The organism is Undibacterium sp., assembly GCF_030683615.1.
In the GTDB taxonomy this organism is placed as follows: domain Bacteria; phylum Pseudomonadota; class Gammaproteobacteria; order Burkholderiales; family Burkholderiaceae_D; genus Undibacterium; species Undibacterium umbellatum.
This window is the reverse complement of sequence record NZ_JAUXQE010000028.1, coordinates 1-57,671: the sequence shown is the minus strand read 5'-3', so window position 1 is coordinate 57,671 and position 57,671 is coordinate 1. Positions and strand designations below refer to the sequence as shown.

General features: G+C 50.8%; 45 protein-coding genes (1 of these 45 running past the window's edge). 17 read left to right on the top strand and 28 right to left on the bottom strand.

Annotated elements, in window-relative coordinates; all coding sequences use genetic code 11:
• Positions 1–1,306, top strand: the 3' portion of a protein-coding gene (locus tag Q8K39_RS14380) for an immunoglobulin domain-containing protein (RefSeq protein WP_305261192.1). 98 nt of this gene lie to the left of the window's left edge; only the last 1,306 of its 1,404 coding nucleotides appear in the window; its start codon lies off the left edge, out of view; it ends in the stop codon at positions 1,304–1,306.
• A 66-nt stretch (positions 1,307–1,372) separates the two neighbouring features.
• On the opposite strand, the gene Q8K39_RS14375 is transcribed toward Q8K39_RS14380, so the two are convergent.
• The 3 genes from Q8K39_RS14375 to Q8K39_RS14365 form a co-directional block, all read right to left on the bottom strand.
• Entirely contained in the window at positions 1,373–1,843 is a 471-nt protein-coding gene (locus tag Q8K39_RS14375; RefSeq protein WP_186954518.1) for a DUF2721 domain-containing protein, read from the bottom strand.
• Between the two features lie 106 nt (positions 1,844–1,949).
• A complete protein-coding gene (locus Q8K39_RS14370) occupies positions 1,950–3,296 on the bottom strand; it encodes an ATP-binding protein (RefSeq protein ID WP_186954467.1) in 1,347 nt (448 codons plus the stop codon).
• Positions 3,293–4,021, bottom strand: coding sequence for a response regulator (locus Q8K39_RS14365; RefSeq protein ID WP_186954519.1), 729 nt, complete (start codon positions 4,019–4,021; stop codon positions 3,293–3,295). Before Q8K39_RS14365 ends, Q8K39_RS14370 begins: the two co-directional genes overlap by 4 nt.
• Positions 4,022–4,330: 309 nt before the next feature.
• On the opposite strand from Q8K39_RS14365, the gene Q8K39_RS14360 reads away from it, so the two are divergent.
• Entirely contained in the window at positions 4,331–4,891 is a 561-nt protein-coding gene (locus Q8K39_RS14360; protein ID WP_305261191.1) for a Spy/CpxP family protein refolding chaperone, read from the top strand.
• 53 nt (positions 4,892–4,944) lie between these two features.
• Here Q8K39_RS14360 and Q8K39_RS14355 read toward each other — a convergent pair whose 3' ends face one another.
• The 3 genes from Q8K39_RS14355 to Q8K39_RS14345 all read right to left on the bottom strand — a co-directional run bounded on the left by Q8K39_RS14355 (position 4,945) and on the right by Q8K39_RS14345 (position 10,014).
• Positions 4,945–7,173 (bottom strand): EAL domain-containing protein, encoded by a 2,229-nt coding sequence (locus tag Q8K39_RS14355; RefSeq protein WP_305261190.1) that lies wholly within the window; start codon positions 7,171–7,173, stop codon positions 4,945–4,947.
• A 148-nt stretch (positions 7,174–7,321) separates the two neighbouring features.
• Positions 7,322–8,596, bottom strand: a complete 1,275-nt coding sequence (locus Q8K39_RS14350) for an Hsp70 family protein (protein WP_305261189.1) — start codon at positions 8,594–8,596, stop codon at positions 7,322–7,324.
• Between the two features lie 107 nt (positions 8,597–8,703).
• A complete protein-coding gene (locus tag Q8K39_RS14345; protein ID WP_222616555.1) occupies positions 8,704–10,014 on the bottom strand; it encodes a hemolysin family protein in 1,311 nt (436 codons plus the stop codon).
• Positions 10,015–10,092: 78 nt separating this feature from the next.
• On the opposite strand from Q8K39_RS14345, the gene Q8K39_RS14340 reads away from it, so the two are divergent.
• Positions 10,093–11,325 (top strand): TCR/Tet family MFS transporter, encoded by a 1,233-nt coding sequence (locus Q8K39_RS14340; protein WP_305261188.1) that lies wholly within the window; start codon positions 10,093–10,095, stop codon positions 11,323–11,325.
• Positions 11,326–11,389: 64 nt separating this feature from the next.
• Here Q8K39_RS14340 and Q8K39_RS14335 read toward each other — a convergent pair whose 3' ends face one another.
• Both Q8K39_RS14335 and Q8K39_RS14330 read right to left on the bottom strand, forming a co-directional pair.
• Positions 11,390–12,715, bottom strand: coding sequence for a dicarboxylate/amino acid:cation symporter (locus Q8K39_RS14335; RefSeq protein WP_186954472.1), 1,326 nt, complete (start codon positions 12,713–12,715; stop codon positions 11,390–11,392).
• A gap of 168 nt (positions 12,716–12,883) precedes the next feature.
• On the bottom strand, positions 12,884–14,341 hold the full coding sequence (locus Q8K39_RS14330; protein ID WP_305261184.1) for a PLP-dependent aminotransferase family protein: 1,458 nt from the start codon (positions 14,339–14,341) through the stop codon (positions 12,884–12,886).
• A gap of 192 nt (positions 14,342–14,533) precedes the next feature.
• On the opposite strand from Q8K39_RS14330, the gene Q8K39_RS14325 reads away from it, so the two are divergent.
• A complete protein-coding gene (locus Q8K39_RS14325) occupies positions 14,534–14,845 on the top strand; it encodes a hypothetical protein (RefSeq protein ID WP_305261182.1) in 312 nt (103 codons plus the stop codon).
• Positions 14,846–14,885: 40 nt separating this feature from the next.
• On the opposite strand, the gene Q8K39_RS14320 is transcribed toward Q8K39_RS14325, so the two are convergent.
• The 3 genes from Q8K39_RS14320 to Q8K39_RS14310 all read right to left on the bottom strand — a co-directional run bounded on the left by Q8K39_RS14320 (position 14,886) and on the right by Q8K39_RS14310 (position 17,279).
• Complete coding sequence (locus tag Q8K39_RS14320) at positions 14,886–15,746, bottom strand: hypothetical protein (protein ID WP_305261181.1); 861 nt, start codon at positions 15,744–15,746, stop codon at positions 14,886–14,888.
• Positions 15,747–16,089: 343 nt separating this feature from the next.
• Positions 16,090–16,686, bottom strand: a complete 597-nt coding sequence (locus tag Q8K39_RS14315) for a chromate transporter (RefSeq protein WP_230413757.1) — start codon at positions 16,684–16,686, stop codon at positions 16,090–16,092.
• Entirely contained in the window at positions 16,686–17,279 is a 594-nt protein-coding gene (locus Q8K39_RS14310) for a chromate transporter (protein WP_305261179.1), read from the bottom strand. The genes Q8K39_RS14315 and Q8K39_RS14310 overlap by 1 nt, the downstream gene beginning before the upstream one ends.
• Before the next feature lie 206 nt (positions 17,280–17,485).
• On the opposite strand from Q8K39_RS14310, the gene Q8K39_RS14305 reads away from it, so the two are divergent.
• Positions 17,486–18,307, top strand: a complete 822-nt coding sequence (locus Q8K39_RS14305) for a DUF2314 domain-containing protein (protein WP_186954477.1) — start codon at positions 17,486–17,488, stop codon at positions 18,305–18,307.
• Between the two features lie 6 nt (positions 18,308–18,313).
• Here Q8K39_RS14305 and Q8K39_RS14300 read toward each other — a convergent pair whose 3' ends face one another.
• Both Q8K39_RS14300 and Q8K39_RS14295 read right to left on the bottom strand, forming a co-directional pair.
• Entirely contained in the window at positions 18,314–18,799 is a 486-nt protein-coding gene (locus Q8K39_RS14300; protein WP_186954478.1) for a phage regulatory CII family protein, read from the bottom strand.
• A gap of 94 nt (positions 18,800–18,893) precedes the next feature.
• Complete coding sequence (locus tag Q8K39_RS14295; protein ID WP_305261176.1) at positions 18,894–19,790, bottom strand: methylglyoxal synthase; 897 nt, start codon at positions 19,788–19,790, stop codon at positions 18,894–18,896.
• A gap of 176 nt (positions 19,791–19,966) precedes the next feature.
• Between Q8K39_RS14295 and Q8K39_RS14290 the strand changes: the two genes are divergently transcribed.
• Positions 19,967–20,728, top strand: a complete 762-nt coding sequence (locus tag Q8K39_RS14290; protein ID WP_305261174.1) for a tetratricopeptide repeat protein — start codon at positions 19,967–19,969, stop codon at positions 20,726–20,728.
• A 101-nt stretch (positions 20,729–20,829) separates the two neighbouring features.
• Here the strand turns inward: Q8K39_RS14290 and Q8K39_RS14285 are convergent, their stop codons facing one another.
• From Q8K39_RS14285 to Q8K39_RS14260, 6 genes are all read right to left on the bottom strand, one after another.
• On the bottom strand, positions 20,830–23,226 hold the full coding sequence (locus Q8K39_RS14285; RefSeq protein ID WP_305261173.1) for a bifunctional diguanylate cyclase/phosphodiesterase: 2,397 nt from the start codon (positions 23,224–23,226) through the stop codon (positions 20,830–20,832).
• Positions 23,223–24,506 carry an HD domain-containing phosphohydrolase gene (locus Q8K39_RS14280; protein WP_305261171.1) on the bottom strand — a complete coding sequence of 428 codons (1,284 nt, stop codon included), beginning with the start codon at positions 24,504–24,506 and terminating at the stop codon, positions 23,223–23,225. The genes Q8K39_RS14285 and Q8K39_RS14280 overlap by 4 nt, the downstream gene beginning before the upstream one ends.
• 219 nt (positions 24,507–24,725) lie before the next feature.
• Positions 24,726–25,178 carry a nuclear transport factor 2 family protein gene (locus tag Q8K39_RS14275; RefSeq protein ID WP_305261170.1) on the bottom strand — a complete coding sequence of 151 codons (453 nt, stop codon included), beginning with the start codon at positions 25,176–25,178 and terminating at the stop codon, positions 24,726–24,728.
• Between the two features lie 33 nt (positions 25,179–25,211).
• Positions 25,212–25,901, bottom strand: coding sequence for a nitroreductase family protein (locus Q8K39_RS14270; protein WP_305261169.1), 690 nt, complete (start codon positions 25,899–25,901; stop codon positions 25,212–25,214).
• Positions 25,902–25,945: 44 nt separating this feature from the next.
• Positions 25,946–26,965, bottom strand: coding sequence for a transporter (locus tag Q8K39_RS14265; RefSeq protein WP_186954485.1), 1,020 nt, complete (start codon positions 26,963–26,965; stop codon positions 25,946–25,948).
• 74 nt (positions 26,966–27,039) lie between these two features.
• Entirely contained in the window at positions 27,040–27,999 is a 960-nt protein-coding gene (locus Q8K39_RS14260) for a LysR family transcriptional regulator (protein ID WP_186954486.1), read from the bottom strand.
• Positions 28,000–28,275: 276 nt separating this feature from the next.
• On the opposite strand from Q8K39_RS14260, the gene Q8K39_RS14255 reads away from it, so the two are divergent.
• The 3 genes from Q8K39_RS14255 (at position 28,276) to Q8K39_RS14245 (ending at position 32,416) form a co-directional block, all read left to right on the top strand.
• Positions 28,276–31,158 carry a TonB-dependent siderophore receptor gene (locus tag Q8K39_RS14255; protein WP_186954487.1) on the top strand — a complete coding sequence of 961 codons (2,883 nt, stop codon included), beginning with the start codon at positions 28,276–28,278 and terminating at the stop codon, positions 31,156–31,158.
• Positions 31,159–31,327: 169 nt separating this feature from the next.
• Positions 31,328–31,933 carry a chalcone isomerase family protein gene (locus Q8K39_RS14250; protein WP_305261166.1) on the top strand — a complete coding sequence of 202 codons (606 nt, stop codon included), beginning with the start codon at positions 31,328–31,330 and terminating at the stop codon, positions 31,931–31,933.
• 183 nt (positions 31,934–32,116) lie between these two features.
• On the top strand, positions 32,117–32,416 hold the full coding sequence (locus Q8K39_RS14245) for a hypothetical protein (protein WP_186954489.1): 300 nt from the start codon (positions 32,117–32,119) through the stop codon (positions 32,414–32,416).
• A 108-nt stretch (positions 32,417–32,524) separates the two neighbouring features.
• On the opposite strand, the gene metH is transcribed toward Q8K39_RS14245, so the two are convergent.
• Complete coding sequence (metH, locus tag Q8K39_RS14240; protein WP_305261163.1) at positions 32,525–36,274, bottom strand: methionine synthase; 3,750 nt, start codon at positions 36,272–36,274, stop codon at positions 32,525–32,527.
• A 402-nt stretch (positions 36,275–36,676) separates the two neighbouring features.
• Between metH and Q8K39_RS14235 the strand changes: the two genes are divergently transcribed.
• Complete coding sequence (locus Q8K39_RS14235) at positions 36,677–37,312, top strand: response regulator transcription factor (protein ID WP_186954491.1); 636 nt, start codon at positions 36,677–36,679, stop codon at positions 37,310–37,312.
• 15 nt (positions 37,313–37,327) lie between these two features.
• Here Q8K39_RS14235 and Q8K39_RS14230 read toward each other — a convergent pair whose 3' ends face one another.
• Entirely contained in the window at positions 37,328–39,193 is a 1,866-nt protein-coding gene (locus Q8K39_RS14230; RefSeq protein ID WP_305261161.1) for a hybrid sensor histidine kinase/response regulator, read from the bottom strand.
• 431 nt (positions 39,194–39,624) lie between these two features.
• Between Q8K39_RS14230 and Q8K39_RS14225 the strand changes: the two genes are divergently transcribed.
• Positions 39,625–41,931, top strand: coding sequence for a DUF4214 domain-containing protein (locus tag Q8K39_RS14225; RefSeq protein ID WP_305261159.1), 2,307 nt, complete (start codon positions 39,625–39,627; stop codon positions 41,929–41,931).
• 91 nt (positions 41,932–42,022) lie between these two features.
• Here Q8K39_RS14225 and Q8K39_RS14220 read toward each other — a convergent pair whose 3' ends face one another.
• Together Q8K39_RS14220 and Q8K39_RS14215 are read right to left on the bottom strand one after the other, a co-directional pair.
• The gene (locus Q8K39_RS14220; protein WP_305261157.1) at positions 42,023–42,976 is read right to left on the bottom strand and encodes a TerC family protein; all 954 of its coding nucleotides are present in this window, start codon (positions 42,974–42,976) and stop codon (positions 42,023–42,025) included.
• Positions 42,977–42,979: 3 nt separating this feature from the next.
• Entirely contained in the window at positions 42,980–43,663 is a 684-nt protein-coding gene (locus Q8K39_RS14215) for a Bax inhibitor-1/YccA family protein (RefSeq protein WP_305261155.1), read from the bottom strand.
• Positions 43,664–43,835: 172 nt separating this feature from the next.
• Here Q8K39_RS14215 and nhaR point away from each other — a divergent pair, with 172 nt between their 5' ends.
• Positions 43,836–44,747 (top strand): transcriptional activator NhaR, encoded by a 912-nt coding sequence (gene nhaR, locus Q8K39_RS14210; RefSeq protein WP_186954495.1) that lies wholly within the window; start codon positions 43,836–43,838, stop codon positions 44,745–44,747.
• Between the two features lie 77 nt (positions 44,748–44,824).
• Here nhaR and Q8K39_RS14205 read toward each other — a convergent pair whose 3' ends face one another.
• The 4 genes from Q8K39_RS14205 to def all read right to left on the bottom strand — a co-directional run bounded on the left by Q8K39_RS14205 (position 44,825) and on the right by def (position 47,763).
• Positions 44,825–45,397, bottom strand: a complete 573-nt coding sequence (locus tag Q8K39_RS14205) for a FlgO family outer membrane protein (RefSeq protein ID WP_305261153.1) — start codon at positions 45,395–45,397, stop codon at positions 44,825–44,827.
• Positions 45,397–46,074, bottom strand: coding sequence for a hypothetical protein (locus tag Q8K39_RS14200; protein WP_186954497.1), 678 nt, complete (start codon positions 46,072–46,074; stop codon positions 45,397–45,399). Before Q8K39_RS14200 ends, Q8K39_RS14205 begins: the two co-directional genes overlap by 1 nt.
• A gap of 208 nt (positions 46,075–46,282) precedes the next feature.
• The gene (gene fmt, locus Q8K39_RS14195; protein ID WP_305261151.1) at positions 46,283–47,239 is read right to left on the bottom strand and encodes a methionyl-tRNA formyltransferase; all 957 of its coding nucleotides are present in this window, start codon (positions 47,237–47,239) and stop codon (positions 46,283–46,285) included.
• A complete protein-coding gene (gene def / locus Q8K39_RS14190; protein ID WP_186954499.1) occupies positions 47,239–47,763 on the bottom strand; it encodes a peptide deformylase in 525 nt (174 codons plus the stop codon). Before def ends, fmt begins: the two co-directional genes overlap by 1 nt.
• Positions 47,764–47,924: 161 nt before the next feature.
• On the opposite strand from def, the gene Q8K39_RS14185 reads away from it, so the two are divergent.
• The 5 genes from Q8K39_RS14185 (at position 47,925) to Q8K39_RS14165 (ending at position 56,336) form a co-directional block, all read left to right on the top strand.
• Entirely contained in the window at positions 47,925–49,022 is a 1,098-nt protein-coding gene (locus Q8K39_RS14185) for a LysM peptidoglycan-binding domain-containing protein (RefSeq protein WP_305261149.1), read from the top strand.
• 23 nt (positions 49,023–49,045) lie between these two features.
• Complete coding sequence (gene dprA / locus Q8K39_RS14180) at positions 49,046–50,149, top strand: DNA-processing protein DprA (RefSeq protein ID WP_305261147.1); 1,104 nt, start codon at positions 49,046–49,048, stop codon at positions 50,147–50,149.
• 64 nt (positions 50,150–50,213) lie between these two features.
• Positions 50,214–50,678 carry a DUF494 family protein gene (locus Q8K39_RS14175; RefSeq protein WP_305261144.1) on the top strand — a complete coding sequence of 155 codons (465 nt, stop codon included), beginning with the start codon at positions 50,214–50,216 and terminating at the stop codon, positions 50,676–50,678.
• Between the two features lie 167 nt (positions 50,679–50,845).
• Positions 50,846–53,476, top strand: a complete 2,631-nt coding sequence (locus tag Q8K39_RS14170; RefSeq protein WP_305261142.1) for a DNA topoisomerase III — start codon at positions 50,846–50,848, stop codon at positions 53,474–53,476.
• A 121-nt stretch (positions 53,477–53,597) separates the two neighbouring features.
• Positions 53,598–56,336, top strand: coding sequence for a DUF1631 family protein (locus Q8K39_RS14165; protein WP_305261140.1), 2,739 nt, complete (start codon positions 53,598–53,600; stop codon positions 56,334–56,336).
• A gap of 32 nt (positions 56,337–56,368) precedes the next feature.
• Here Q8K39_RS14165 and Q8K39_RS14160 read toward each other — a convergent pair whose 3' ends face one another.
• Positions 56,369–57,289 carry a cation diffusion facilitator family transporter gene (locus Q8K39_RS14160; protein WP_186954505.1) on the bottom strand — a complete coding sequence of 307 codons (921 nt, stop codon included), beginning with the start codon at positions 57,287–57,289 and terminating at the stop codon, positions 56,369–56,371.
• Between the last annotated feature and the right edge of the window lie 382 nt (positions 57,290–57,671).

Below are 57,671 nucleotides of genomic sequence, written 5' to 3'. Positions count from 1 at the left end.
AGGCGGACCAAGCGCTGCGCCCATGGCGATAGGCGTGCCGGAAGCACTGACGGTGGTTACCGGCGCACCCCTGAACTTTACCGGCCAAGCCAGCAGCACGGCCGGGGTCATCACGAATATGTACTGGCAGGTAGAGAACCTGACGCTGTCAGCCAACCCGCTGGCCTCAGTCAGCAATGCGGATTGCAAGAGCATGCAAAAAAGCAGCACGGGTACAGAAGCCAGTTGCGTCCTGCAAGTGTCACCTCCAGCCTTGTTGACAGCAGACTATACCTACAAGCTGACCCTGAATGCTGTGGATGTCAAAGGCAATACCATCAAGGCTTCCACTACCTTGCTGGTGAAACAGGAAGCATCGACTACTGCCAACCCGGTTGCCAAAGTGGGTAGCTCCCTGACTGCCAGCACAGGCGACAAGGTCACCCTGACTTGCTCAGGCAGTGGCGGCACACCGGCGGCGACTGGTGAACCTTATTCTTACCAGTGGGTAGTCAGCGACGCTGTTGGCACCACCATCAATCTGGCGACTACCGATACAGCCACGACGACATTCACAGCGCCGATAGTGGCAGTGGCTTCTGCCCTCAAATTTCAGTGCAGGGTGACGGATGACAAGCAAAAAGTGGGTACGGCTACCCAGACCGTAACGGTTACGCCGGTCGTCAAACCCACGGTCGTGCCTATCTCGTATAGTGGCGGCGTGGTCAGCGCCGGTGCCACGATTACCCTGGATGGCAGCAAATCGGTCAAATATGATGCCAATGGCAAGGTAGATACCAGCACACCGATTTTTTATTTGTGGAAACAAAAATCCGGCCCTGCAGTAGAAATCTTTAATTCAGCGTCCAGTGTTGCCAGCACGGCTTTGCCCAAGTTCATCAATAGCCGTACAGCATTTGTATTTACGCTGAATGCCTCGAATTCTTCGATTTCGCCGGGTGGATTTTCACTTGATCCGATTACGCAAATGGATGTTGTCTTCTATGTGGATCCATTGCCACCGATATCCCTGGTTTCTTACACGCCTACTCAGGTCGTGGCTTCGGGCGGGGTGGTTACCTTGAAAGTTGATGCGCCTTCAAATACTGGCTCGAATATCGTGTATTACAGTTGGTCGCAGGTGGCTGGCCCTACGGTATTCATCGCGGGTGGCACGACTGGCAATGCCGGTTTTGTCGCGCCTACTGTGTCCAGCGATACGGTATTGATATTCCGTGCCAGTGGCAGTTACCAGCCAATTACGGTTGCCAACCCGGCGACTGCCTCCATCGATGTGATCGTGCTGGTCCAGGCTGCACCCAAGTAACAGCGCAGTTCTCACAGAAAGCCCTGCCCGGATGAAACGGCGGGGCTTTTTTTATGGGCTGAATTCTTACTCGCGGGCGATGATCTTGCGTCTGCCCAGTTTGCGCTGGCGTGCCAGGGTCTTGGTTGCGACAAAAATCTCACGCATGAAAAAAATGAAGCTGCCTATCAGGGAAAATACGCCAGCCACGAACAGGGAGGCAATCAGCTTTTCCAGATTCAGGTTGGTGGCGTCACCCGTGAACAAAGCCGCAATCACCAGGCAGATCAGCAAACCGCAAGAGGTGCTGAGGGTAATGGCGCGGTTGATTAAATGCGAGCGTTCGTACAGTTCGTGCAATTCTTCTTCCAGCCCGGCAGGGCTGATTGCCGGACTATTTTCACCATGCAGTAATTCTTCAACGACACGGGAACGGTCGATGATGCGGGCCAGCCGGCTGGTTAGTACTGACAGTATGGTCCCCACGCCTGTCAGCAGAAACACCGGGGCAATGGCGAGTTGGATAATGTGGCTGACATCGCCTAGTTGTAGATTAATCATGTGCAAGTCCTCAAGCTTTTTCCGAATTCTACAGGGGCAAGGGCCAGCATGCGAGAGCATGCCGCAGATTCGTCAAATTTCAGACACAGGGACAGGACTATATTCAGGCTGATTGCACAGGCAAGGTCAGGCGTACTTCCAGCCCGCCTTCAGGCAGATTATTGAGTTGCAACTGGCCGCCATGCTGCTGGGCGATATTCTGGGCGATGGTCAGGCCCAGGCCGGTGCCGCCGGATTCGCGAGAGCGTGATGTTTCCATGCGAAAAAATGGCTCAAACACCTTGCTTTGAAATTCAGGCGGAATACCTGTGCCACCGTCGCGTATCAAGACATGAAGCACATCCTTGGCGGCATCCTTGCCTGCGACCAGGCTGACCGTGGCGTAATGGCCATATTTGACGGCATTGTCGATCAGGTTGGTCAGGCAGCGGCGCAGAGCTTGTGGCCTGGCCATGACGGTCAGACCGGGTTTGCCTTCAAAGCTGACATTTTGCCCGGCATCAGCAGCATCGGCGCAGACACTGTCGAGCAGTGAATCCAGGTCGCACGGCTTCAGGGCTTCGTTACTATCCATGCTGCGTGCCAGATCAAGGCCCTCGCGTATCATCATTTGCATGCCTGACAAATCTTCGATGAGCTTGTCGCGCAATTCTTCGTCCCTGACCTTTTCCAGGCGTAGGCGCAGGCGGGTCAGCGGGGTTTGCAAATCATGGGTGATGGCGGCCAGCATATGGGTGCGCTGGGCAATATGCTGGCGTATGCGCGCCTGCATGGCATTGAAGGCGCGGGTCGCTAGCAAAATTTCAGTCGCCCCTTTTTCCGGCAGAGGAGGGCGGTTAATGTCTTGTCCAAGGGCAGTGGCTGCCTTGGCCATTTGTTGCAATGGCCGCATGGTCATGCGGGCGATCAGAAATGCCAGTATGGCAATGCTGGCTAAAAACAGGAACAGGTATTGCAGGAAATCGGGGCGCAAGGGCGGCGCCGGATTACGTGGTGGTAATACCGTCAGGCGCAGCGCCGTACCATCATTGAGGGTGATGCCCAGGGCTTCACACGGCAGGCGGTTGGTTTGTATGTTCTGCGGCATACGCGGACAAGACCCCGGATCCTGTGCCAGCGACATCACACGAAATGTCTTGCCCAGTCTTTCACTGACGGCAGCGGCATACTCAGAGCGCGGGGCCTGGTCGCTAGTCTCGGCCGGCAGAGTGGCTACCTTCAAGCCCAGGCGCGGTGCGGTGGCCAGGAATTTTTCGCGGTTTTCTGCGGGCAGGGCGTCCAGTGCCAGCACCAGTTGTTCGGCCCGTTCAACAGCATGTGAATCCCGGTATTGCGAGATGGTTTTTTGTCTTTCACCGAAAGCCAGTGACCAGGTCAGCACCGTCGAAGCAATCACGCCCAGCAACAGTATGGCGAATACCCTGCCCCACATCGACGACAGGATTTTCATGCGTCCTGCTCCACGGCGACAGTCACGGCCAGCACATAGCCACCATTCCTGACGGTTTTGATGATTTGCGGCGAACGTGCATCTTCGCGCAATTTTTGTCGCAAACGACTGATTTGAATATCAATCGAACGGTCAAAGGGATCAGCATCGCGGCCATGTGTCATGTTCAGTAACTGATCACGGTTCAGCACGCGGTTGGGATGTTCCAGGAAAATATTCAACATACGGAACTCTGCCCCTGAAAGCGAGACCACCATGCCATCCGGACTGATCAGGTGGCGTGCCGTCAGGTCCAGGGTCCAGCCAGCAAATTTGAGTTTTTGCAGGGCTTCGCCGGTATGCTGGTTGACATTGCTTTGCGTGCGTCGCAAGACACTGCGTATGCGTGCCAGCAATTCGCGTGGTTCAAAAGGTTTGGGCAAATAATCATCTGCCCCCATTTCCAGGCCCAGGATGCGGTCCAGCGGTTCCCCACGGGCTGTCAGCATGATGACAGGCAAGGTCGATTTGCTGCGCAGGTTGCGGCACAGGGTCAGGCCGTCGTCGCCAGGCAGGTTCAGGTCCAGCACCACCAGATCTATCTGGTGGTTTTGCAGCGCGGCCGTCATGGCATTGCCTTCCGCGGCGGTGACTGTGCTGTAGCCATTATTATCGAGATAATCGGCCAGCAGGTTGCGGATGTCGCGGTCATCGTCAACGATGAGAATTTTATTTGGTGTGTCCATGTTCTTCATTATGAGCCTGGTCCTGGCGATAAAAATCCCGATTTTGTATCGTCTTGTTATGATAACGCTTGGAGGAAACAGTAAGTAACATACCACGCCTGCAAAATTCTGCCTGTTACACGTCGATACAATGCGAGAGCAGAGCGACATTTCATCGTTACAAGTGTGCGGCAAGATGCAAAGCATGTCTGAGGCGTGATGCCGGGCTTGATTCAAGTCCAGAAGTCTATCAGTCAGGTTAGCACTTTATTTTGCCGGATGGGCCTGGCAAATGAGTGAGTTTGTTCTTCAGTTCAGAAAGAGAAAATCATGAAAACCTTACAAAAAAAATTCTGCATTGCTTTGGTGAGCGTCAGTCTGGGTCTCGCCGTTAGTGCAGGCAACGTTGTGGCGCAATCTTCTGCTCCACCAAGTGCATCCGCCCATGCCGGTCACGAGAAGCCGCATGGTGATCCTGGCAAGTGGGCTGAAAAGATGAAAGAACGCATGGCCAAACACCAGGCGGAATTACATGACAAACTGAAAATAACGGCAGCCCAGGAACCTGCGTGGAAGACCTTTGTTGACGCCATGAATCCCGGTACCATGCCAGCCCGTCCAGACCGCAAGGAAATGGAAAAACTGACGACGCCAGAGCGCATGGAAAAAAGCCTGGAAAAAATGAAAGAGCATCTGGCGAAAATGCAAACACGCCTGACGGCCTTGAAAACTTTTTACGCCGTGTTGACGCCTGAGCAGCAAAAGATTTTTGATGAACGCCACAAACGCATGGCATCGCATATGCGTGACCGTATGGACAAGCGCATGGGTGAGCATGGTCATGGTATGCACAAGGACGGTGAACGTCCATCCATGATGGACAAGAAGTAAATTAGCTGAAGATCAGCTTAGCCAGGCAAGCAAAGCTTGCCTGCGCTGGGCGCCTATTTTCTGAGATTGATCCAGCTGATCAGATTTTCTTCCAGCATGGGGCGGCCTATATAAAAGCCCTGGCCCTCATGACAACCCATGGCTGCCAGTGTCTTCCAGTGGATTTCATGCTCGACACCTTCGGCGATGACTTGCAGGCCCAGTTTTTTACCTAGTTGTGTAATCAGTTCTGCAATGCGCGGTCCCTCAGGTGTATCGATCTGATTGACAAAGGCACGGTCTATTTTCAGCCTGTCTACCGGTAACTTGTCGAGATAACTGAGGGAAGAAAAACCGGTACCGAAGTCATCAATCGCGATCTTCACACCCAGCTCTTTCAACTTTGCCAGTCGCGTTTCAAACAGGGCGGCACTGCTCATGGTGACTGACTCGGTGATTTCCAGCTCCAGGTGCGCTGGCTGCAAACCGGTATCCCGCAAAGCCTGTTCAACGATATCGATAAAATCATCCTGGCGGAATTGCACCACCGAGACATTCACCCCCATGCGCTGCGGGGCGATACCTGCTTTTTGCAATCTGACCATCATGAAACATGCAGTACGCAATACCCAGGCACCGAGGCTGATGATGAGGCCGGAATATTCGGCCAGCGGGATGAAATCATTCGGCGGTATCAGCACGCCATCATCATTGCGCCAGCGTATCAGGGCTTCGAGGCCGGTGAACTTGCCGGTTTCCAGATCGATTTGCGGCTGGTACATGAGGAACAGGCGTTCAGCATCAAAGGCCTTGTGCAAGTGCTGCATCAGGGTGGCGCGTTCGCGTATTTCTATACCCATCGAGCGGGTAAATAAGGTACAGCTGCCGCGCTGATGTATCTTGGTACGTTTCAGGGCGATGCTGGCATCTTTCAGGGGTTCGGCACCTTCGCCCTCATAACCTTCCAGAGCTACCATCCCTATCGACATGGAAACTGCATGGGCAGTTTCTTCTATGGTGAATGGTTCGACAAACAAGAGTCGCAAAGTGTCCGGTTCGAGTAGCTCCCGACTGCCCAGCAAGCCGAAGACGTCGCCAGAAATACGCGCCAGGAAGATCGGTTCGCCCAGTTTTTCTCGCAATCTGTCAGCCACTGCCTTGAGTATCAGGTCACCATAGTGGTGACCGAGCACGTCATTGATTTCTGCAAAGTCATCGATATCGATGAGGGCCACCATTTGCCCCGGTAACTGAGCTTGCAGCGTGCTGCTGATCTGCTCTATGAACTTCAGGCGGTTAGGCAGCTTTAATAACTGGTCGCGGTAAGCATGGTTCTTGAGCTGGTTGACCAGGCCCAGATTATCGAGGCAGACACCGAGATTGGAGCAAAATACTTCCAGCAGATTCTGGTTGATTTCTGATAATGAGAAGGGCAAGTCTATGTAGGCTGCCAGAGGGCGATTGCCGCGCCCGGAAAAATACAGTGTCATGCTGTGCTCGGTGAACAGGGGTTCATGTTTGGTCAGCACATGTCTCAGGGCATCGCGTATCCTGCTGTTGTGGATATTGTCGATAGGGCAATTCATCAGGCTGCTGTAATGTCCGGCAGAAGCGATGACATTGAATATCTGGGGCCTGTCTTCATCTGCTTCATCAAGTTCACCCTGGGCGCATAACAAGCCTTCTGGCGGTACGCCACACAAGGCGGCTATTTGAGTGATGACGCCACTGGCAAAGGACTGTATCCCATGTTCAAAACTGAAGGCCGCGCTGGAACTGATGATCTGATGCAGGCCACGACGGCTGGCGTCGATAGTGCGTATTTGCTCATACGAACGTATGGCAGCGGTCAGCGAAGTCAGCAGTTTTTTGCGCGTCAGCTCATTCTTGGTTTTATAGTCATTGATGTCGTAGTCGCGTATGGCTTCTTCTTCCGGTGCATAGCCAGGTTGGCCAGTGCGCAGGATGATGCGGGTGTCGGTCCAGCCCAGCTCATCACGGATATAGCTGACCAGCTCCAGTCCTGCATGTTCGGTCTCCATGACCACGTCGAGCAATACTACGGCGATATCGCTTTCGGTGGCGAAGACCTTGCGGGTTTCATCTTTGGAGTAAGTGTGGATAAATTCCAGCGGGCGATTCAGTATTTGCACATATTGCAGCGCAAAGCAGGTGGTGCGGTGCACATCTTCGTCATCATCGACGATGGCGATTTTCCAGCTGCGTACACCTTGTTGAGTGATGGAATCCTCTTCCACATCCTCAATCAGGAACAGCTCATCATCGTCTTGTTCGTCAGACATGCATTCTCCGAATAGAAAAGCCTGCTCAGTGATGTGACAAGTATAGTTTAAGTTTTGACCCCGGTTGTGGCGAGTTGCTCAAAGATAATGTGACTTTAAGTGAAATGGGTTTGGTTTAAAACTGACAAGTTCCTTGCACGCGAAGTTGTCACGCAAATCGACGTGCTGCATCCAGGCCCAGACCCGCACCTATGCTGCCAAACAAATCGCCTTCGACCTTGGTGGCGGTCGGGACTATGCTGGAGATTTGCTGCCGCAGACCGCGAACGCCGCTGGAGCCGCCAGTGAAAAACACGGTGTCGACTTGCTCAGGTTTGATATTTGCCATGTTCAGTACGGTTTTGACAGTGTCACCGATACTGCTGGTTAAATGGGCGATGGATGTTTGCAAACCTTCCTGATCCAGCGCCAGGTGGCAGGCTGCTGTTGGCTGCTTGCTACGCAAACGCTCCAGTGGCAAGTCTATGGTTTGTTGATCTGATAATAATATCTTGGCTTCTTCCGACTTGATAGCCAGCCAGTGACCATCGCGTTCTTCTACCAGTTTCAGCAGGCGTTCAAACCGCAGGCGCAATTCAGGGGTATTGATATCGCGGTACACTTCTTGCAATTCGCGCCAGACTTTCTGGGTATAAGTCAGATTAATCGTGTGCCAGGTCGCGAGGTTGAAATAATAACTGGATGGCACGTCGATCTGGCTACCCAGACGGCCACCCAAACCCAGCAAAGGCATGACATGGTTCAAACTCAGGTATTTATCAAAGTCGGTGCCACCGATATGCACACCGCCATTTCCAAGGATATCGTCTTTCCTGTCTATCCTGTGGGCACGCTCGGGTGCCAGCCTGACCAGTGAGAAATCTGAAGTACCGCCGCCTATGTCGGCAATCAGCACCAGCTCTTCTTTGCTGATGCGTGATTCATAATCAAAGGCGGCAGCGATGGGCTCATACTGGAATTGCACTTCCTTGTAACCGGCGGCGCGGGCGATTTGTTCCAGGGTGTCTTGTGCCAGTTTGTCGGCCTTGCTGTCATCATCGATAAAATGCACAGGGCGACCCATGACAGCCTGGCTGAAATGCGTACCCGCCGACTTTTCGGCGCGCAATTTGAGTTCCCGGATAAACTGCGCCAGTAATTGGCGGAAAGGTACGGCCTTGCCCTGTACTTCAGTCTGGCCATCCATCAGGCTGGTACCCAGCAAGCTTTTCATGGAACGCATCAAACGGCCTTCATAGCCCGCCAGATAATTGCTTAGCGCGGCACGGCCATAAGTGACTTGATCATCTTCGACATCGAAAAACACCACCGATGGCAATGTGACTTTGCCATCTTCCAGCGCCAAAAGCGCAGGCTGCCCCGGCTGGTGCCAGCCTACGGTTGAATTCGAGGTGCCAAAATCTACTCCACAAGCGTGCAACATGAAAATCCTGATAAAAACGGCTAAGCCAGCAGCCTTGTTGTTGAGCTGCTGTTAACAATCAAAAAGCGATGAAAAAGCAATGAAAAAACGAGATCTTAAGATGTCAGTCAGGACGCATTCGCATCCGAACTATCGAGTCTGACCACCAGTAATTGATCAATGCGGTAATGATCAATATCGACGACTTCAAACTTATAAGCACCCAGCATGACAAAATCCGTGCGCTTGGGTATCTTTTTCAGCATGGTCATCATGAAACCGGCAATGGTCTCATAGCTTCCCTGCTCAGGCAAGCCATCTATGTCAAGCGCGCGGCAGACATCCTCGATTGTTGTTGCACCGTCAATCAACCAGGAATTGGCATCACGCTGGACGATCTGGTCTTCCAGGAAAGGATGAACCAGATTGCCCATCAGGGTGCTCAACACGTCATTGAGGGTAATCACACCGACGACCAGCGCATATTCATTGAAGATCACGGCAAAATCTTCGCGTGTGCCCTTGAATTGCTCCAGCATTTCGGACAGGGTCAGCGAGTCAGGCACGGCCAGTGCCGTGCGTATCGATAATTCCTGCACCTTGGTGAAAGCCTGGTTGGTCAGCACGCGCTTCAAAATATCCTTGGATTCGACATAGCCAACAACATTGTCGATATTGCCATCACAGACCAGAAACTTGGTATGCGGGTGCTCGGCAATCTTCTGGCGTATCACCACATCGCTGTCTTGCAGGGTGAAATAAACGATGCTGTCGCGCTGTGACATGGCTGATGGTACGGTGCGGCTTTCCAGTTCAAACACATTGCCTATCATGTGATGCTCGCTTTGCAGCACTACCCCGGCTTCAGCTCCCGCATCAAACATGGCATAAATTTCATCTGAAGTGATTTGTTCATTACGTGTCGTCGGCAAATTAAACAGCCGCAAGATCAGGTTGGCCAGGCCATTGAATACCCAGACCAGAGGTTTGAACAGGCGTACGCACAAGAGTATGGGGCTGACTACCAGCATCGCCACGGTTTCTGGCGAAATCATGGCGATCTTCTTGGGCATCAGGTCCGCGAACAAAATAAAAATCGACGTCACGAACAAAAAGGATGTGACAAAGCTGACGGTCTCCACCCAGCTGGTCATACCAAACACCGCCACCAGGGCTTTCTGTATGTAAGGCGTCAAAGCCTGTTCACCGAGGATACCACCAAGTATGGCCACCGCATTCAGGGCTATCTGCACGACGGTGAAAAAATGCCCAGGCTCTTGTTGCAGCGCCAGCACTTTGCCCGCACGTTGCTCGCCCTCCGCATACAGTATCTGCAATTTAACCTTGCGCGCAGCCGCCAGCGATATTTCTGACATGGAAAAGAATGCACTGATGGCGACCAGCAAAGCAATGATAAGAAAATGATCAAACAAAGCCATATTGCCTCCTCTACAAATCTATCTTGCGGTAATCATATACTATTGTGCTTTGTCAATTTTGCTTAAAGGTCGTCATCCATGACAAGTTCTGAACAGACGGATGCCGTCAAACCGCTGCCCACCAATGTGCGTTTTGTCCTGATCACGGTGTTTCTGGACATCCTGGGCATAGGCCTCATCATCCCGGTATTGCCGCGGCTGGTGGCCAGTTATACCTTGCAGGCAGATAGCCAGGCTTACTGGTATGGTGCAATTGTCGCCATCTATGGCGTCATGCAATTTATCTTTGCACCGATGATAGGCGCACTCAGTGACCGTTATGGTCGCCGCCCGGTCTTATTGATATGTGTATTCGGTCTGGGCTTGAATTTCCTCTTGCTGACTCAGGTCACGACTATTTACTGGATGCTGCTGGTGCGCGCCCTGGGAGGTATCACGGCGGGTAATCTGTCAGTCGCGAATGCTTATATCGCCGATGTCTCCAGCCCGGAAAATCGCGCCAAAGCCCTGGGCAAGATAGGTGCCATGTTTGGCCTGGGTTTTATTTGTGGCCCTGTCATAGGCGGCATGCTGGGTGAAATGCATATCCATTACCCGTTTTATCTGGCCGCTGCCGTGGCGCTGGGAAATGTGGTGTATGGTTATTTCACGCTGCCAGAATCACTGCCTGCCGATCATCGCAAGGCTTTTCATATTTCTGCTGCCAATCCCTTTGCCGGTCTTAGTGGCCTCGCGCATTTACGGGGCGTAGGTGCGCTGGTCTGGGTGTATGCACTGACCATGTTTGCCCAATTCACCTTGCAAACCACCTGGGTGTTATCAACAGAATTGCGCTTTGGCTGGACCCCCATGCAAAATGGTTTTTCTCTGTTCATGGTTGGTGTATCCAGCGTACTCATGCAGGGTGTTTTTCTGGGGCGTTATATCAAGCGGGTAGGGGATGCCAATGCAGTCTTGATCGGCCTTGCCTCTTCTACTATTGCGCTGGGCATGTATGGGCTGGCAAACCAGGGCTGGATGATGTACGTGCTGATCCTGTGTAATGTACTGGCCTTTGCCGCCGGACCTGCCTTGCAAGGCTTTTTCTCGCGCGCCGTCGATGCGCGTTCACAAGGCCTGGCCATGGGGTCGTTGACGGCACTGGCCAGTATCATGAGCGTGTTTGCCACCCTGATCGGCACTTCCATCGTCGGGCAAGTCAGTCATTTTTCCAAGGGCAGTGTCTGGCTGGGCGCACCTTTCTTTTTGGCCGCGAGCGTGCAATTAATGGCATTGACTCTGGCACTGCGTCACTTGAAAAAAAGTAGCTGAAGTTTGCAGGGATAAAAAAAGCGGACTTGAGAGTCCGCCTTTTTATATCCAAATTCTAAGCAGTTTAGTGACGTACAGCAGTATGCATGGATGCAGTATCCAGCAAGAGTTCAGGATCTTCTGCTTCTTCCGTGGTTTCATTGTTCAGGCGTTTTTGCATCTTGACGACATCCACGTCATTGCCCCATTTAGCCACCACGACCGTGGCGACGCCATTGCCGATCAGGTTGGTCAGGGCACGTGCTTCGGACATGAAGCGGTCTATACCGAGTATCAGAGCCAGGCCAGCGACCGGTACGCCACCGACTGCAGACAGGGTAGCCGCCAACACGATGAAGCCGCTGCCAGTAATGCCTGCTGCACCCTTGGATGTCAGCAATAAAACACCCAGCAAAGTGATTTGCTGCATCATTGTCATCGGTGTATCCGTGGCCTGGGCGATGAATACCGCAGCCATGGTCAGGTAGATGGATGTGCCATCCAGATTAAAGGAGTAACCTGTAGGGATCACCAGGCCAACCACGGATTTTTTCACACCCAGGTTTTCCAGCTTGGCCATCATGCGTGGCAACACTGATTCTGATGAAGACGTGCCAAGTACGATGAGCAATTCTTCCTTGATGTATTTGATGAATTTCCAGATACTGAAACCATGTACCCTGGCAATCGCACCCAGCACCACGAAGATGAAAATCAGGCAGGTCGCGTAGAAAGTCGCCATCAGGAAACCGAGTTGCACCAGTGAGCCAACACCATACTTACCTATCGTAAAAGCCATCGCGCCAAAGGCACCTATGGGAGCAACTTTCATGATGTAACCGATGATGACAAACAAGACGTGGGAAAATTTTTCGACCAGATCAAATACCATCGTGCCGCGTCCGCCAAAACGATGCAGGGCGAAGCCGAAAAATACCGAGATCAGCAAGACTTGCAGTATCTCACCCTTGGCAAAAGCATCGGTGAACGTAGTAGGAATAATCGCCATCAGGAACTCTGTCGTGGTCTGCATTTTTCCAGGTGCGGCGAATGCGGCGATGCTCTTGGTATCCAGTGTTTGCACATCGATATGCATACCAGCACCAGGTTGCACAATATTGACAATGACGAGACCGATGATCAGTGCCAGCGTGCTGACAACTTCAAAATACAGTAATGCCATGCCACCGGTTTTGCCGACTTTTTTCATGTCTTCCATACCGGCGATGCCAACGACTACAGTACAGAAAATAATCGGCGCGATCATCATCTTGATGAGCTTGATGAAGCCATCGCCGAGAGGCTTCATGGCGGTGCCAGATTCAGGGTAAAAATGGCCAAGAAACACGCCCAGTGCAATGGCGGTGATGACTTGAAAATACAGGGATTTGTAGAAGGCTTGAGCTTTCATCCTTGGTCTCCATGGGATGGTATAAAGTCTCGCCTGCATGAAATCATTATGGCGAGCACGTTGCGGAATTTTTTTCCGTCAGTGCAGCCATTATGAAAAATCCGTGGATCAGCCACAATTGTGGCTTTCCACAGTGCTTAAAAATTACGCAGCTTTTTACGTAGAGATTTACGCGGCAATAATTTGTTTTGATGAAGCCTGATGTTGAATAATGCGGCCCAGTAAACGCATCGCATCATCGAGATCCTGGGTATATGGCATGCCACAATTGAGTCGCAAAAAATGATCAAAACGATTTGAATTGGAATACATCAAGCCCGGAGAAACCAGGATACTCTCCTCTAGCGCAGCATCAAAAACAGCACGGGATGAAGTTCCGGTTGGCATCTCTACCCACAACGAAACTCCGCCTGCCGGCATGGTCACGCGCGTGCCTTCCGGGAAGTAAGTGGCAATTGCTTCAGCCATTTTTTCTCTTTGCACGGCGAGGTTGCTACGTAGTTTCCGCAGGTGCCTGTCATAAGCTGATGACAGCAAAAAAGTTGCTGTGACTATCTGTGACAATTCTTCGTTATAACGCGTGTGTGCATACTTCAGCATGTTCACACGTTCTTGCCAGCGTCCTGCCAGTATCCAGCCAACACGCATGCCTGGCGCAAGAATTTTATGCACGGATGCGCAGTAAATCACATTGCCGCTATGGTCCCATTGCTTCAATGCAGTGGGTATCTTGTCGCCATCTGCCAGTGCGCTATAAGAGTCATCTTCTATCAGCGGTATGCCTTGTGCTTCGCACAGCGCCACCAGTTTTTGTTTATGCTGATCGGGCATCATGCTGCCCAACGGATTTTGCAAATGCGGTACCACCACCACCGCCTTGATATTGTCATAGGTACGCATCGCCAGTTCCAGCGCTTCGACAGAAATCCCGGTACTCGGGCTGGTGGGTATTTCCAGCGCCTTCATGCCCAGGCTTTCCAGCACTTGCAAGAGACCATAAAAAGTCGGCGACTCGACTGCGATGACATCACCTGCTTGCGCGACTGCACGCAAGGCCAGGTTCAAAGCCTCGATACAGCCATTGGTGATGATGACCTGATCAGCAGATGTGCTGATGCCGGAATCAAGTGCGCGCTTGGCCAGTGCCGCTTTGAGTTCACGGTTACCACCCGGCGTAATTGTCTTGGTCAGCAGTTCTGGATAGCGGCGCAGGGTACTGACAGTCAGGCTGCGTAATTGCTGGTGCGGGTACAGGGCAGGGCCACCAGTTGCCCGTGCCAGATTGCATTTCACCTGGCGCTGGCCCTGCGCGATGATTTCTGACACCAGTTCATGGATGCCGACAAACTGCGCCGGGTCAATGATCTTGCCTATGGTTGGCTCTTGCGCTGGAATCAGGCGCACCCGGCGTGGTTGCCGCACAAAATACCCTGAACGCGGGCGGGCTTCCAGCCAGCCTTCGGTCTCCAGCTGGCGGCACAGCTGTAACGCAGTGGACAGACTGACGCCGTGCACATGCATGAGCTTGCGCACCGAGGGCATGCGGTCGCCCAGTTTCAGCGTGCCGCAGCGTATGGCATTCAGATAATGCTCGGCCAGTTGCTTATAGAGGGGTAGGTTTTGCATATGTCGATGATGAGATATCAGTCGTTGACTGCACAAATACAGTTGAGGGCAAACTATACAATAACAGATTATATATTTTCTGTCTGATACGATACAGATATGAATTCTCTGTGCCTGTGCAGATCCTGCTGCAAAGACTACCCTGAAAACTGCATTTGTCAGCAGTTTCTCACCTCTTTCAGGAGTCTCATCATGTATAGAAATAGCATCAGGCAGGGTCAGAGCATGCATTGCCTGTTAACAGCAGGTAGCACTTTGTATATAAAGTCAGGGAAGTTACGCCTGATCGCCTTGCCGCAATTTCTGGAAGGAGTGGCCTGGCAGATTGACACCGTGCTGGATGCAGACAGTGTTTACTACTCTGAGCATGGTGGCTGGGTAGAGTTGCAAGCCTTGCAGGCTTGCGATTTGCTGGTGCAAAGACCTGAGCCGACACAGCACTGGCTGCATGTTCTTTCAGGCGCATGGCAAGCATTGCAGGCGGGCTGGCGTCCATCTCCTTAAGGTCTGGAAACGATAGGCTGCAGGTTAGGCTTAATAAGGGCTAGGGGAAAAATTCCTTGAGCAAAAAGCTTTCCAGCTCTGCCGAATCTTCCACACGGGCTGATTTGACCATGACACGGCCCAGTCGCCTGGATTCCCAGTTGAAGTCGCCCTTGTATTCCATGCGTATGATTTCTATCATGCGGCGTACCACTGCCAGGCGCACATCGCCACCCAGTCCTGCATCGACTTCAAAAGACTGTTTGCCGCCAGTAGCCACTATGCGGGTGTTCCAGCCACGGAAAGAAAAACTGGCTACTCGTGTGCCAACGCTGTTCAGTTCAAAGACACCGCTGCCACCACCGCGGTTGGCCGCCTGTTGCATGCTGCGCTTGACATTGGCTTCGGCGACTTCTTGCGGTGTCATGCCACGGCCTGCCTGACGGGCACCTTCATTTTCCTGGGCTGCCGCTTCTTCTGCAGCGCGACGGCGCTCCCGTGCGGCATTGGCCATAGCCATCATATCCATTTCAGGCGGCACATTATTTGCCAGTGGCGGCGGTGGTTGTGGAACGGGTGAATCATTGGTTGGCAAGGGCGGTGGCGCCTTGGGCTGGGTGATGGCGTTTTTGGATGGCGGTACACGCACAGGCTTGGATGGTGCTTTTTCCTTTTTTGGCGCTGTTGCCTGCTTAGGAGCTTGCGCAACCTTGTCCATCAGCAAGACCATAGGAGCAGTGATGCCCGCTTTCTCCATTTTTTTCTTCACTGCGCTCATGTTCAGCAAGAAATACAGCAAGAGTCCATGCACCAGCAAAGCCAGCAAGATACCAAACATATTTGCAGGGCGAAACCGGATATGCAAATGAATCTCACCCGGCTGGGTGATTTCATTCTCAGGCGCTTCTATGCTCAACTTCATGGACTATATGAACCGGTGCAGAATTTCAAGGTGGCAAGCATACCTCAAACTATGCCTGATCCTGTAACAAAGATTGTCTGTTGACCCACTGCTTAACTTGATTATGTTATCGAAATTGAAAAATGCAATAAGTGGTTCAGGGAAATTTCAGTTAACTGAGTCTATTTACCGTGATTGACCAGGGACAAACAAGCAAAACGGCCATGTTTGCCGACAACTGCTTACAAACAGGTAAAGAAAATTTACATGCTGCTGGCACTGGGAGGGATGGAGAGACAGGATGAAAATTTGTTCCATCCTGACAAGGATACGGTATTGCTGTACGGGAATGAGGTCCGCAGACTCAAATCAGGCCGAACCAGCCCAGCGCTGCGCCGCCCGCCAGCAACCACAGCAAATGCAAACGGGTGCGCCAGACCACGATAGTGCAGACTACCGTCATCAACCACAAAGGCCAGTCCTTGCTGGCCTGGTCGTGAGAGGCTGCCATAATCCAGCCTGTTGCCAGCAACAGCCCTATGACAATAGGTGCCATGCCCAGCTTGAAGGCGCGCACACTGCGCAGTTCGCGGTTGGCGTGGCCCCAGCTGGCGGCGACATATGTCAGGGTGGTACTGGGTAAAAGTATGCCCGTCATGGCGACAACCACCCCCAGCAAGCCTGTCCACATACCACCGGCATTCATGCCTACATTCCAGCCCATCAGGGCGATGAACAAGACATTCGGGCCTGGGGCAGCCTGGGCTATGGATACTGAGGCATTGAATTGCGCATCGCTCAGCCAGCCCTGTTGCGCCACCAGATAGCGGTGCATGTCAGGCAGGGTGGAAATCGCCCCGCCTATCGACAGCAAAGAAAGCATCATGTAATGCAAAAACAATTGCAGCCAGTCATGCCAGTTCATACTGATGTGTAAGACATTGTTCAGGGTATCCGGCATTATTTCAGCTTCCTGTAGACAATGATACAAGTGATGGCACCCAGACTGAACAATACATACGCCAGCGGCAAGCGGAAGTAGGCGATGCCGACAAAGCACAATGCACTGAAGAGCAGGGCGGTGGGTCTGCCCAGGGGATTGTTCTTCAGGGCAGGCACCAGCTTCAAGCCGGTAGCGATAATCAGCCCAGCGGTGACGGCGCCCATGCCGCGTAAGGCACTTACCACTTCAGGATGTTGGGAGAACTGGGCATATACCACAGCAAGGGCCAGCACGATCAATAAAGGCACCGACAACATGCCAGCCAGAGCGGCCATGGCACCACCAAAACCAAAATGGCGGTGGCCTATCATGAGGGATAAATTCACGACATTAGGCCCTGGCAAAATTTGTGCGACTGCCCAGTCTTCGACGAACTCTTCCATCGTCATCCAGCGTTTTTTCTCTACCAATTCACGCTGCACGACGGCCAGTACCCCCCCAAATCCTTGCAATGCCAGCAACGTAAAAGAGATATACAAATCCGCCAGGGATTTGGGCCGCTGGCCAGGAGCTTCTGTGGACATGGTGGTGGCAGCCTGTTGGCTTGACATTGGGGCAGGCTTATATTGTAAGGCAGCAGAGAAAATGCTGCTGGGCAAATATTTGACAGCTGCCAATTTCCCTTGGCTTGGTTGCGCTCCATGTCAGGCGTCGTCAACAAAAGGTAAGAACTTGTATCATTTGAAACGAAGTCCTGTACTCGCTTATTTGTCTGCAGGCTTGCGCTACAGTCTTTTTTATTTCAGTGGTCATGATCATGAGCGACGACAAGATATTGATGTTTTCAGGTGAAAGCCTGGCTATGCAAGAGGCGGCAAAACAGGCGCGTAATACCTTTAAATATTTCTGGCGGGAGCTGTCCTGGGAATACCGGCGCATCATTCCTGGCCTGGGACTGGCTGCTGTCAAAGTCGCGTTTCCTACGAAGGCTGTTGGTGACGGGCCTGAGGTCGAGCATATGTGGGTGAATGACATACAGTTTGACGGTGAAATCATTTCCGGTATCTTGCTGAATTCGCCACAATGGTGTGACAACATTGCTGCTGGTGACAATGTCAGCGTGTCACTGGCCGAAATTGGTGACTGGATGTACACGATAGGCGGCAAGGTTTATGGCGGGTTCAGTATAGATGTGATGCGCCAGGAAATGCCAGACTCAGAGCGTGAAGAACATGATCAAGCCTGGGGACTGGATTTTGGCAAACCCGGTGAAGTGTTTATCGTTCCTGCACAAACTCAGGAAAAGCAGGGCTTTTTATCTGGCTTGTTCGGCAAGAAAGAACTGGCGGCAGTGGCGCATACCGGAGATTTGCCCGAACATCCCATGAGTGAAAACATGGTTGAGAAAATGGACGAGGGCTTGCGTGACGACCCTTCGTTCACCCGTAGTGTTGATGAAAATGGCTGGACACTACTGCAAAAGGATGCACTGGCGGGCAATCTTGCACCCGTGACTTTACTGGTGAAACACGGTGCCGACCTTGGTGCTGTCAATCCCAGAGGCGAGACTGCACTTGATCTGGCCCGCAAAATGGGCTGGCCCAGAATTGTGGCTTTTCTGGAACAAAAGCTGCATTAATAGAAGTTACCCTTGTCTGTGATGCGCCCGTATGCGGGCGCGCCATTCGCCCAGCACGGTCAGAGCGCTCTGGAATTCTTTTTCTATCAGGTCAGCTTCGGCATCGGTAATCACGCCATCCAGCAAGGCAGTTGAGACTGCCTCAGCCACATCACCAACCCGGCTCATGACGCGGCACACGGTTTGCGACAAATCATCTTCACGGATTTCATGTGGTTCCGGGATGGAAAAAGCGGCCATGCCATGCCGGCTTAAGAGAGCATGCAGAGGCAGATGGGCCTCTTTGACTCCGGCGTCCTGGCAATGTTCTATGATGATCGAGAATTCTTCAAAAGACGGGTAATGGGTTTCTATGCCAGGGGCCAGCTTGTTGCGCAAGACATTCACCGAGACTTCCATACGGATTGCCAGGGCTTCCAGGCCACCAGGGTAGGCGCGCGCGATCTTGTACAAGGCGTCGTGCTGGTTCATATCCGAATATTTGCGTGTCATGCTGAGTTCCTCATTGATTTTTGAGCAGGAAGCATTGTACAGAGGGCCAGACAATACTCCCATAGATGTAACATGGATGCAAAAAAGGCCACACTCAGGTCTGGGCGGCTATTCTCCGGGTCAACAATGTCAGCCAGCGGTCCGCCCCGCTGACTTCGCTGATGACCTGAGCATAATCACAAACGGTGCGGGCTGCGCGTTCCAGCAATTGTATATCTGCTTCATGCTGGCGTGCCACATGCGGGTCTTCCAAGAACAGGATGCGGCGTATCTGCCTGTCAAGTACCAGTTCTGCCAGTTGCGCATCGCCACCCAGGGGGCCAGACAGATAAGGGGTCACCCAGTTCTTGCCAGCTTCTGTTCCCTTGATTTTTTGTGCCAGCTGGTTCAGCAAGCCGCCAGTAGTGCCTGTTGCGTAGCGGTGGCCGAAACTGTCGAGCAGTTCGAAATGTTTCTCTGCCATGACCAGCATGCTTTCTTTCATTGCATCATGGGCGATCAGGGCGATGCCCTCATTTTTTAATTCAAAACTCGGGTTCAGCTTATTGTCTATGGCGGCACCTGCAGCCGTGGCTTCCAGTTCCAGCCATTCCCTGGCGCTGGCTAAAGTTGCCAGGAAGGGTTTGCGGTGGATTACGCACTGGCGCTTGAGCGCCTGGGCTTCCGGGAAAATCGAAGAGGGGTCAACCGGATCAATCAGGTAGATCACTGCATCCACCGCCCTGGCTGGTTCCTTGTCGACGACCCGCGATACAAGTTTCATCAAGCCTCCTTCACGGCCATAAGGGAAACGCTCGACCACAGGGCAACTGTCAACCAGTCCATGAGAAATGATGGCGTCCAGCGTGCGCCCGACGATCACCATTTCTGCTTGCAGATGTTGCAGTGACGGCCCGCTGCCATGCAGGAGCTGCACCAAGGCAGAATTGGGGGCGTCCTGGTGAGAACGGTTGGCAATCAATCCTATGCGTAGCTTTTTCTGCGAGGTCACTGTATCTGCTTTCATGGCGGGTGGAAAAATTGTTTGCCCCGATAGTTTACTCCCAGACTGCCTGTGCGGGCAGTCTTCAGGCTACATTTTGTTACCTAATCCAACAGTGGTGACACACGCGTTTTCGCAGACAGGCGTAGCATGTATAGCCATGCGGTAAAACAGGTGAGGATAAAATGAAAAAATGGCGACATCTGCTGATGGTGCTCATGATCATGCTGACCTGCGCTTCGGCTTTGGGTGATGATGATCTTGATGATGAAATGCAAGTCAGGCGCTGGGCGCTTCTAGGGGATACCCAGGCGCAAAATATGTTGGGTTTGCTGTATCTGGAACCCGACGCCAACCTGCAAAATGTGCAAGAAGCCGCTTACTGGCTGGAGCAGGCTGCTGATCAGGGCCACGCTGGTGCACAAACCAATCTGGGGGTCTTGTATCTGACTGGCGAGGGTGTGGAGGCTGACGAGAGCATGGCTTTCAAACTGTTTCGTCGCGCCGCCTTACAAGGGCTGACTTCTGCTCAACTGGCGCTGGGTTATATGTATGCCACAGGCAAAGGTGTCGATGCCAATCCTGAAGAAGCGGTATTCTGGTACCAGCAGGCTGCCCAACAAGGTAATGCCAGTGCTCAGCATCATTTGGCCCTGGCTTATGAAGAAGGCGCAGGGATAGAAAAAAGCACAGATCAAGCTGCCCATTGGGAAATGCAGGCTGCAAATCAGGGTTTGTCCACTGCCCAGTTTCAAATGGGTTTGCGCTATCTGCATGGCGAAGGGGTAGAAAGGGACATGCTGACGGGTTACCATTATTTACTCAAAGCCAGCCTGAAAGTCGGCAGTAAAGCCATGGATAGCCGTGAATTGGTCAGCAATGAGCTGACCAGTGAGCAAATTGCTGAAATCCGCGATGATTCCCGCTATTGGAGAATGCATTTTTGAGCTTGAAAAGCAAGGCTGCTGAAAAACAAACGCAGAGCGGACGCCGCATTCTTTCATGCGACGTTTTTTTTCAAGCCGAGGCTGGCGACTTCAGGAAAGATTCAACGCAGATAGCGTTGTTCAAGTTCATCTGCTGACATGGCTTGAGAAAAAAGATACCCCTGCATTTCATCACATTGCCTTTGCTGGAGGAATTCGCGTTGCCTGTCGGTTTCCACGCCTTCGGCAATCACACGCAATTTCAGCGCATGGGCCAGGTGGATGATGGCGGTGACGATGGCGACATCACTTTCATCAACAGGCAAGTCGCCAACAAAAGAGCGGTCTATCTTGAGCTTGTAAATAGGGAAGCGCTTCAGATAGCTGAGACTGGAATAACCAGTGCCAAAATCATCAATCGCCAGTTTGACGCCCAATGCTGCCAGGGATTCCAGTTTTTTCAGGGCATCTTCAACATCCTTGATGAGGATGGATTCTGTCAATTCCAGTTCTATGCAATGCGGTTGCAACGCATGCTCATGCAAGGCGGCGGCAATACTGTCGACAAAATTGGCTTGCTGAAATTGCAGGGCAGAGACATTGATTGCCACCCGCATGGATTTGCCATCCCGGTTCCACAAAGCTGCTTGTTTGATGGCCGTTTGCATGACCCAATTGCCTATCGGTACAATGACGCCGGATTCTTCTGCCACCGGGATGAATTGCACCGGGCTGACTTCGCCCAGATCCTTGTCGGTCCAGCGCAGCAAGGCTTCCACCCCCAGCATCTTGCCAGTCGCCAGCTCTACTTGTGGCTGGTAATGCAGGCGGAACCGCTGGTGTTCCAGGGCCTGGCGCATGGCGTGATCGAGTTTCATGCGCGACAGTAAGCCTATATTCATTTGCCGCTGGTAAAAGCGGAAATCGGAACGCCCGCGCTCCTTGACATGATACATGGCGCTATCGGCATTCTTGATCAGGTCGGCCATGCTAATCCCATCCTCAGGGTAAAGGGCAATCCCTATGCTGGCGGTGACGGTAAAGTGCATGCCATCAAGTGAAAACGGGGCAGACAATTCTTCCAATACTCTTCTGGCACAAATTTCTGCGCCCTCGCCATTAGCTTCATGCAGGAGCAAGACAAATTCATCCCCACCCAGGCGGGCCGCCGTATCCACCTGGCGTATGCATTTCTTTAATCTTTCAGTCACTTGCTGCAAGACACGGTCACCAAAAGGATGGCCAAGGGAATCATTGATTTGTTTGAAATGATCGAGGTCGAGGAACAGCAGGGAAAATGTGGAATTATTACGGCTGGAAATGGTAATGGCTTGTCGTATGCGTTCTTCCAGCAATAAGCGGTTAGGCAAGCCAGTCAAAACATCCAGGAATGCCAGTTCTTCAATTCTCTGCTTGGCTGTATGGGTTTCTGTCCTGTCCTTAAAAAAGCCTATGTAATTCAGTGCAGCGCCAAACTCATCCTGTACCTTGACCAGAGATATCATGCACAGATAGGCATGGCCATTCTTGCGCCTGTTCCAGAGTTCTCCCTCCCAAAAGCCCAAATTGTCGAGTTCTTTGAGCAGGTTTTCAACTTGAACAGCATTGCCTTCTTCTGAAAAAAAATCCCTTGGTGTTTTGCCCAGCATTTCTTGTTCTGTATAACTGCTGAGGCGCTCGAAACTGGGATTGGTGGTGACGATTTTTTGCTCGGCATCGGTAATGAAAATTGCATCGGTACTCGACTCAAATACTTTGGCCGCCAGACGCAAACGCGCTTCATCTGCCAGGCGCTGGGTAATGTCGCGATAAGAATACACACGCCCTATCGGCCGGCCACGCGCATATTGCGGCAGGGTGACTCTTTCCAATGTCTTGCCTGAGCGTAGTGTCAATACATCGGTCGCTTCCATCAGTGGCGAGCGACTGATGGTACCGAGGCGCTCTTCATACTGACTGGCATCGTGCATGCACGCGTCCATCCAGGCATAAATGGCGCCATCGTCGCGCTGGGTCAGCAGCTCATCTGGCAAGCCCCATAATTCAGCAAACAAGTGGTTGTAGCTGCGGATGGCGCCATCAAGATCAGTGACCAGTATGCCGTCAGCTGTAGATTCCAGAGTGGCGCGTAGTTCAGCGATCAGTTTTTCCAACTCATTTTCGACCCGGCGCTGGTTGGAATGGTCATTGATAGCGACTACATAGACCGAACTATCCACGCCGGTCCTGATCAGGGTGACACGTCTTTCCACCTGGACTATGCTGCCATCGGCACGTTTCAGCATGGTTTCGGAATGGATGTTTTCGGACAGGCCAGCAGCCACATCCTCCCAGAAAAACACGTCTTCAGGTGCGACTGCAAGTTCAATAACACCTTTGCCTAACAGACTGCTAGATCCGACTTGCAGCAATTGGTGGATGGCCTGGTTGGCCGCAACGATGCGCAATTGTATGGGATCAACCAGGATAATGGCTTCCAGCAAGCCTTCTATCATCGATTGCCAGGGATGGGCCTTCATGTCGCAGCTCCATCTTCCTTTTGTTGCTCGATTTCCAGACCGCGTTCAAAGAAATAGCATAGCCGTTTGCGTGGCGACAGATAATCATAGGCTGCCTTGGGCAATTGCAGAGGTTTCAGGCTGCGGTGTATGCACAGGGTATTTTCATGCTCCAGATTGATGACCAGGGCTTCATCGCGAGGTACGGCAGAATTATGGATGACCACCTTGGGTTTGATGGGGCGGGCCGAATTCACCGAGACCACCATGGCATATCGCTCATCGGTCAACTGCACCACCGAGCCTGGCGGATAAATACCCATCATGCGTATGAAAGCCGTCAGGGTGGGAATATGAAAACGTGGCTTGTGCTGGGTAAAAATCTGCGACAAGGCTTCATGCGGGGTGATGGCAAACGCCGGATTGGCAGGGTTGCAAAGATTGTCGTAATGATTGACCAGTGCGATGATACGGCTTATAGCACTGAGTTTATCGCCCTGCACATGGCTGGGGTAGCCAGTACCATCGGCATGCTCATGATGTTGGGCAATGGCCAGCAAGACATTGGCCGATAAGCCCATCTTGCGCGCCAATGCCAGGCTGTGCAGGACGTGCTCATGGTAAAGCTGGCGCTCGGCATGATTGAAGTGCTCATCCTGCCAGCGCAGTCGGTCTGGTAACTCCATTTTGCCTATGTCATGCAGCATAGTCGCTACACCCAGGTCAAGCATGTCTGTTTTGCTGAGATGCAGTGTTCGTCCCAGCAAGAGTGATATGACCGTCACATTGATGGAATGTAGCGAAGTTTTTTCACCGGCTTTTTCGGACAACAGGCGTATCGCGGCCTCGTCTTCTCCCAAAATCTCACCAAGAAAACCTTGTATCAGTTGCTCAGTCAATTCCCTTGCCTGGGCCGGCTGGGAATGCACCAGTTCAGTGACTTGCTTGAAGGTTTGTGCCGCATGGCTGAATTGCCGCTCACAGACTTGCAGACTGGCTTGCTGGTTGGCCAGCAATTCCCTCCTTTGTCTGGCGGCAAACGCGCCGGGACTTTCGATAAGCTTGTTTTCTTGCTGAATCTGAGCATCATCGGTCTTGGTACTGGTTTCCGGGCTGCTCTTGTCCGGTGCATAGCGCACGCGCTCCAGACCCAGCGAACGGATGGTCTCGATTTGTGCATTGTTGCTGATTTTGAAATTGGAAACAGGAAATGGATGATCCATCCAGCCCACATCGAGATAGACAAACATGCCTATGCGAAGCTGGCTCAGTTCAATAAACTGTGTATGAAGATCAGTCATGACACGGGTTTCCCAAAATGTGACTTTTGAGTAAAAATCTGCAGGCTAGGCGTCTGTGTGCCATACAACCACCAGCCACAGTTCATTCCATGTTACATCAGCTTTTTACTCACCCATCCAGAATTCCGGCTGACTGTGGGGTTTACGTCTTAAATACAGCGAATTTTGATCTGAGTTCGGTCTTATCTGACGATAATCGCCGATTTTGTTTTACTTTATTCAAGGTTTTGCGCATTCACAGGCGTCATTGCCCTTGTCAAAAATTATACGCCAGACGCCAGGGCTTTCCTGTCGCCAGATGGAGGTGAAGGTGGCCAGCAGTTTGCCTTGCGGGTCGCGCACTGGTCCGCTGCTAAGTGCCAGCTTGCCCGAGTTTAAGACTTCCACGGTTTCCGGCGTCCAGGAAAAAGGGGCTGCTGGCGTGTCATAAAAGCGTTTCCAGGCTGCCGCCACTTCCTGTTTGCCATGCAAAACCTTTTTACCAGAAAAAAAGATCGTTTCTTCCGCCAGAAACTCAGTGAAAGCCTTGTGGTCGCGGGCTTCCATGGTTTTGGCAAAGGCGGTTTCTGCTTGCATGACTTGGGTGATCAGGTCAGTCCGTTCATCCGCTGCCTGTGCGTGCTTGACCAGCAAGCTGGCGGCGATCAGCAAGGCAAATAAGTATCGATGCATGGAACACCTCTACAATCAAGAACAGCAAATCGTTTAAAAGAAGCTGGCTATCTGCTCCAGTGGTTTTTTCTGTATATTCGGCACCATGCAATCATCTGCCGGATAGCCGACTACCAGCAAGATATATGGCTTTTCATTGTCCGGTCTGTGCAATAACTGGTTCAAAAATCCCATGGGGCTGGGTGTATGTGTCAGCGTTGCCAGGCCAGCATGATGCAGGGCCGAGATCAAAAAGCCGGTAGCAATCGAGACGGACTCAGGTACATAGTAATTTTTGACCGCACTGCCATCATCCATCATGGTGGCTTTTTGTCCAAAGATGGCGATCAGGTAAGGTGCGGTTTCTAAAAAGGGCTTTTCTGCATCCGTACCTAGCGGGGCCAGCGCATCTTTCCATTCCTGCGGCGCACGGCGCTCATAAAACTCGCGTTCTTCTATCTCGGCCTCAACCCTGATCTTGTGCTTGAGTGCTGTGTCGGTGACGACTGCAAAATGCCAAGGCTGGTGGTTGGCACCTGATGGCGCCGTGCCAGCAGTCAGCAGACAGGCTTCTATGACGGCGCGTGGCACCGGGCGAGCCGAGAATTCACGTATCGTCTTGCGTCGCTTCATGTCCTGATAAAAGCTTTGCGCACGTTCCAGCATTTCAGTTTCAGGGTAAGACTGGTAAGTCGACAGCGGGATGAATTGCGGCGATCCTTGATTGAATGAAAGTTTGCTCATGGCTTATTCCTGACAAGCTGGGTGGACAGTGGGGGAAAACAGACTTAATCGTTGCGGTTTTTTCTGAATGCCAACCAGCCCGCAATGACGGTAAAAGTGGCGACGATGGCGACCACGATCCAGAAACCATCTTCATGCTGGGCCAAAGGTACACCACCTACATTCATGCCCATCAACCCGGCAATGATATTGATGGGCAGGGCCAGTACCGTTACTATCGTCAGGACGAACAGGGAGCGGTTGTTTTGTTCATTGACGCTGGCAGCGATTTCTTCCTGCAAGAGCTTGATGCGCTCTTGCAGTGATGCCATATCGCTCAGGACGACGGCAAATTCTTCAGTGGACTGGCGCAATTCCTGGACATCGCGCTCTGCCACCCAGACCGGTGGTCTTTGTAGCAGGCGAAACAGGGCGGCAGGCTCAGGTGCCAGCAATCTTTGCAAGCGCACCAGTACGCGGCGCAGTTCGCCCAGGTTGGCGCGTTTATGATTCAGGCGGTCAGCCAGCAAATGGTCTTCGATATCATCAATTTTCTTGATGACATTACGTACTATGCCTATCAGCACGTCGGCCTGGTCGCGCAGTAAATGGGTCAGTAATTCTGTTGGCGAGCTGAAATGCTCGCCCTGGTTCACCGCATTGCGCAGCCGGTCTACCGATTGAAGGGGTTTGCGCCTGGCGCTGATCATCACGTTACTGCTGACATTCAACCATAGGGTGGCAATGTCCGAGGCTTCGAAGGCAAAATCATGCAAGACATCATTGACCACCGCGATCAGGCTGTGATCGGCATGTTCAATGCGGGTGGAGCGTGAACCTTCATGCAGGGTATCGAAAAATTCTTCAGGCAGGGCGGCATGTTCATGTAGCCATTTTTCTGCAGTGACATTCGACAAATTGAAATGCAGCCAGATAAAAGTGTCGTCCGTGGCACTGTGCCGTGACTGCAGCCAATCGATAGCTTCGCTGGTGTACATGGGTTTGCCGGGCTGGGCAGGTGCAAAGACATATCCACAAATCAATCCTGACTGATCTGAACCATATGATAAGTGTTCTGTTTGCATTGACTGTCCAGGCGAATAAACTGGGCATATTGTAAATCAGCCAAGCGTGTCAATGCCTGGCTTTCCACGCGTTTTTAACTGATCAGCATGTTCTTGTATGACATTGATGCTTGGCGTATGCAATCCTGGAAGGTCAGTGCCGCATGCGATAAAGGCCGGGTCTTGGTCCAGATCATGCCAACCGGGCTGGGCAGATGGCCCAGATTCAAAGGCAGGATCTGCAAGACACCTTCTGCCACCAGTTGACGGGCCGCCGATAATGACAATAGGCCCAGGCGTGGTGGTTCCATCAGCAAGGGCACATTGACCGACCTCGACACAGACTCGATGACGTCGGTCGGCTTGTTCAAGCCATTTTTTGCCAGCAGGTTGATCATGCGCTGGTGCGTTGGTGATTCTTCTACCGACAAGATCCAGGGCAGGTTGTTCAAATCCATCCAGGTCAGATTGTCGCGTCTTGCCAAGGGGTTTTTGCTGGAAGTAACGATCACCAGCGGGTCGTCATACAAGACTTCTTCCTGCAAATGTTCAGCCGCACGTTCTGAAAACACGCGGCCTATGATGAGGTCTATCTTACCTTCACGTAAATCCTGTAGTTGCTGATCAACTGTGCCATCCATTATGCACAATGTGACGTTTGGCCAGCTAGCCTTTAGTATCTTGACAGCTTTAGGAATGATGGTGGTTGATACCACGCTCAAAATGCCGACGGTCACTTTACCGACTGTACCAGTGGCCAGCGAGCGCATCTCTTGATGAGCTTTTTGTAAATTAAATAAAACTTCTCTGGCATGCCGTATCAGGCATTCACCTGAAGGTGTTGGTTTTATACCACGCCCAGCACGTTCAAATAACTTGACACCTATCCCTTCCTCCATCTCTCCAAGCATTTTGGAAACAGCCGGCTGGCTGACGTGTAAAGTCGCCGCAACCTGAGCAACTGTGTGCTTGTCAGCCAGTTCCACAAGCAAGCGCAAGTGCTTGATCTTGAGTTGTCGGGCGAAATACTTTTCTATAGGCAAGGTATCAATCATAACGATAATTATATACTTTTTCCTTAATTTCTCATTGGACGGTAATGAAATTGTAATGGGATCATACCGTGATGCAACAAATTGTATCAATTCGTCGGTCTTGATCTGACTGTGATAAGTAGCTTTTTTTACAGCTTATTTCGACAAAACGACATGCAAGATGTTTTCGCAGCACTTCGGTTCGACCACGATATGGCGACTCAGTTCAAACGAGTCTTGCCCTATCTTTGGTCTCAGCAGTTTGAACCTGTTCATGATTCACCAAGGAGATTCTGGATGTTTTATCAAGAGAAGAAATGTGCCTACGCTGTCAAGCTGGCACTGGCTATGTTGTCGGGCAGTATGCTGATGAGCGCTCAAGCGCAGACAGTCAAGGCTGACCCAGCAGAAAAAATTCAAAAAATTGAAGTAACTGGTTCCCACATCAAGCGTATTGATAAAGAAGGCACTTCTCCTATCCAGACACTGACAGCAAAAGATATCAGCCAAAGTGGCGCGACTTCTGTTGCTGAATTGTTGCGCACGATCCCGGCTCTGGGTAGCGGTAGCGCATTCGATGCAGTAGATGGTGGTTTCTCCCGCGGCGTGGCAACAGCTTCCCTGCGTGGCCTGGGTTCCAGCTCCACCTTGATTTTGTTGAATGGCCGTCGCATGACGCCATCGGCTTACGCAAACCCAAATCAAGGTCAATCCACTCTGTACGATATCAACAGCATTCCTTTGTCGATGCTGGAACGCGTAGAGATCTTCAAGGATGGCGCATCTGCAGTATACGGCTCTGACGCTATTGCCGGTGTTATCAACTTCATCACCAAGAGCGATTACCAGGGCATTCAGATGAACGCCAGCATGGGCGCTAATGATGACAATCAGTTCAAGAAAAAAAGCATCAGTGGTTTTGCTGGTTTTGGTAACTATGCGCAAGATGGCTACAATGTGACTGTCAGTGCGGAGTATTCCAAGCGTGACCGCGTTTCCATCAAGGATGCCAAAGACGTAGAAAAAGACTTGTACAGCACACTCAACAACCGTTTGTCGCCTTACTCCAGCTTTGCCAGTAACCAGCCTTTCTTCTACCGTGAACGCACAGCAGGCAGCAATACTTTCTTCTCTGCCAATGATGCCAACGTGGTTAATCGCACAAATTGCGATTCTTCCCGTTTGATCACTGGTGGCGCACAATACAATATCGCAACTACCAGCGCATTGTATGGCCGTCAGTTCTGTAACTACAATCTGGATGCGTTTGCTGAAGTTCAAGGCGCTGGCCAGGACTTTAGTGCCATGTCACGCGGCATCTACCAGATCAATGACACTTTGTCTGCCTTTGCTGAAGTAGCATATAACAAAACTGAGCGTGATTACACTGGTGGCTCACGCACTATTGATGGTCGTACGCCATCCACGGCATTTGCACTGTCTGGTGCAGGTACGCCATTCCAGGCTATTTTGCCAGTAGGTCACCCAGACAATCCATTCCCGACCAGCCGTGCTGCAGTTGTCTACCGTTTTGAAAATATTGCAGGTGGCACCAATACCACGAACGAATCCCTGCGTTTTGCTTCCGGCCTGAAAGGTAGTTTCAAGAGCTGGGATTGGGAAACTGGCGTATTGTGGAACCGTTCCGAGCGTACCGATATTTCCAATGGCTTCCTGTTGCTGCCGGAAGTACAAAAGCTGATTACTCAGAACATGTCTTTGGCAGATGTTGCCAGACAACCTAACCTGAGCCGTCAACTGAAGAGCGTTGGTGTGGCTGAAATCGCACAGGCTGACTTCAAGGCCAGCACAGAATTTGGCAGCCTGCCAGGTGGTGCTATTGGTCTGGCGTCCGGTGTTGAATTCCGTCAGGAAAAAATGACCTTGACACCAGACAACCTGACTAGCTCCGGTCAAGTCCTGGGTCTGGCTAACCAGTTCATCCAGGGTCAACGTAATGTTACTTCTGCTTTCTTTGAAGTGCGTACGCCATTCCTGAAAAACTTTGAAATGGATTTCGCTGGCCGCGTCGACAAATATCCTAGCTTTAAAACCAATTTCGTACCAAAAGTGGGCGCTAAATGGACAGTCAATGATTCCCTGGCTTTCCGTTCCACTTATGCACATGGTTTCCGTGCTCCAGCGCTGGTACAAGTGACTGCTGGTGGTACACAGACTTTCCTGAATAGCCAGGCTGATCCTATCCGTTGCCCAGATGGTAAAACTCCTTTGGCCGGTGCAGATAACACTGACTGCTCTAAGAGTATTTCGACGCTGATCCGTCAAAATCCTAATCTGAAGCCAGAAACATCCAGGAGTTTCTCTCTGGGTATGGTCTTGTCGCCTACGCGTGATTTCGACATTCTGGTTGATTACTACAATATCCGTAAAGAAGATGAAGTTGCTGCTTTGTCCTCCACACTGATTATGAATAATCAAGATGCTTATCCAGGTGCTGTGATCCGTGATACCAATCCTGTCAATTTTGTCAAAGACAAGAACGGTAATGTTATTCCTAATTCTGGCCCGCTGATTTCTCTGTTGCGTAACTATATCAACCAAGGTAGTACGGTTGTGAGCGGCATCGATCTGGAAATGGCAATGCGCAATAACCTGGGTGCCAACGGCAAACTGGATACGCGTTTCCGTACTTCCTACACGATAGAATACCGTCGTGCAGAAAAACCAGGTGATCCAGAAACCAATCTGGTTGGTACACGCGGTGGCTTGTCCAACTTCTCAACCAGTGTCGGCGACATGCCACGTCTGCGTGCCAGCCTGTCCTCTTCCTGGACTAAAGAAGCGCACACAGTCAACGGCGCGATCAACTTTGTTGGCGGCGTATCTCTGTTGCGTCACACCAATGCGGCAGAAACTTATCCAGTTTCTTATTGCCACTACGGTTCTGGCCAGCCATCCACAGCAGCATCCCTGGGCGGCGTAGCCAAATACCTGACTTATGTACCTGAGTGCGCAGTTTCCAGCTGGACTACAGTTGATCTGGGCTACACATACAAAGGTTTCAAAGACCTGACTATCGGTGTACGTGTATTGAATGCGCTGGATTCCAAAGCTCCATACGATCCTAGCTCCAGCTACACGACTAGTGGTTACAACGATAGCTTGCACAATGCTTATGGCCGTGCATTCCGTTTGAACCTGGGTTATGTGTTCAAATAATCTGCTTAAGCTTTAAGCAGTAATTAACGAGCAATATAAAAAAACAGGGGCATTAGCCCCTGTTTTTTTTTCGTCCTGATATTCCTGATCTGGCATTTGACAAAGACGATTCAATACACTAGTGTATTGAATCGTCTTTGTCACTTATCGTTCACCTGGAATAGAAACCATGAAAAAATCCTTGTGCATCTTGCTATTGAGCCTGCTAGGTAGCCTGGCGTTACCTGCTGCCATGGCCAGTGAGCTTGCGGGAATAACGCTGGAAGATAAAATTCGCCTGGACAATCAGGACTTGTACTTGAACGGTGCGGGTGTACGTTCCAAGGCGATTTTCCAGGTATTTGTGGCGGCCCTGTACCTGAGCGAGAAAAAAACACAAGCGGCCGAGGTGCTTGCTTTGAGCACAGCAAAACGCATGCAGATCATCATGCTGCGGGATATCAGTGCGGAACGCTTTGGCCAGAATTTCATGGAGGGGCTAAAACACAATGTCAGCAAGGAGCAGAAAAGCAAAATCATAGACCAGATGATACGGCTGGGTGAAATGTTTTCCAAAGTGCCTGAATTTCGCAAAGGCGACAAACTGACAGTGGACTGGCTGCCCGATACAGGAACGGTCATCATGATCAATGGCAAAAAAACCATGGACAGCCTGCCTGACCCCTTATTCTATAATGCCTTGCTAAAACTCTGGCTAGGGGAAAACACGGCGCAGGATAGCCTGAAACGGCAGTTATTGGGAGAGCAAGCAGATTTCAAGAAATCGCTGAAGTAGGCTTCTTGAAACAAATTTCTCCTGGAGCCTGGAGCTTGTTGCATGCAAGAGGGTAGGAGCCTATGTCAAGATTCAGTATAATCATGGCAAATTAATCTCTTTTACCAAGGGTAAACCATTCCCGCGATAAAAGTGCGAAAATTTGCTCACTAGCCGGAATTTATCACAAGTAGAAAGTTCGCCATGTTTAGTTGGTTTAATGCAAAAGAAGAAAAAGAAATCGGCCTGCTGCTTGCTGAGTTTGTCATCAAGGAGATGCCAATAGAACTGGCAAAAAAGAAGCAGGATAAAACTTTGCTGAAACGTCATAAAGTGATGCAACAACTTGCTATCAAGGTGGTCGAATTCAAAAAAGACCGACGTCTGAATGTGTATAAAAAAGCCCAGTTGGGAAATAGCTTCAAATGGCGCTTATTGGAAGAAAATTTTGATGCGGCAGTAGCCAGTGAATTGACCAATCTGGTGATCAAGGAACTGGGTTGAGCCAACATCAGTCTGGCACGACAGTCAGACTAGATAAATAACATCGTTAAACCAAAAAAAGCTGCTCATAGCTCACATGCGCAGCTTTATTGCAGATACCAGCAGGTTTTACAAATTCGGTGCCAGCCAACGCTCCACTTCATCCTTGGGCACGCCGCGTCTTTGTGCCATGTCACTCACTTGATCTTCCGCAATTTTGCCTACACTGAAATACTTCGATTCAGGATGCGCAAAGTAAAAGCCTGAGACTGCCGCACCCGGTATCATGGCCCATGATTCAGTAATGTACATCTCTATTTCTTCACACTGCATTTGCTTGAACATCTCGGTTTTGACTGTATGTTCCGGGCAGGCCGGGTAGCCAGGCGCAGGGCGTATGCCTTTATAGCTTTCCTTGATCAGCTCTTCATTGGAGAGGGCTTCATCGGCGACATAGCCCCACAAGTCTTTGCGCACGCGTTCATGCAGGTATTCGGCAAAGGCTTCGGCCAGGCGGTCGGCTAAAGACTTCAGCATGATGCTGCTGTAGTCATCATGGGCATCTTCAAAGCGCTTCTCATACTTTTCTATACCCAGGCCAGCGGTCACCGCGAACATGCCTATATAGTCTTTGATGCCACTGTCTTTCGGCGCGATGAAATCAGACAGGCACTGGTTAGGCCTCTGCACGCCATCAATGATGGGTTTCTCGGTTTGTTGACGGGTGCCGTAATAAATCAGCGCTACCTGGCTGCGGGTGTCGTCGGTATAGATTTCTATGTCGTCATCATTGACGGTATTGGCAGGCAGCAGGGATACCACGCCATTCGCCGTCAGCCAGCGGCCTTCGATGATTTTCTTCAGCATGGCCTGGCCTTCGGCAAATACCTTCGTTGCAGCCTCGCCGACGACGTCATCGGTCAATATGGCCGGGAAAGGGCCAGCCAGGTCCCAGGTCTGGAAGAACGGGCCCCAGTCTATGTAATTGGCAATCGTCGCCAGATCAATATTCTTGAACAGGCGACGGCCTATGAATTTTGGTTTGACCGGCGCATTGCTGCCAGTGAAGTCCACTTTCATTTTATTTGCGCGGGCTTGTGCCAACGTGACCATGGGTGTGGCTTTTTTATTCGCATGCTGGGTGCGGATGCGTTCGTAATCGCTACCAAGGTCAGCGATGTACTGGTCACGGCTTTCTGGTGTCAGCAGCGATTGTGCGACAGACACTGAGCGCGAAGCATCGGCGACATACACCACCGGGCCTTCATAATTGGGTGCAATCTTCACCGCGGTATGGGCACGGCTGGTAGTCGCACCGCCGATCAGTAGCGGGATCTTGAGCATGCGGAAATGCGGGTCGCGCTGCATTTCTTTGGCGACGTAAGCCATCTCTTCGAGGGACGGCGTGATCAGGCCGGAAAGGCCGATGATGTCGGCATTTTCCGCCTTGGCCTTGGCCAGAATTTCTGAGCAGGGCACCATCACGCCCATGTTGACCACTTCAAAATTATTACACTGCAAGACCACGGTAACGATGTTCTTGCCGATGTCATGCACATCACCCTTGACGGTGGCGATGACGATCTTGCCCTTGGGTTTGTTGTCGCCGCTGCGCTTCTTTTCTTCTTCGATATAGGGAATCAGATGGGCGACAGCCTGCTTCATGACGCGGGCAGATTTCACCACCTGCGGCAAAAACATCTTGCCCTGGCCAAACAAGTCGCCGACGATATTCATGCCCGCCATCAGCGGACCTTCAATCACCTGGATAGGGCGGCCGCCATCGGCCATGATGGCAGCACGTGCTTCTTCCGTATCTTCGACGATCCAGTTGGTAATACCGTGCACCATCGCATGGGCCAGTCTTTTTTCCACCGGCTCGTTACGCCATTCCAGCGTGGCTTCTTCTTTCTTACCGCCGGCTTTGAGCGTGGCAGCGATTTCTATCATGCGCTCAGTCGCATCTTCACGACGGTTCAGCACCACGTCTTCAACACGCTCGCGCAATTCGGCATCAAGCTCGCTGTACACGCCAACCATACCGGCATTCACGATACCCATGGTCATGCCAGCCTTGATGGCGTGGTACAGGAATACCGTGTGGATCGCCTCACGTGCCGGGTCGTTGCCGCGGAAAGAGAAACTCACATTCGAGACACCACCACTGATCTTGGCACCAGGCAGGTTCTTATGTATCCAGGCTGTCGCTTCGATAAAGTCAACGGCGTAATTATTGTGTTCTTCAATACCGGTGGCGACCGCAAAAATATTCGGGTCGAAAATGATGTCTTGCGGATCAAAATCCAGACTATCTACCAGCAGGCGATAAGCGCGTTCGCAAATTTCTATCTTGCGCGCATAGGTATCGGCCTGACCTTTTTCATCAAAGGCCATGACGATGACTGCGGCACCATAGCGCTTGCACAGCGTAGCCTGGCGCAAGAATTCTGCTTCGCCTTCTTTCATGGAAATCGAATTGACGATGGCCTTGCCCTGCACGCATTTCAGACCTGCCTCGATAACTGTCCATTTCGACGAGTCGATCATGATAGGTACGCGGGCGATGTCCGGTTCGGATGCAATCAGGTTCAGGAAGCGTGTCATCGCTGCCAGTGAATCCAGCATGGCTTCATCCATATTGATATCGATGACTTGCGCGCCGTTTTCTACCTGCTGGCGAGCAACCGCCAGCGCTTCATCGTATTGCTCATTCAGAATAAGGCGGGCGAAAGCTTTTGAGCCAGTGACATTGGTACGTTCACCGACGTTGACGAACAATGAGCTTTCATCAATCGTGAAAGGCTCCAGGCCAGACAGTCTCATCGCTGTCGGCACAGTTGGGATTTCACGCGGTTTGCGGGTTTGCAGTATGTCGGCAATTGCCTTGATATGGTCAGGCGTGGTGCCGCAACAGCCACCGGCGATATTGATGAAACCAGCTTCGGCAAATTCTTTCAGCAGGGCTGAGGTATCGGCGGGCAATTCATCAAAGCCGGTATCACTCATGGGATTGGGCAAACCGGCATTCGGGTAAATACAGACAAAAGTGTCGGCTATCTTCGACAATTCTTCTGCATACGGGCGCATCAGGGCAGCGCCCAGGGCACAATTCAGACCTATGGTGAGCGGTTTGGCATGCCGTACTGAATTCCAGAATGCCGGTACGGTCTGACCCGACAGGATACGGCCCGAGGCATCGGTCACCGTGCCAGAAATCATGATGGGCAGGCGGGTACCGGTCTCTTCAAAAAACTGGTCTATCGCGAACAAAGCAGCTTTGCAGTTCAGCGTATCAAATATGGTTTCGACCAGCAGCACATCAGCACCACCTTCGACCAGGCCACGGGTTTGCTCTAGATAGGCGGCCACCAGTTGATCAAAGGTCACATTACGCGCTGCCGGGTCATTGACGTCTGGTGAAATTGATGCAGTCTTTGGCGTAGGGCCAAGGGCGCCTGCCACATAGCGTGGCTTGTCTGGTGTTGAATATTTATCGCATGCCGCTCGTGCGATTTTGGCCGAGGCAACGTTCATCTCATAGGCCAGATGCGCCATGTGGTAATCATCTTGCGCTACGGTCGTCGCACCAAAGGTATTGGTTTCTATGAGGTCAGCACCAGCGGCCAGGTATTTCTCATGGATTTCGGCAATCACATGTGGCTGGGTCAGAGACAACAATTCGTTGTTGCCCTTGACGAAGAGTTCACGCACTGTTTCAGGGCCAGTAAAGTCTTTGAATCGCTCGCCGCGATAATCTTCTTCCGTCAGTTTATAGCGCTGTATCATGGTACCCATGGCCCCATCGAGTATCAGGATGCGCTTTTGCAAAATCTCGCGCAAACGGGTTTCAAGGGCAGATACTGGCAGGGTCGTAGTCATGATGTTTACTCACATAAATGCAAAAACCCGATCGGCTTGTGTGCAGGCGGATCGGGTGACGTCCTTTTAGCAGCACTTATTACGCGCCCGCAATCTGAATCTCAAATCGGCGCAAGAAAGCATAAATTATACGTCAAATCAAGGGCTTGGGTAGCTGCAGGCAAACTGCTGTCGGGTTTTTGTCATGACTTAAATATCAAAAATGACATGACTGCCCCATGTAGAATTAAATTTTCCCAAATTGAAAACTACCTTTGCTAGCCTTAAACTGCTTAACATGGATAAATTCGCAGTTTTTGCTTGCCTGAAAGCAGTAGCAGCTTCAATATCCTGTCTATACAATCATTTAAAGGCCGTACTTGTGCAAGCCATCTATTTTTGCCTTTTCGTTATCAAGACCAGATGAACATATCTGCACTCATTATTGAGGATCACCCGATTTACCGTGATGCCTTACTGGTATTCATGCGCCACATGCTTGGGGATGCCATGGTGGCTGCCGTAACCTCCACCGAAGAGGCATTGGCGCAAGCAGTAAAATATAGAGGTTTGCGCCTGATTTTGCTGGATTTGGGATTGCCCGGCATGAATGGGGTAGAAGCCATCAGTTCCTTACGCAAAAATTTTACCGATGTGGCGATCGTGGTTATTTCTGCATCAGAGGACAGGCGCGAAGTAGACGCCGCTCTGCGTGCCGGTGCCAAGGCCTTTATTTCCAAGGCCGTGTCCACAGAAGTGATGGCCGAGATCGTGCGTAAAATCTTGGCGCAGGAAACCCTGGATTCCAACTGGATTACATTGCGCGGCAAGCAGGCAAACAAGGAAGAGCCCTTGCTGGCCTTGACACCCAGACAACAAGAAACCTTGATCCTGCTTTGTCAGGGTTTGTCCAACAAGGAAATAGGCTTGCGTCTGGAGCTGGCAGAAATCACCGTCAAAATGCATGTCACCTCAATTTTCCGGGTATTGAATGTGGTTAACCGCACTCAGGCGGTATTGGCCGCGCGGCGTCTGGGACTGTATTCTCCGGATCAATAACCTGGTCTGTGGTTTTCATTCGAAGTCGGACGGGTAGACCAGTTCCGGCAGCATGGCGTTGTTTTGTAATAATTCCAGCAAGGCTGTTTTCAAAGTCTCGGCCTGCATGGGTTTGTGCAAAATTTGAAAATCCCGGGTTTGCGTTATGCCGATTTGCTCTGCTGACGTTTCCCCCGTCACCAGCAAGGCAGGAATATCATAATTAAATTCCTCGCGTATGGCCTGTATTGCATCACAACCATTTTCTTTGGAAGACAAGCGGTAGTCACAGATCATAGCATCCGGCATTCTGTCCAGCTCTATTAGTGCGTTAATGGCTTCCGGCCCAGAACTGCTCGCCAGCACCTGGCAATCCCAGGATAGAAGCAAGGCCTGGGTCGCCAGTAAAATACTTGTTTCATCATCGATCACCACGATCAGTTTGTCATGCAACTCATTGTTGTCTGGCGCTTGGCGGACTCCTTTCTGAGGTTCGCTTCCCTGGATTTCTGCCATGGGGACATGAATGGAAAAGCTTGTACCTTCGTTCAGTCTGGATTGCAGGCTGACAGGAATATCCAACAGTTTGCTGAGACGCTTAACGATCGCCAGGCCCAGGCCCAGACCTTTACTATTGTCTTTATGCTGGTTGCCAACCTGGAAAAATTCTTCAAAAACGGTTTTTTGCTGGTAGGCAGAAATGCCTATCCCGGTATCCGTGACGCTGATACATAGTTTGTCATCCACAGCCTGGCAAGTGATTTTGACCCCGCCAGCATGGGTGTAGCGTATGGCGTTGGCAGTCAGATTGCGCAGCATTTGTTCCAGCAGGGTGGCATCGGTCTTCACCCAGACGTTGATGGCATCGACATAAAAATCCAGATGCTTGTTTTGCGCTTGCGGTGTAAATTCAATAATGATCTTGGAAAGTATCGCCGCAACAGGAAAGCTTTTGATGGCAGGCTCGACGATTTGCGCATCGAGGCGCGAGATGTCCAGCAAGGATAAAAACATCTCATCCATGATGTCTGTGCAATGCCTGACATTCGTCAACAGGCTGCGAGCCTGCTCCGGCAATTCCACATTCGACAAGGCACCCAGGTACAGATTCAGTGCATGCATGGGCTGGCGCAAGTCATGGCTGGCCACTGCCAGAAAGCGGGTTAGCTCATTTTGTTGCTGCTCCTGGCGCTGATAGGCCAGTGTCAATGCCCGGTTGGATTCTTCAAGCTCACTGCGCTGCAGTTCCAGCAATTCTTTTTGCTGCAAGACTTCCTGGCTGCGTTTACGGTTCAGGTTTTCAGAGTGATAGCGACGCAGGTAGTTTAACTCTGTAACGCAACTGGTAAAGATGAACAGGCAGCAGGCAGGCCACAGCAGGATGGCATATTGCACATGCGGAAAATCATGGAACCAGCCCATCCAGGCAAAAAGATGAGGCAGGAAGGCCGTGCATAGAGCATACAGGATGCCAAAACCCAGTGATATGCCCTGGAACAGCACCAGTGGCATTAACAGGAAAAACATGAAGCCGCCTATGCCATATGCCATGGCACCATGCAGACGGTTCAAGATTTCCATGAATAGCCATTCGATGAACATGCCGGTCATGAACATCGTCAATTGTGAGAGCCAACGCCTGGTACGCATGAGTGCGTTCATGACATTGAAGAACAAGACCACATGCATTAGCCGCAGGCTCAGGGTATTTTGCGCACCTACGGGGTCTATAAAATAATCCCAGAACCACATCAGGCAACCAAACAGGGCACAGGCGGCATGCACAATGGCCAGCATGATGCGATGGTTTTCGCGCTTGCGTTGGAGATAAGCTTCATCAGGAAAAAGAATTTCCCGGATGTCTTTACGCAGGCTGTTTGTGGACTTGTTTGCAATCAACATGCAAGGGCCTGTCTGCTCGATATAGGTAAGTGATAAGCCAGATTTGTAGCTTAAAGCCAGAATGATTGGATGTCGCTATCAGGAAATGTGTGCTCACGCATTGGACCGCAAAACAGGGAAGTGCGTCAATTGTTACTGCCACATACCTAGGTATAGGATACAAGATCCCTAAATATTGTTACAATATGTAAGTGACATTGTTTTAATACATTCCCGGATTTGACTTGCACACGCATGACGGAAAATCTGCGCCAGAGTAAGGTGGCCCGATTTCTTCTTTCCTGAATTTCAGTCTTTTTCAAATTCCCATATTGAATTCACATTTGTCCGGATCTGCCCAGGCAGCAGCGGAGTTGTCATGGTCTGACAATAAGCAGACTTGGTTTTGATATGTGCAAATATTTATAATTTTTTGACAAGGTAAGATTTTTATGGGTATCAACGCCAGCACCATACAAAAGCTGTATATCGCTTATTTCAACCGTCCAGCTGATGTGGCTGGTTTGACCTATTGGGAAGGGCAGCTTGATGCCAACAAGATATCTCTCTCGGGCCTGGCGCAATCATTCAGTGAACAGGTGGAATATGTCACAACCTATGGTGGGAAGTCCACCGCCGAAGTTGTGACTACTTTGTACCAGAATTTGTTTGGCCGCGCACCTGATGCCGATGGCTTGAAATACTGGGCGACCCAGATTGATACAAAAGCCGTGAATATGGGGACGGCAGCGCTAGCCATTTTGAATGGAGCAGTGCCACAGAGCGTTGATGGCGTGACGATACAGAACAAACTCAAGTTTGCGACAGATTTTACGACCAGCCTGAATACCCAGGAAAAAGCGGCCTCGTACAGTTATGCCTATGCCTTTGAAGTCATGCGTGGCATTTTGTCTGGCGTGACAGCAACATCCTTGCCACCTACGCTAGTTCCCGGCTCACCTCTTAAAATTGCTGAAGCTGCCAATGGCATTAGTAATGCTGAAAGAATGCTTGGCATGGATGTGCTGGTTGATTTGAAAGGTGTACAGACTTCAGTGGGGTACAAGCTTGAACTGATGAATGGAAATAGTTCTTTCTCTGTTCCTGTTACCCATACACTGACTGCTGCGGAAGCGAAAGCGCAAAAAGCCCTTGTACATATACCTGGTGGTATTAACTGGGGACCTGATGGCGCAAAAATGCTGGGCATCAAAGTCACGGATATTTTTGGAAATTCTGGCAAGGTGGGTGCGCAAACAGCAGTCGTGCTTGATACCACGGCACCTATACTGCCGCCTTCTGCGACAATCGTCACTTCATGGATGAAATCTCCCGCACAAGGCCTCGCTGCGGTAATAAGTGAAATTCAATACAACATTATCCGTGGTGAGAATACTGGGGGAAGTGCTGTATTGATGCAAAATAAAACGGTCATCGGCAAAGTGGCCAATATTGCTGCGAATGCGTCCATGCTCGACTTTGTCATTGACCCGAGTGTCGCAAAACAGGTCTATGACGATTATTTCAGTAATTCTAGCAAAGTATTGAGTCTGGTATTGACAGACGCGTCAGGCAATTCAGTGACAACAAATTTAAGTGGTTCAGGGATCTGGGCAGAATATAAATATAAAGAAGGTACACCTGTCTCGAATATCAGCATATTCACCGATTCCATGAATGGGACGCTTGCCGTTAAAGCTGGTATTAACGGCCTGGAATATTTCAATGGCACTGCTTATTTGAAAATTAATGGGCAAGTCATTGCCAGCGATAAACTCATTTTGTCTGACGACACGACGGTGGATTTCAACGTGCTGACTGCCAATAGTATACAGGTACAAAACCTGATTAATGCTGGTGGCGTTGTGTCTATTGCCATGGTTGGCTTTGATGGCAAGGCGGTAGAGAGTATCAATAATCCTACTTTGTCTGCGAACCAGTATGGTAGCCGTGCTACTTTGGATTCTAATGCCGTATTGCCAGCCTTACCGAAGACGGGCACCTACTTCACTTCATACTACAATCAAGCGGGATTCGATTATGGTCTCAGTGAAATGAAGTACTCCATTGTCGCTGGACAGAATACTGGAGGATCTGCATCCATTCTGGAAGCTGGCAATGTCATCGCCAAAATTCCTTACATTGGTGCCAATGACACCGTGCTGGATTTTTTATTTGATATGAAAATTGCCAAGCAAGTCTATAACGATTATTTTACGAACAAGAATTTAAGCTTGGTCGTGACAAATGCTTTTGGATACTCTGTCAGCGCTCCGTTGTCAGGTATCGATATCCGTGCCGATTATAAATTCAAGGACGGTACTCCTGCGACGAATATTGTTTTGACACCTGTGGGTGGAAATATCGTCGCAAACACGGTCAATAGCAGCAATACCAATTTGATCGTCTCAGCTAATGTGAATGGCCTGGAATATTTTATGAGTAAAGCCTATCTGAAGATCAACGGTCAGATTGTTGCCACTGATGATTCGATTTCAAGCGCGGACACTAAGCTCAACTTTGACTTGGGAACGTCTGATGCCGTCCAGCTGCAGGCCATCGTAAAATCGGGTGGTGTTGTGTCCGTGGCCTTGATCGATATGAATGGTAAAGTGATTGAGAGTGTTGCTAATAACTATCTGGTGACAAATTTTTCATCTTCTTTTAGTGCGCAAGACACGTATTCTCAAGTGGCATTGACGACTAATGAGCATCCGCTTGTGGTTGTAGGGCAAACTGAGCAGATATTATCTGTGTAAGACCAGCCCAATAAAAAAGGCACATCACGGTCTCGCTGTGATGTGCCAAGGGGAAATCATACAAAAGTTAGCTAGATGGTGCCGCTACTTATCAATCTTTTTTACGGCTCACAAACAAGCTGGCGATGATGGAGCTGCCCAGCAGCACAGCGATGACCATCAGTGAAACACTGGTTGGTACATGCATCCATTTCACGATCAGCATCTTGATACCGACAAACATCAACACAAAGGCCAGGCCGAATTTCAGTAAGTGGAAGCGGTCTGCCATATCTGCCAGCAAGAAATACAGTGCGCGCAAGCCCATGATCGCGAAGATATTTGAAGTGAAGACAATGAAGGGGTCTGTCGTCACTGCAAAAATCGCTGGTATCGAGTCCACTGCAAAAATTACATCGGATATTTCTATCAGTATCAGTACCAGGAACAAGGGCGTGAAAACGCGTTTGCCGTTTTCCATGATGCTGAATTTTTCTTCATGAAAATCCTTGGTAAATGGCAGCAGCTTCTTTGCCATGCGCAGGACTGGATTGGCTTCCAGGTCTGGTTCCTGCTCTGCTGCTACCAGCATGCGCATACCTGTAATCAGCAAGAAAATACCAAACAGATACAGTACCCATGAGAATTGCGTCACTACCCAGCTACCTGCCAATATCATAATGACACGCATGATGATGGCACCCAGCACGCCATACAGCAAAACCTTGCGCTGATATTGTGGCGGCACTGCAAAGTGACCAAATATCAGTAGGAAGACAAACACATTGTCGACCGACAGGGATTTTTCTATCACGTAACCTGCCAGAAATTCCATGGCCTTGGCGGTCGCTATTTCGCGGCCTACGGTTTCGCTCAGATACACCCACATGCCAAGGTCGAACAATAATGCCAGGCTGACCCACACCAATGACCATGCCGCCGCTTCCTTGACACTAACTTTGTGGGAGCGTGAACCGCCAAGGGCGAACACGTCTACAGCCAACATGAGTAAAACAAAGCCTATAAATACTGCCCACATCCAGGGCTCAGCGACGGAATGGATCATGGTTTATTCTTTCTCAATAAAGCCCAGCAAATGCAAGAGGCTGGTGAACAGGTTAAAGATGGTGACGTACAGGCTGACAGTTGCCATGATGTAATTGGTTTCGCCGCCACGGATGATATTGCTGGTTTCAAACAAAATCATGCCCGACATCAGCAAGACCATGACGGCAGAAATCGTCAGTGACAGGGCAGGGATCTGGAAGAAAATCGCACCCAGGCTGGCGACAAGGGCAACCAGCATACCCACCATCAAGAAGCCACCCATGAAACTGAAATCACGTTTGCTGATCAGTACATACGCCGACAAACCCATGAAAATCACGCCTGTCATTGCCATGGCCGTCATCACGATGCCGGTGCCGCCTGGCATGCCCAGGTAACGCGTCAGGATGGGGCCCAGGGTATATCCCATGAAACCAGTCAGGGCAAACACGGCAGCAATACCCCAGCCACTGTTACGCAGTTTGGTGGTGGCAAACAGCAGGCCAAAGTAGCCGACCAGAGTAAGCAGGATGCCAGGACCTGGAATATTGAAGGCGATGGTTGCACCGGCTGTCATTGCTGAAAACAGCAAAGTCATGGACAACAACATATAAGTATTGCGCAAGACCTTATGGCTTGCGCTGGTATTGCCATCTACATAGGCAACAGTTTGTGCGTCATGTGCAGAACGACTCAAGATTTTCATGCTTTTCTCCTGAAATGTTGAAACCATGCTTTTTTGCTCAATGGCTTCACCTTCTCAACAGAAGGTGAAGCAAGTGTAGACCTTGCAGATAAACAAAAAAAGTCGAATATAATTGAATTTAGCATCGTATTTTTCGATGCATTAATCGATTTATTATCAAAAAATTACTTTCATGCCCAGCCTGAATTACAAGCATTTGCATTACTTCTGGATGGTGGCCAAGACTGGTAGCATTGTCCGCGCAAGTGAGCAATTGCATCTGACGCCGCAAACCATCAGCGGACAGTTGAGCCTGTTTGAAGACGTACAAGGTGAGGCTTTGTTTCGCAAGAGTGGACGCAACCTGGAATTAACTGAGGCTGGTCGTCTGGTATTTAGCTATGCCGAAGATATTTTTGCCCTGGGACAAGAGCTGGAAGAAGTCTTGCACCATAGGCCGACTGCACGCACAGTACAATTAAGAGTAGGTGTCTCGGATGCCTTGCCTAAGACCCTGGCTTATCGTTTGTTGGAACCTGCCTTGAAATTGCCACAAACCTTGCGTATCAATTGCCGTGAGGGCAAGCTGGAAATTTTGCTGGCTGACCTGGCCACTCATAAACTTGATGTTGTGATGTCTGATAGCCCCATGCCGACGGGTGCCAATGTGCGCGGCTATAGCCATCAACTGGGAGAATGCGGCATCAGTTTTTTCGCTACCCGCGCTCTAATGGAGCAATACCCCCAAACCTTCCCGCAGAATCTGGACGCAGCGCCATTTCTGTTGCCGGGGGAGGACGCCGCCCAGCGCGCACGTTTGTTGCATTGGTTTGATGATCATGGATTGCATCCCCGTATTGCAGGCGAATTTGATGATAGCGCACTCATGAGTGCCTTTGGACAGGCCGGTGCAGGGATTTTTGCAGCGCCTACCGTGGTCGCCGATATGGTCATGCGGCAGTATGATGTACAGCTATTGGGGCAAACCGAAGAGATCAGGGAGCAGTTTTTTGCCATTTCGGTACAGCGCAAGCTGACTCATCCTGCGGTGCTGGCCATCAGCCGGGCTGCGCGTAGCGACTTGTTTGCCATGGATGAGGATTGAGCTATTGTCTCGACTCAATGCAGGCATAAAAAAAGCGACAGCAAAAGCTGTCGCTTTTTTTGAATTACCTGACTGGATTAACGACGGCCCAGCAAGGCCTTGGTATTTTTGTCCATAGGTACAGCATAGTCTACCGAGCTGATGACAGTGTTGTCACTAGGCTTGACCAGCTTCAGATTGACATAGACCAGTTTGTCACTTTCGGCATAAGTACCGACGATGACAGCCTGGGCACTATGGTTCTGGGCCACATCCCTGATTTCACGTGTCAGCAGCAATTCGCCGACATTTTGCTTCATGAAAACTTTGTCGCGGAATTTCATTTCCACCATTTTGTACTGTTGGCGAGTGAACTCACCGGAAACATGCTCGGCAATAATACGGCCAAATGCTGAAGATTCTTCGAGGAAATTGATATTGGCCAGCGTGGCAATAATCAATGGACGGGAAGGATCAATTCTCGAGGCAGCATTGGTGATCAAAACGTTTGCAGCGCGTTGATTTGCCGGGATAAATTCATTGGCTTCAGCATCTTTCCAGGTTGGCGCAGGAGATGCAGCAGCTGGAGGCGGGGTGTTACCCAGACCCAGATTGGCACAAGCACTGAGTGCGATCGCTGAAGCGATAACGAGAGCGGCACTTTTCATCATTATTGGCCTCCAACAACACGGAAGTTGAAGTCAGTGTCTTTATTGTAAAGTGTCCAGTCATAATCCATGACGTAGTAAGCATCAGTACGACGGGCAACATATTGTGAATTTTTCACCAAAGATGTCGTCACGATTAACTCGTATTGAGGAGTACTGCCTTTTGCGTATTCCTGATTGACCCAGTTGGTGTAGTCATAAGCGCCTGTAAGGGCAAATGCACCCAGGACGGCATCTGTTTTGACCGGGATACCCAGGCCGTGTACTGCAGCAATGCCAGCACCAATCGCAGTCACGCTGGTGAAGCGTTTGTTTTGGTGACGGTCAGGGGAGAAACGCACCAGTTGTGTCTCAATATTCACAACCTGTGCCGTACCATCGTTGATTTTCCTGACGACTACGCCCTGATTGACCAGGGAAGTAATGATCTGAGTATAGAAAGCCTGTGTGAACTGACTGTCTTTCTCTGGTGGCATGACGTAAACCGGTGCGCCTATCTTGTCGGTTCCGAGTTTGATTTGCTCTGCTACATCTTTTGCGATGACGAGCCAGTGCGACGCCGCTTGCAATTTATTTTGCGTCGTCGTCGGAAAATTGCCTGCTAAGGGCGTTTCACTGTATGGAGTTGCACAACCTGCCAACAGCGCGGCTGCCAGGGCAATGGGAAGAAATTTCTTCATGAGCTCACCTTTTTTTAGGTCTTAGTCAGAGTTTTTGTTATCGAAAACGAAAATGGCAATAATTCAGTGTAAGAGAATACAACAAGTAGCGTCAGGCAACAAAGATTTTGCTTGCAGTCAGGCATTAATTGGATTATTTCCACAGATAAAGCGGGATGAGGCAGCATTACAACTAAAAGTTGTAGTTTTTTTGCTTCAGTTTTCCCTGTTAACTGAAAAAATGTCCTTCTTGTAAAGCAAATCCTTGTAGGAAATCAGTTACTGAAAGTCGCTTGCCACCGGGTTTTTGCAATTCAGTCAAGCTGAGCGAGCCTCGACCACAGGCAACAATAACACCTTGCTCCTGATTCGCCGATAGTATTTGACCAGGTTTATGGTTACCAGTTGTTTCAAGCGGTTTCGCACCCCAGATCTTAATGGTGGTATCCACGTATTGAGCATGAGCGCCTGGAAAGGGATTAAAAGCACGTATCTTTCTTGCTAATACCTCGGCAGGCAAGTTGAAATCCAGGCCAGCTTCTTCCTTACTGATCTTGGACGCGTAGTTGACGCCAGCCTCAGGTTGTACGGTTGCCGGGATGCCTTCATCCCGCAACTGTTGCAAGGCAGCAACAATCATCGCGCCGCCCATGGCCGCAAGTTTGTCATGCAGGATGCCCGTCGTATCTGTATCTGCAATGGCAATACTTTGCTTGAGCAGCATGGGGCCGGTATCCAGGCCTTCTTCCATTTGCATGATGGTGATGCCGGTCTCTGTATCACCTGCCTCTATTGCTCGATGAATCGGGGCCGCGCCACGCCAGCGGGGTAAGAGCGAACCATGTATGTTTAAACAACCCAATCGCGGTATATTTAATACTGAGAGTGGCAGAATCAGGCCATAGGCAGCCACTACCATGACATCGTGTGGCGTACTGTTAAGCAAGTCATGTGCTTCTCTGGCAATGTCAGGATATTTGCCATCCAGACGCAGCGATATTGGCTGGGCGACAGGAATGCCGTGCTGCAGGGCAAATTGTTTGACTGCAGAGGCGTGCAGTTGCATGCCACGGCCAGCCGGGCGATCTGGCTGCGTCAGTACCAAAGGTACTTCAAAACCTGCCGCATGGATGGCTTGCAGAGCGGTAGCGGCGAATTCCGGGGTGCCGGCAAAGATGACGCGCATTAGCGTTCAGCCCGTCTGCGCTGCTCTTCACGTTCTTCTTTCAACATCTTGGTTTTGATGCGGTTACGCTTCATGGGTGACAGGTATTCGACAAATACCTTGCCCTTGAGGTGGTCCATTTCATGTTGTATGCAGACTGCCAGCAAGTCGGTTGCATGCAGTTCGAAAGGCTTGCCGTCGGCATCCAGGGCGCGTACCTTGACTTCGGCAGGACGTTCGACGCCATCATAAATGCCTGGCACGGACAAGCAGCCTTCGTCATAAACTTTGCGTTCTTCACTGGCCCAGACAATTTCCGGGTTGATGAAAACTTGCAACTGGTCATTGGTTTCAGAGACATCAATCACCACCAGTTGTTCATGGACATCAACCTGAGATGCTGCCAGACCAACACCGGGGGCATCGTACATGGTTGCTGCCATATCGGCCACCAGGGTTTTCAGGCGTGCATCAAATTGTGTTACCGGTTTTGCCACTTTATGGAGGCGCGCATCGGGGTAGCGCAGTATATTTAGTATCGTCATAAGACTTTTCACAACAAGCTTTGATGCTTATTGCGCAGTTTTTCTTGCTAGTTCAAGGATTTATGGGCAGAATTTGATTCAATTTGGCAAGTTTTGCAAGATTGCGCCTGCCTGCGCGCCTTCACTTGCGGTATTGCAGTATTTTGCATCGGATAATATTCATGAAAAAGTTTAGCACAATCGTCTCCATTCTCGCTGTCAGTCTTCCCCTGATTTCTACCGGGGCACTTGCTGCTGGTGGGCAGGCAACCACGGCACAGGCGCAAGCCGTTGCTAGTAAAACCAAGTGCGACTTCTTGCCAGAAGCCCCAGACAAGCACGTTGTTGTCAAAGGCGATACGCTTTGGGGGATTTCCAGCATGTTCTTGAAAAATCCTTGGTGCTGGCCTGTGGTCTGGGGCATGAATCAGGAAGATATCAAGAATCCGCATTGGATTTATCCTGGTCAGATCGTCTATTTTGACCGCGTCAATGGCCGTTTGCGTCTTGGAAATCCGGGTGGTGTACCGACTGTCAAACTGACGCCACATTCGCGTGTACAGGGCTTGGGCTCGAATGCCATTCCTGCTATCCCTGCTTCCATGATAGAACCTTTTTTGTCCCAGCCCTTGATTTTGGAAGACGATGACCTGGCCACAGCGCCGCGCATTATTGCCACCAAGGAAGGCCGGGTAAATCTGGGTGTGAATGAGCAAGCCTATGTAAGGGGTGAGCTTGAAGGTGGTACTTCCTTCCAGGTCTTCCGTCCGGGCGTGCCTTTGCGTGATCCCGAAACCAAGGCCGTGATTGCCTATGAGGCGGTGTACCTGGGTACAGTCAAGCTGTCACGCGAAGGTAATGATGACAGTGACGTCCATACCTTCAATGTCGTCAAGTCGAAAGAAGAAATGGCGGTCGGCGACCGTTTGATGCCTATTCCACCGTCTCCTATCCTGAATTATGTCCCCCATCCACCTGCTGAAGAAGTGGATGCCCGCGTTGTGGCGATTTATGGTGGCGTTGCTTCGGCTGGCCAAAACCAGATCATCAGTATCAATCGCGGCAAGAACGATGGTTTGAACCTTGGCACGGTATTGACGCTGTATAACTATGGCAGGGTGATACAGGATAAGACGGATGCCAACAAGTCCATCAAATTGCCAGATGAAGCGATTGGTGATTTGTTTATTTTCCGTACCTTCAGCAATATTTCTTATGGCCTGATCATGCAGGTCAAAGATATTGTCAAAGTAGGTGACGCAGCCAGATCGCCAAGATAAGTTTGTTTGGTGACCGCTAGCTCGTGGAATCGCCTTTGGATTTGAGCGCCTGGCTCAGGCTGGAACAAACGCCAGGCGTGGGCAATGAGACGGCACGCCGCTTACTTTCAGTATTCGGCTTGCCGGAACAGATTTTTGCTGCCAGCCACGCTGACTTGTGTGCAGTTGTTACACCCAGGCTGGCCAACGCCTTGCTGGCCATGCCAGCTAACTTCCAGCAACAAATAGATAAGACCCTGTCCTGGCAAGAGCAGCCAGGTAATGTCGTACTGACTTTGGCCGACGCTGCCTATCCGCGGTCCTTGCTGGAAATTCCAGATCCGCCCCTGATGCTGTATATCAAGGGCAGGTCCAGTTTGCTCGACGCCGCCACCGTGGCAGTCGTTGGCAGCAGGAATGCCACGGTACAAGGCATACGCAATGCAGAACAATTCTCTGAAGCACTGAGTTTTGCTGGCCTTTGCATCAGCTCAGGCCAGGCAGCGGGTATTGATACCGCTGCCCATCAGGGCGCTTTGCGTGGACTCGGTTCCACCATCGCCGTGATAGGTACTGGGGCGGACATTGTTTATCCCGCACGCAATCGCAATTTGGCCCACCTGATTGCTGAAGGGGGCTGTATCGTGAGTGAGTATTCACTGGGAACGCCTGCACTGGCCCCCAATTTCCCGCGTCGAAACCGTATCATTTCCGGTTTAGCGAAGGGTGTACTGGTGGTGGAAGCGGCAGCGCAATCCGGTTCTCTGATCACCGCCCGCATGGCGGCCGAGCAGGGCAGGGAAGTCTTTGCCATTCCCGGCTCTATCCATTCTCCCTTGTCCAAAGGTTGCCATCAATTGATACGTCAGGGTGCCAAGCTGGTAGAGTCGGCGCAAGATATTTTGGAAGAGCTACAGTTGCAGACGCATTTTGCGCAGACTTTGCCTCAGCCTGCATTTCAAACCGGCAAGACCGAGCCGTTTGTTTCCATCCTTTTGAAAGAAATCGACTTTGATCCTGTCCATATGGATATGCTGGCAAGCCGGACAGGAATAGATATTTCCAGCCTGACTGCAGAGTTACTAACGCTGGAATTGGGTGGGCAACTGGAAGCCTTGCCTGGCGGGTATTATCGGCGGCTTGCCTGATTGTCATCAACGGCAAATCCTAAAGGGGCTTGTTTGAAATCGCTGCAAAGGCTACAGTAGCAGCATGTTTGATATTCTTGTTTACCTCTACGAAACTTATTACCGTCCGGACGCCTGTCCTGACACGGCAGCCTTGACCAAAAAATTGTCCGCGGTTGGTTTTCCCGAGGATGAAATTAGCGAGGCACTTGATTGGCTGACAGGCCTGGCGATCAATACAGCTGAGCCGGTCGCAGCCGCACCAATTTCCCAGGGGTTCAGGATTTATGCAGAACAGGAAATTGCGGCACTCGGTACTCCAGCCCTTGGCTTTATCCAATATCTGGAATCTGCTGGCTTATTGAATGCTAATCAGCGAGAAATCGTGATTGAAAGAGCATTGGTTGTCAATGAGTCACCCCTGCCTTTGGATAAGCTGCGCATTATTGTCTTGATGATGCTATGGAGCCAGGGGGCAGAGCCTGACATGCTCATGTTTGACGAATTATTGTTGTCAGATGACGACAACGTGACCAGGCTTTTGCATTAATCATTTCCTAAATGGAATTTTTATGACGAAAATCGCGCATAGATTGCGGTTTTTCGTCTATCACGCTTATCATTCCCCGCAAATTTAGGTTAGTCTTACGCTTATTTTGCGAAATGTTGCCTATTAGACATTGGCAATCACGCTTTACATTATTCGAGAATCCCGAAATGACAAAAACGCTCATCATTGCCGAAAAACCCTCTGTCGCTAATGACATAGCGAAAGCTCTGGGTGGCTTCACCAAGCATGATGATTATTTTGAATCAGATAATTATGTACTGTCTTCAGCTGTCGGCCATTTGCTGGAAATTACCGTCCCTGAAGAATACGATGTCAAACGCGGCAAATGGAGTTTCACTCATTTGCCGATGATCCCGCCGCATTTTGCCCTGAACCCGATTGCCAAGACTGAGTCGCGCCTGAAGGTCTTAAACAAGCTGATCAAGCGCAAGGATGTCACCGGCCTGATTAACGCATGTGACGCGGGTCGCGAAGGTGAGTTGATTTTCCGTCTGATCGCCCAGCATGCCAAAGCCAAGCAGCCGGTCAGCCGCCTGTGGCTGCAATCCATGACTACCGGCGCGATACGCGATGGTTTCCAGAAATTGCGCAGTGATGCTGAAATGATGCCTTTGGCTGATGCGGCCCGTTGCCGCTCAGAGGCAGACTGGTTGATCGGTATCAATGGCACCCGCGCGATGACAGCCTTCAATTCCAAGGAGGGCGGCTTTTACCTGACGACAGTGGGTCGTGTGCAGACGCCAACCTTGTCCATTGTGGTGGAGCGCGAAGAAAAGATCAAAAAATTCGTTTCCCGTGATTATTGGGAAGTGAAGGCAGAATTTGTCTGCGCGGCCGGTATCTATGAAGGCCGCTGGCAAGATCACCAGTTCAAGAAAGACGAACACGACCCTGAGAAAAGGGCTGAGCGTCTGTGGAGCAAGGCGGCTGCAGAATCTGTCGTAGCCGCTTGCCGTAATCGCCAGGGCAATGTTACTGAAGAATCCAAACCCGCTACGCAAATCGCGCCACCTCTGTTTGACTTGACCAGTTTGCAGCGCGAAGCGAATGCACGTTTTGGTTTTTCTGCCAAAAATACCCTGGGTCTGGCGCAGGCTTTGTATGAAAAGCATAAGGTATTGACGTATCCGCGTACTGATTCCCGTCATTTGCCGGAAGATTATCTGCCAACGATAAAAGAAACCCTGGGCTCGATAGCAGAAACCAATAATTACCATCAGTTTGCTTCGCAAATCCTGAAAAACAATTGGCTCAAACCAAACAAGCGTATTTTCGACAATACCAAAATCAGTGATCACTTTGCGATCATCCCGACTGGCCTGGCACCGAAAAATTTGTCCGAACCTGAACAAAAGCTGTATGACCTGGTAACGCGCCGCTTCCTGGCGGTGTTCTTCCCGTCAGCAGAATTCCAGGTGACTACCCGCATCACTGAAGTATCCGGCCATCAGTTCAAGACTGAAGGCAAAGTCATGACCAGCGCTGGCTGGCTGGCAATCTATGGCAAGGACGCGCTGGAAGAAAAGGTAGACGGCGAAAGCAAGGGCACTCTGGTTGCCGTTGCCAAAGGCGAGAAAGTACTGACTGACCAGATCACTGCCAATGCGCTTGTCACCAAACCACCTGCCCGCTATAGCGAGGCGACGTTGCTGTCCGCCATGGAAGGTGCCGGCAAACTGGTCGATGATGGTGACCTGCGTGAAGCCATGGCAGGCAAGGGTCTGGGTACGCCAGCTACCCGTGCTGCCATCATCGAGGGATTGCTGAACGAGAAATATCTGTTGCGTGAAGGCCGCGAAATGATGCCTACCGCCAAAGCCTTCCAGTTGATGACCTTGTTGCGCGGTCTGGGGGTAGACGAATTGACATCGCCAGAACTGACTGGCGAGTGGGAATATAAATTATCGCAAATGGAAAAAGGCAAGATCAGCCGTGAAGAATTCATGCGCGAAATTGCCCAGATGACCCAGATCATCGTCAAGCGTGCCAAAGAGTACGATAACGACACCATCCCTGGTGATTATGCGACCTTGCATACACCTTGCCCGCATTGTGGCGGTGTGGTCAAAGAGAATTATCGCCGTTTCGCCTGTACCAAGTGCGAATTTTCCATGAGCAAGACGCCAGGCAGCCGTCAGTTTGAAGTGGCTGAAGTAGAAGAATTGCTGACCAAGCGTGAAATCGGGCCGTTACAAGGCTTCCGTTCCAAGATGGGACGCCCGTTTGCCGCCATCCTGAAGATCGTCGCTGACGCTGATCATAATAACCTGAAGCTGGAATTTGACTTTGGCCAGAATCAGGATGAAGGTGAAGATGGCGAGCCTGTCGATTTTTCTGAACAAACTTCACTGGGACCTTGTCCAAAATGCGGTAACGGCGTGTATGAGATGGGCCTGGCCTATGTGTGCGAGAAAACCATGGCCAAACCCAAGGCTTGTGATTTCCGTAGCGGCCGCATCATCCTGCAACAAGAAATTCTGCCTGAGCAAATGGGCAAATTGTTGAATGACGGCAAGACAGACTTGTTGCCTGGCTTTATTTCGCAACGCACCCGCCGCCCATTCAAGGCTTTCCTGGTACGCGGCAAGGATGGCAAGGTCAGTTTTGAATTTGAAGAACGCAAGGCCAAAGCACCGGCCGCAGGCAAATCCAAAGCCAAAGCTGAACCAGATGCAGAAGCCACGGTCGCTGTAGCAAGCACCAAGGCCAAGGCAACAACTGCCGCTAAAGCAGCACCTGCCAAAAAGCCCGTAGTCAGGAAAAAGAAGGCAGCCTGATAGTTTTTTTGCCACAAATCTTCAAAGAATAGATGCAGCGGGAAGGGATAACACCACTTTCCCTGCAAAGTAAGACTTTTTCGCGTATTGTTAAAGGGTGGTTTTTTGATATAGGGTACACATGGTCGCAAACGAGTCCTTATCCAGTGCTCGCGCTGAATTTACTCATGCATTTAATCATGCAGTACCCGGCATTCTGCCTGAAGCTTTGGAAGCATTGCTGACCAAGGCGAATTACAACGGCACATCTTCGGCTGAAAAAGGTCGCATTGTCAGTGCGCGCTCTCTCTTGCCAGAAAAATGGGACGCCATTTCCCGTGCCATTCCCGTGCATCTGGTCCATTTGCTGGACCGCAGCATCACCACCGCCTATAGCACGTTCAGGCCTGCTTCTGCCCTGGGTCAGGCAACTGAGCTGGCCTTGCTGGATTCCTCCACTTTCGAGACTACCCTGCGCTTCAATGAAATGACGCAGAATTTCCGCGACAAGGCAGGTCAAGGCTTGCTGGACTTAAATATACGCATAGCCGTCTTGTTCGGGCAGGATGATATACGCGAGCGGGAAAATCCTTTCCGCCCTTATCTATTAGCCCGCTGTATTTTCCTGGCTGTAGAAGAGCAAAGGCTGCCAAAAGAATCTGAAGCCATCATCATTGAACAACTGGGTGAAAGCATCGCCGGCAGTATGGCTACTGTCTATGAGGCGGCCAATGCCGCATTGGAAAAGCAGGGTATTAGCGCCCATCTTTCGCTGAAGATCAGCAAGGCACCGGAATCCCAGACCAGTCGCAACACAAACACCCCTGCGCAAGGCGGTGGAGCTGGTGGACAGGGTTATTCCACCATGCAGGCTGGCGTCTTCCCAGGGGCGCAAGCAGCAGGCCAGGGGCATGCACAGATGCAAGGCGCATTCCCGGCGGCACAACAGGCCTCCATGGTTAGCCCCGGAGTTCGTCTGGAACAATTATTTCAGACTGTGCGCGGCAAGCCTCTGAGTTTGCCGCCAGCCACGCCCATTTTGGCACAAAGTGCAGGCAGCATGCAGACTGCGCCAGCATCCACATCTTATGCAGGGATGCCATCGCTTGATACGCAAGTAGTCAATGCCGGCCCAGGCTGGCTGAAGGATGCCAACGCGCTGGGGGGCATCTTAAGGCAAGCCTTTGGTGAAACAGTTGCTACCTCCAATGGACAAAGAGATAAGCATGCAGAGGGCAGTATTCCTTTCACTGCCAGGGAAAGTGCCCCCGCAGGTGCAAGTAATGGGGGTAACCAAGGCAATTCCGGTCAATTTGCCCATGCTGGCTTGCCAAGTTCGGTAGGCACAGCCAGTGCCGATTTGATACAGGTACCTGCAGCCTTGGTGGCTTCGCATTTACAGAATATAGAAAGCCATTTGAAACAAAGGGCTGAAGCACAACTGCCCCCTGAACTCAGCATGGGGCTAGGCAAAGTGCTGGGGCAAATGCACAAGGTCATGGTGCCGGACAGTGTGGCGATGAAAGATGGGCAAGGTGAAATCCGTAACCTGATACGCGAACATAAGGATGCCTTGCACAGTCTGGCCAAAGATACTGACGAACAAATGTGCATAGACCTGGTCGCCATGCTGTTTGAAGTCATGCTGTGTGATGAGATGGTGCCCATCAAAATGCGGATAGACCTGGGGCGTTTGCAATTTTTGATATTGCAATTGGCCTTGAAAGAAAAGAATTTGCTCAGTGACGGCAAACATCCTGCCCGCCTCTTGCTGAACCGGATTTGCTCGATTGCCTATAGCGCCGAGCAAATAGGTGATGTTGAAAACCATGTCGCTGAAGAGATAGCCCGTATTATCAAGACCCTTATGCGGCATGATAGTGAAGTGCCAGAACTGTTTTCACGCATACAAAACAGGTTTGAAACCTTTGTAGCCCGCGAATTGCGTACCAATGACGTGCATATACGCCGCACCGTCAAAGCCATGGATGAAGCGGAAATCCGTTTCATGCGTTTTGCCTGTATTGCCGTTGCCATCAGCAAGGCCATGCCCAAGGTGCATGTCGATCCTGGTTTCCGTAGCTTTCTCAAGACAGAGTGGGTCAAAGCGATAGAAGTGGCTGAAAGGACAGACGCCATACTCGCCAGGCGCTATCGGCTGCTGGTGCCTGATCTGTTATGGAGTGTTTTCCCAAAAACGGAAAATGAAGAAAGAAGCTTGCTGTCATCCATGTTGCCCAGCATGGTAGGCACCTTGCGCCATGGTCTTGATTTAATGGAGTGGGAAAAGGCCAGGCAACAGAAGTTATTAAACTGGCTGGCCGAGGCGCATTCAAAAGCCTTGCGTCCATCCGCAGATAGCAAAAAACCGCAGGGTCTGAGTTTGCCAGCCATGCATGAACGGTTTGAGCAGTTTACCTATCAGGCCGATACGGTAGAGCACTCCGAAATTCATCTTTATGAATTCGCCAGGGAATATTATCAGCTCGCAGTTTTGGCAGAATTGGGTTTGCGGACCAGAATGCTGGACAAGGAAGTCCGCAAACCACCGGCTACTACGGATGATGCGCTTACCGTCACAGGTGCTGCAGAATCTTCGCTCAATCCAGCCTATCTTGAACGCATAGTCAGTGGCACGTTGATTGATATCAAGGCAGACTCAGTCAAAGCCAAGGCCTGCCTGCGCTGGGTAGATCCGTATTTGAATCATGTCGTGCTGAGTCTGAGAGGGGAAGAATACCCTGCTGTCCTCAGCATGCGCGTGTTTTGTGAGTTGCTGGACTTTGGCAAGCTGCGCTTTGTAGAAGAAGAACCTCTGTTTGAGCGTGCCATCCATATCCTGTTAAAGTCTGCTGATGAAGTTGACAATGTGCGGGTTTAGAAACCCGCACACGGCAGATTAATCAGCTTGGTTTAGTCACTCGTGTTACCGACATCTGGTTCAAAAAAGCACCATTTCACCTGCGGCCATTTGCTTTGTATACCAGCTTCCACTTCATTAATGGCGGCAATCAGCGCTTTGTCAGACGCCTGTGGATGCATTTTTGCTTGCACTGCAAGCATTAACTGATCGCCCCATTGCAAGGCAATCAAGTTGATGACGTGATCGACGTGTGGATGGTTGGTGATATGTGCGCGTATCGCCTCGTTGACCTCAGGTGCCGCAGATTCGCCAGTAATCATGGCCTTGACTTCCCGAACGATAAAGAAGGCGATAACCATCAGCAAACAGCCAACGATGATGGAGCCTACTGCATCCCAGACAGGGTTGCCGGTTACTACAGATAAGACCACGGCAATAAATGCGACACCCAGGCCAGCCAGGGCGGCGATATCTTCACCTGCTACCACCATCAATTCGGATTGGCGGGTTTCGCGAAACCACTGGAAGAAATTCTTGCCCTCAGAAATCTTACGTATTTCCACCATTGCCCCATACAGAGAAAACGCCTCGAGAATCACAGAAACGCCAAGTACCGTCAGGGCTACCATAGGATTCTTTAAAGGCTCGGCATGTTTCAGACGCTCCACACCCTCCATGACAGAAAAAGCGCCACCCAGAAAGAACAGCAGCAAAGCCACCATCATGGCCCAGAAATATACCACCCGTCCATAACCCATAGGGTGAGAGGCATCGGGTGGTCGCTTGGCCTCTTTGATGCCGACCAGCAAAAAGATTTGATTAATGCAATCGGCGGTGGAATGAATAGCCTCTGCCAGCATGGCGCCGGAAGAGGTGAAAATGGCCGCGGTAAATTTGGCCACGGCAATACCGCCGTTGGCACCTAGCGCATAAAAAATCGCCTTGGTAGAACCTTCTGAATTCGCAGACATGAGAATAAATAGAAATGAGAAAAACTTAACCTTACTTGATTTCTCTGCAAATAATCAAATGGATACGTTCAATTGCTGGCTTTGCTGCTGCGGGATTACCACTATCGAGACAGGCTTATCAGCTTGCACGCTGAATTGAGCAATAGCAAAGTTAAGTCCCAGTCCTGGTTGTGTCCGCCCCTCTCTATATATAGGAGCAAGAAAACCACTCGGTGCGCGCAGCGCACTCAGTGGTTTTGCCTTTCTACAAACGAAGTAAATAATTACCGATAAAGCCTTGCGAAGAAGGGCAGTAGTTTGCTATAGTTCGCCTCCCGCTGAGAAGCGGGCGAGAAGAGAAGCAAAAGAAGCAAAGCTAGTGAAATGAGCGATCGAAGAGATT

Bases quoted from the DNA above. Each gene is read 5' to 3' on its own strand.
- Q8K39_RS14370 (WP_186954467.1), bottom strand. From the start codon at position 3,296: ATGAAAATCCTGTCGTCGATGTGGGGCAGGGTATTCGCCATACTGTTG.
- Q8K39_RS14365 (WP_186954519.1), bottom strand. From the start codon at position 4,021: ATGGACACACCAAATAAAATTCTCATCGTTGACGATGACCGCGACATC.
- Q8K39_RS14360 (WP_305261191.1), top strand. From the start codon at position 4,331: ATGAAAACCTTACAAAAAAAATTCTGCATTGCTTTGGTGAGCGTCAGT.
- Q8K39_RS14355 (WP_305261190.1), bottom strand. From the start codon at position 7,173: ATGTCTGACGAACAAGACGATGATGAGCTGTTCCTGATTGAGGATGTG.
- Q8K39_RS14350 (WP_305261189.1), bottom strand. From the start codon at position 8,596: ATGTTGCACGCTTGTGGAGTAGATTTTGGCACCTCGAATTCAACCGTA.
- Q8K39_RS14345 (WP_222616555.1), bottom strand. From the start codon at position 10,014: ATGGCTTTGTTTGATCATTTTCTTATCATTGCTTTGCTGGTCGCCATC.
- Q8K39_RS14340 (WP_305261188.1), top strand. From the start codon at position 10,093: ATGACAAGTTCTGAACAGACGGATGCCGTCAAACCGCTGCCCACCAAT.
- Q8K39_RS14335 (WP_186954472.1), bottom strand. From the start codon at position 12,715: ATGAAAGCTCAAGCCTTCTACAAATCCCTGTATTTTCAAGTCATCACC.
- Q8K39_RS14330 (WP_305261184.1), bottom strand. From the start codon at position 14,341: ATGCAAAACCTACCCCTCTATAAGCAACTGGCCGAGCATTATCTGAAT.
- Q8K39_RS14325 (WP_305261182.1), top strand. From the start codon at position 14,534: ATGTATAGAAATAGCATCAGGCAGGGTCAGAGCATGCATTGCCTGTTA.
- Q8K39_RS14320 (WP_305261181.1), bottom strand. From the start codon at position 15,746: ATGAAGTTGAGCATAGAAGCGCCTGAGAATGAAATCACCCAGCCGGGT.
- Q8K39_RS14315 (WP_230413757.1), bottom strand. From the start codon at position 16,686: ATGCCGGATACCCTGAACAATGTCTTACACATCAGTATGAACTGGCAT.
- Q8K39_RS14310 (WP_305261179.1), bottom strand. From the start codon at position 17,279: ATGTCAAGCCAACAGGCTGCCACCACCATGTCCACAGAAGCTCCTGGC.
- Q8K39_RS14305 (WP_186954477.1), top strand. From the start codon at position 17,486: ATGAGCGACGACAAGATATTGATGTTTTCAGGTGAAAGCCTGGCTATG.
- Q8K39_RS14300 (WP_186954478.1), bottom strand. From the start codon at position 18,799: ATGACACGCAAATATTCGGATATGAACCAGCACGACGCCTTGTACAAG.
- Q8K39_RS14290 (WP_305261174.1), top strand. From the start codon at position 19,967: ATGAAAAAATGGCGACATCTGCTGATGGTGCTCATGATCATGCTGACC.
- Q8K39_RS14285 (WP_305261173.1), bottom strand. From the start codon at position 23,226: ATGAAGGCCCATCCCTGGCAATCGATGATAGAAGGCTTGCTGGAAGCC.
- Q8K39_RS14280 (WP_305261171.1), bottom strand. From the start codon at position 24,506: ATGACTGATCTTCATACACAGTTTATTGAACTGAGCCAGCTTCGCATA.
- Q8K39_RS14275 (WP_305261170.1), bottom strand. From the start codon at position 25,178: ATGCATCGATACTTATTTGCCTTGCTGATCGCCGCCAGCTTGCTGGTC.
- Q8K39_RS14270 (WP_305261169.1), bottom strand. From the start codon at position 25,901: ATGAGCAAACTTTCATTCAATCAAGGATCGCCGCAATTCATCCCGCTG.
- Q8K39_RS14265 (WP_186954485.1), bottom strand. From the start codon at position 26,965: ATGCAAACAGAACACTTATCATATGGTTCAGATCAGTCAGGATTGATT.
- Q8K39_RS14260 (WP_186954486.1), bottom strand. From the start codon at position 27,999: ATGATTGATACCTTGCCTATAGAAAAGTATTTCGCCCGACAACTCAAG.
- Q8K39_RS14255 (WP_186954487.1), top strand. From the start codon at position 28,276: ATGTTTTATCAAGAGAAGAAATGTGCCTACGCTGTCAAGCTGGCACTG.
- Q8K39_RS14250 (WP_305261166.1), top strand. From the start codon at position 31,328: ATGAAAAAATCCTTGTGCATCTTGCTATTGAGCCTGCTAGGTAGCCTG.
- Q8K39_RS14245 (WP_186954489.1), top strand. From the start codon at position 32,117: ATGTTTAGTTGGTTTAATGCAAAAGAAGAAAAAGAAATCGGCCTGCTG.
- metH (WP_305261163.1), bottom strand. From the start codon at position 36,274: ATGACTACGACCCTGCCAGTATCTGCCCTTGAAACCCGTTTGCGCGAG.
- Q8K39_RS14235 (WP_186954491.1), top strand. From the start codon at position 36,677: ATGAACATATCTGCACTCATTATTGAGGATCACCCGATTTACCGTGAT.
- Q8K39_RS14230 (WP_305261161.1), bottom strand. From the start codon at position 39,193: ATGTTGATTGCAAACAAGTCCACAAACAGCCTGCGTAAAGACATCCGG.
- Q8K39_RS14225 (WP_305261159.1), top strand. From the start codon at position 39,625: ATGGGTATCAACGCCAGCACCATACAAAAGCTGTATATCGCTTATTTC.
- Q8K39_RS14220 (WP_305261157.1), bottom strand. From the start codon at position 42,976: ATGATCCATTCCGTCGCTGAGCCCTGGATGTGGGCAGTATTTATAGGC.
- Q8K39_RS14215 (WP_305261155.1), bottom strand. From the start codon at position 43,663: ATGAAAATCTTGAGTCGTTCTGCACATGACGCACAAACTGTTGCCTAT.
- nhaR (WP_186954495.1), top strand. From the start codon at position 43,836: ATGCCCAGCCTGAATTACAAGCATTTGCATTACTTCTGGATGGTGGCC.
- Q8K39_RS14205 (WP_305261153.1), bottom strand. From the start codon at position 45,397: ATGATGAAAAGTGCCGCTCTCGTTATCGCTTCAGCGATCGCACTCAGT.
- Q8K39_RS14200 (WP_186954497.1), bottom strand. From the start codon at position 46,074: ATGAAGAAATTTCTTCCCATTGCCCTGGCAGCCGCGCTGTTGGCAGGT.
- fmt (WP_305261151.1), bottom strand. From the start codon at position 47,239: ATGCGCGTCATCTTTGCCGGCACCCCGGAATTCGCCGCTACCGCTCTG.
- def (WP_186954499.1), bottom strand. From the start codon at position 47,763: ATGACGATACTAAATATACTGCGCTACCCCGATGCGCGCCTCCATAAA.
- Q8K39_RS14185 (WP_305261149.1), top strand. From the start codon at position 47,925: ATGAAAAAGTTTAGCACAATCGTCTCCATTCTCGCTGTCAGTCTTCCC.
- Q8K39_RS14175 (WP_305261144.1), top strand. From the start codon at position 50,214: ATGTTTGATATTCTTGTTTACCTCTACGAAACTTATTACCGTCCGGAC.
- Q8K39_RS14170 (WP_305261142.1), top strand. From the start codon at position 50,846: ATGACAAAAACGCTCATCATTGCCGAAAAACCCTCTGTCGCTAATGAC.
- Q8K39_RS14165 (WP_305261140.1), top strand. From the start codon at position 53,598: ATGGTCGCAAACGAGTCCTTATCCAGTGCTCGCGCTGAATTTACTCAT.
- Q8K39_RS14160 (WP_186954505.1), bottom strand. From the start codon at position 57,289: ATGTCTGCGAATTCAGAAGGTTCTACCAAGGCGATTTTTTATGCGCTA.